At 67.6% G+C, this 57,508-nt stretch carries 52 protein-coding genes and 1 riboswitch (2 of these 53 cut by a window edge); of the genes, 23 read left to right on the top strand and 29 right to left on the bottom strand.

Annotation, left to right across the window (positions count from 1 at the left end; all coding sequences use genetic code 11):
- The 11 genes from K3U96_RS01380 to K3U96_RS01330 form a co-directional block, all read right to left on the bottom strand.
- Positions 1–3,323 carry the 5' portion of an Ig-like domain-containing protein gene (locus K3U96_RS01380; RefSeq protein WP_220691828.1) on the bottom strand. The gene continues 1,903 nt to the left of window position 1, outside the view, so only the first 3,323 of its 5,226 coding nucleotides appear in the window; it begins with the start codon at positions 3,321–3,323; its stop codon lies off the left edge, out of view.
- A 274-nt stretch (positions 3,324–3,597) separates the two neighbouring features.
- The gene (locus K3U96_RS01375) at positions 3,598–4,602 is read right to left on the bottom strand and encodes a PHP domain-containing protein (protein ID WP_220691827.1); all 1,005 of its coding nucleotides are present in this window, start codon (positions 4,600–4,602) and stop codon (positions 3,598–3,600) included.
- A 17-nt stretch (positions 4,603–4,619) separates the two neighbouring features.
- Complete coding sequence (locus tag K3U96_RS01370) at positions 4,620–5,195, bottom strand: TIGR03086 family metal-binding protein (protein WP_220691826.1); 576 nt, start codon at positions 5,193–5,195, stop codon at positions 4,620–4,622.
- A gap of 41 nt (positions 5,196–5,236) precedes the next feature.
- Complete coding sequence (locus tag K3U96_RS01365) at positions 5,237–6,715, bottom strand: hydrogenase large subunit (RefSeq protein ID WP_220691825.1); 1,479 nt, start codon at positions 6,713–6,715, stop codon at positions 5,237–5,239.
- The gene (locus K3U96_RS01360; protein WP_069403493.1) at positions 6,712–8,181 is read right to left on the bottom strand and encodes a proton-conducting transporter transmembrane domain-containing protein; all 1,470 of its coding nucleotides are present in this window, start codon (positions 8,179–8,181) and stop codon (positions 6,712–6,714) included. The genes K3U96_RS01365 and K3U96_RS01360 overlap by 4 nt, the downstream gene beginning before the upstream one ends.
- Positions 8,181–8,843 carry a hypothetical protein gene (locus K3U96_RS01355; RefSeq protein ID WP_220691824.1) on the bottom strand — a complete coding sequence of 221 codons (663 nt, stop codon included), beginning with the start codon at positions 8,841–8,843 and terminating at the stop codon, positions 8,181–8,183. The genes K3U96_RS01360 and K3U96_RS01355 overlap by 1 nt, the downstream gene beginning before the upstream one ends.
- A complete protein-coding gene (locus K3U96_RS01350) occupies positions 8,840–9,793 on the bottom strand; it encodes a respiratory chain complex I subunit 1 family protein (RefSeq protein ID WP_110917228.1) in 954 nt (317 codons plus the stop codon). Before K3U96_RS01350 ends, K3U96_RS01355 begins: the two co-directional genes overlap by 4 nt.
- A gap of 5 nt (positions 9,794–9,798) precedes the next feature.
- Positions 9,799–11,691 carry a proton-conducting transporter transmembrane domain-containing protein gene (locus tag K3U96_RS01345; RefSeq protein ID WP_220693357.1) on the bottom strand — a complete coding sequence of 631 codons (1,893 nt, stop codon included), beginning with the start codon at positions 11,689–11,691 and terminating at the stop codon, positions 9,799–9,801.
- 68 nt (positions 11,692–11,759) lie between these two features.
- On the bottom strand, positions 11,760–12,239 hold the full coding sequence (locus K3U96_RS01340) for an NADH-quinone oxidoreductase subunit B family protein (RefSeq protein ID WP_069403489.1): 480 nt from the start codon (positions 12,237–12,239) through the stop codon (positions 11,760–11,762).
- Positions 12,236–12,574, bottom strand: a complete 339-nt coding sequence (locus K3U96_RS01335; protein WP_372514974.1) for a lsr2/espR transcriptional regulator — start codon at positions 12,572–12,574, stop codon at positions 12,236–12,238. Before K3U96_RS01335 ends, K3U96_RS01340 begins: the two co-directional genes overlap by 4 nt.
- Before the next feature lie 96 nt (positions 12,575–12,670).
- Positions 12,671–13,366, bottom strand: coding sequence for a potassium channel family protein (locus K3U96_RS01330; RefSeq protein ID WP_220693355.1), 696 nt, complete (start codon positions 13,364–13,366; stop codon positions 12,671–12,673).
- A gap of 152 nt (positions 13,367–13,518) precedes the next feature.
- Between K3U96_RS01330 and K3U96_RS01325 the strand changes: the two genes are divergently transcribed.
- The 13 genes from K3U96_RS01325 to K3U96_RS01265 all read left to right on the top strand — a co-directional run bounded on the left by K3U96_RS01325 (position 13,519) and on the right by K3U96_RS01265 (position 29,544).
- Entirely contained in the window at positions 13,519–15,015 is a 1,497-nt protein-coding gene (locus K3U96_RS01325; protein WP_069403486.1) for a potassium/proton antiporter, read from the top strand.
- Between the two features lie 20 nt (positions 15,016–15,035).
- Complete coding sequence (locus K3U96_RS01320; RefSeq protein ID WP_069403485.1) at positions 15,036–15,896, top strand: LLM class F420-dependent oxidoreductase; 861 nt, start codon at positions 15,036–15,038, stop codon at positions 15,894–15,896.
- Between the two features lie 714 nt (positions 15,897–16,610).
- A complete protein-coding gene (locus tag K3U96_RS01315) occupies positions 16,611–17,420 on the top strand; it encodes a PE domain-containing protein (RefSeq protein WP_220691823.1) in 810 nt (269 codons plus the stop codon).
- Positions 17,421–17,578: 158 nt separating this feature from the next.
- On the top strand, positions 17,579–18,496 hold the full coding sequence (locus K3U96_RS01310) for an ESX-1 system-associated protein (RefSeq protein WP_230982330.1): 918 nt from the start codon (positions 17,579–17,581) through the stop codon (positions 18,494–18,496).
- Between the two features lie 35 nt (positions 18,497–18,531).
- Positions 18,532–20,697 carry an EspK C-terminal domain-containing protein gene (locus tag K3U96_RS01305; protein WP_220691822.1) on the top strand — a complete coding sequence of 722 codons (2,166 nt, stop codon included), beginning with the start codon at positions 18,532–18,534 and terminating at the stop codon, positions 20,695–20,697.
- A gap of 79 nt (positions 20,698–20,776) precedes the next feature.
- On the top strand, positions 20,777–22,312 hold the full coding sequence (locus K3U96_RS01300; RefSeq protein WP_220691821.1) for an HNH endonuclease signature motif containing protein: 1,536 nt from the start codon (positions 20,777–20,779) through the stop codon (positions 22,310–22,312).
- A gap of 224 nt (positions 22,313–22,536) precedes the next feature.
- Positions 22,537–23,715: a zinc-dependent alcohol dehydrogenase gene (locus K3U96_RS01295; protein WP_220691820.1), complete on the top strand. Its 1,179-nt coding sequence runs from the start codon at positions 22,537–22,539 to the stop codon at positions 23,713–23,715.
- Between the two features lie 18 nt (positions 23,716–23,733).
- Positions 23,734–25,218, top strand: coding sequence for an aminotransferase class I/II-fold pyridoxal phosphate-dependent enzyme (locus K3U96_RS01290; protein WP_220691819.1), 1,485 nt, complete (start codon positions 23,734–23,736; stop codon positions 25,216–25,218).
- A gap of 81 nt (positions 25,219–25,299) precedes the next feature.
- Complete coding sequence (locus tag K3U96_RS01285; RefSeq protein ID WP_220691818.1) at positions 25,300–27,144, top strand: hypothetical protein; 1,845 nt, start codon at positions 25,300–25,302, stop codon at positions 27,142–27,144.
- On the top strand, positions 27,141–27,302 hold the full coding sequence (locus K3U96_RS01280; protein WP_165614079.1) for a hypothetical protein: 162 nt from the start codon (positions 27,141–27,143) through the stop codon (positions 27,300–27,302). The genes K3U96_RS01285 and K3U96_RS01280 overlap by 4 nt, the downstream gene beginning before the upstream one ends.
- Entirely contained in the window at positions 27,286–27,678 is a 393-nt protein-coding gene (locus K3U96_RS01275) for a hypothetical protein (protein WP_220693353.1), read from the top strand. The genes K3U96_RS01280 and K3U96_RS01275 overlap by 17 nt, the downstream gene beginning before the upstream one ends.
- On the top strand, positions 27,675–28,973 hold the full coding sequence (locus tag K3U96_RS01270) for a hypothetical protein (RefSeq protein WP_220691817.1): 1,299 nt from the start codon (positions 27,675–27,677) through the stop codon (positions 28,971–28,973). Before K3U96_RS01275 ends, K3U96_RS01270 begins: the two co-directional genes overlap by 4 nt.
- 19 nt (positions 28,974–28,992) lie before the next feature.
- A complete protein-coding gene (locus K3U96_RS01265; RefSeq protein WP_220691816.1) occupies positions 28,993–29,544 on the top strand; it encodes an isochorismatase family protein in 552 nt (183 codons plus the stop codon).
- Here K3U96_RS01265 and metE read toward each other — a convergent pair.
- Positions 29,541–31,817, bottom strand: a complete 2,277-nt coding sequence (gene metE / locus K3U96_RS01260; RefSeq protein WP_220691815.1) for a 5-methyltetrahydropteroyltriglutamate--homocysteine S-methyltransferase — start codon at positions 31,815–31,817, stop codon at positions 29,541–29,543. The two genes, K3U96_RS01265 and metE, sit on opposite strands and share 4 nt — an antisense overlap.
- Before the next feature lie 110 nt (positions 31,818–31,927).
- Positions 31,928–32,136, bottom strand: a riboswitch (cobalamin riboswitch).
- A 186-nt stretch (positions 32,137–32,322) separates the two neighbouring features.
- On the opposite strand from metE, the gene glgX reads away from it, so the two are divergent.
- On the top strand, positions 32,323–34,434 hold the full coding sequence (gene glgX / locus K3U96_RS01255) for a glycogen debranching protein GlgX (RefSeq protein WP_230982329.1): 2,112 nt from the start codon (positions 32,323–32,325) through the stop codon (positions 34,432–34,434).
- A 10-nt stretch (positions 34,435–34,444) separates the two neighbouring features.
- Here glgX and K3U96_RS01250 read toward each other — a convergent pair whose 3' ends face one another.
- Positions 34,445–34,801 carry a hypothetical protein gene (locus tag K3U96_RS01250; protein ID WP_220691814.1) on the bottom strand — a complete coding sequence of 119 codons (357 nt, stop codon included), beginning with the start codon at positions 34,799–34,801 and terminating at the stop codon, positions 34,445–34,447.
- A gap of 273 nt (positions 34,802–35,074) precedes the next feature.
- Between K3U96_RS01250 and K3U96_RS01245 the strand changes: the two genes are divergently transcribed.
- Positions 35,075–35,635, top strand: coding sequence for a TetR/AcrR family transcriptional regulator (locus K3U96_RS01245; RefSeq protein ID WP_220691813.1), 561 nt, complete (start codon positions 35,075–35,077; stop codon positions 35,633–35,635).
- Between the two features lie 12 nt (positions 35,636–35,647).
- Here K3U96_RS01245 and K3U96_RS01240 read toward each other — a convergent pair whose 3' ends face one another.
- Positions 35,648–37,015, bottom strand: coding sequence for a flavin monoamine oxidase family protein (locus K3U96_RS01240; protein ID WP_220691812.1), 1,368 nt, complete (start codon positions 37,013–37,015; stop codon positions 35,648–35,650).
- A gap of 103 nt (positions 37,016–37,118) precedes the next feature.
- Here K3U96_RS01240 and K3U96_RS01235 point away from each other — a divergent pair, with 103 nt between their 5' ends.
- A complete protein-coding gene (locus K3U96_RS01235; protein ID WP_220691811.1) occupies positions 37,119–38,192 on the top strand; it encodes a cellulase family glycosylhydrolase in 1,074 nt (357 codons plus the stop codon).
- Between the two features lie 6 nt (positions 38,193–38,198).
- Here K3U96_RS01235 and K3U96_RS01230 read toward each other — a convergent pair whose 3' ends face one another.
- On the bottom strand, positions 38,199–39,581 hold the full coding sequence (locus tag K3U96_RS01230) for a maltokinase N-terminal cap-like domain-containing protein (RefSeq protein ID WP_069405142.1): 1,383 nt from the start codon (positions 39,579–39,581) through the stop codon (positions 38,199–38,201).
- Positions 39,578–41,380 (bottom strand): maltose alpha-D-glucosyltransferase, encoded by a 1,803-nt coding sequence (gene treS / locus K3U96_RS01225; RefSeq protein WP_220691810.1) that lies wholly within the window; start codon positions 41,378–41,380, stop codon positions 39,578–39,580. The genes K3U96_RS01230 and treS overlap by 4 nt, the downstream gene beginning before the upstream one ends.
- Positions 41,381–41,445: 65 nt before the next feature.
- On the opposite strand from treS, the gene K3U96_RS01220 reads away from it, so the two are divergent.
- Complete coding sequence (locus K3U96_RS01220) at positions 41,446–42,246, top strand: HugZ family pyridoxamine 5'-phosphate oxidase (protein WP_220691809.1); 801 nt, start codon at positions 41,446–41,448, stop codon at positions 42,244–42,246.
- Positions 42,247–42,260: 14 nt separating this feature from the next.
- On the top strand, positions 42,261–42,830 hold the full coding sequence (gene pyrE, locus K3U96_RS01215) for an orotate phosphoribosyltransferase (RefSeq protein ID WP_069405139.1): 570 nt from the start codon (positions 42,261–42,263) through the stop codon (positions 42,828–42,830).
- On the opposite strand, the gene K3U96_RS01210 is transcribed toward pyrE, so the two are convergent.
- A complete protein-coding gene (locus K3U96_RS01210; protein WP_220691808.1) occupies positions 42,827–43,282 on the bottom strand; it encodes a hypothetical protein in 456 nt (151 codons plus the stop codon). The genes pyrE and K3U96_RS01210 overlap by 4 nt on opposite strands.
- Positions 43,283–43,290: 8 nt before the next feature.
- Complete coding sequence (locus K3U96_RS01205) at positions 43,291–43,710, bottom strand: copper chaperone PCu(A)C domain-containing protein (RefSeq protein ID WP_220691807.1); 420 nt, start codon at positions 43,708–43,710, stop codon at positions 43,291–43,293.
- Between the two features lie 128 nt (positions 43,711–43,838).
- Between K3U96_RS01205 and K3U96_RS01200 the strand changes: the two genes are divergently transcribed.
- The gene (locus K3U96_RS01200; RefSeq protein ID WP_069405136.1) at positions 43,839–44,351 is read left to right on the top strand and encodes a MarR family winged helix-turn-helix transcriptional regulator; all 513 of its coding nucleotides are present in this window, start codon (positions 43,839–43,841) and stop codon (positions 44,349–44,351) included.
- Positions 44,352–44,403: 52 nt separating this feature from the next.
- On the opposite strand, the gene K3U96_RS01195 is transcribed toward K3U96_RS01200, so the two are convergent.
- From K3U96_RS01195 to K3U96_RS01180, 4 genes are read right to left on the bottom strand one after another with little or no spacing between them, the layout of a single operon-like run.
- Entirely contained in the window at positions 44,404–45,438 is a 1,035-nt protein-coding gene (locus K3U96_RS01195) for an ABC transporter ATP-binding protein (protein WP_220691806.1), read from the bottom strand.
- Positions 45,435–46,226 (bottom strand): ABC transporter permease, encoded by a 792-nt coding sequence (locus K3U96_RS01190; RefSeq protein WP_220691805.1) that lies wholly within the window; start codon positions 46,224–46,226, stop codon positions 45,435–45,437. The genes K3U96_RS01195 and K3U96_RS01190 overlap by 4 nt, the downstream gene beginning before the upstream one ends.
- A complete protein-coding gene (locus K3U96_RS01185; protein WP_220691804.1) occupies positions 46,223–47,083 on the bottom strand; it encodes an ABC transporter permease in 861 nt (286 codons plus the stop codon). Before K3U96_RS01185 ends, K3U96_RS01190 begins: the two co-directional genes overlap by 4 nt.
- Positions 47,084–47,092: 9 nt before the next feature.
- Positions 47,093–48,217, bottom strand: coding sequence for an ABC transporter substrate-binding protein (locus K3U96_RS01180; RefSeq protein ID WP_069405132.1), 1,125 nt, complete (start codon positions 48,215–48,217; stop codon positions 47,093–47,095).
- Positions 48,218–48,333: 116 nt separating this feature from the next.
- Here K3U96_RS01180 and K3U96_RS01175 point away from each other — a divergent pair, with 116 nt between their 5' ends.
- Positions 48,334–48,810, top strand: coding sequence for a hypothetical protein (locus K3U96_RS01175; RefSeq protein ID WP_220691803.1), 477 nt, complete (start codon positions 48,334–48,336; stop codon positions 48,808–48,810).
- Between the two features lie 6 nt (positions 48,811–48,816).
- Here the strand turns inward: K3U96_RS01175 and K3U96_RS01170 are convergent, their stop codons facing one another.
- Together K3U96_RS01170 and K3U96_RS01165 are read right to left on the bottom strand one after the other, a co-directional pair.
- Positions 48,817–49,077: a hypothetical protein gene (locus tag K3U96_RS01170; RefSeq protein WP_069405130.1), complete on the bottom strand. Its 261-nt coding sequence runs from the start codon at positions 49,075–49,077 to the stop codon at positions 48,817–48,819.
- A 117-nt stretch (positions 49,078–49,194) separates the two neighbouring features.
- On the bottom strand, positions 49,195–49,797 hold the full coding sequence (locus tag K3U96_RS01165; protein WP_220691802.1) for a TetR/AcrR family transcriptional regulator: 603 nt from the start codon (positions 49,795–49,797) through the stop codon (positions 49,195–49,197).
- A gap of 60 nt (positions 49,798–49,857) precedes the next feature.
- On the opposite strand from K3U96_RS01165, the gene K3U96_RS01160 reads away from it, so the two are divergent.
- Both K3U96_RS01160 and K3U96_RS01155 read left to right on the top strand, forming a co-directional pair.
- Positions 49,858–50,265, top strand: a complete 408-nt coding sequence (locus tag K3U96_RS01160) for a TIGR03668 family PPOX class F420-dependent oxidoreductase (protein ID WP_220691801.1) — start codon at positions 49,858–49,860, stop codon at positions 50,263–50,265.
- Positions 50,266–50,353: 88 nt separating this feature from the next.
- Complete coding sequence (locus K3U96_RS01155) at positions 50,354–52,519, top strand: elongation factor G-like protein EF-G2 (RefSeq protein WP_220691800.1); 2,166 nt, start codon at positions 50,354–50,356, stop codon at positions 52,517–52,519.
- Positions 52,520–52,607: 88 nt separating this feature from the next.
- Here the strand turns inward: K3U96_RS01155 and K3U96_RS01150 are convergent, their stop codons facing one another.
- From K3U96_RS01150 to K3U96_RS01130, 5 genes are all read right to left on the bottom strand, one after another.
- On the bottom strand, positions 52,608–53,336 hold the full coding sequence (locus K3U96_RS01150) for a hypothetical protein (protein WP_220691799.1): 729 nt from the start codon (positions 53,334–53,336) through the stop codon (positions 52,608–52,610).
- Positions 53,333–54,523: a zinc ribbon domain-containing protein gene (locus tag K3U96_RS01145; RefSeq protein ID WP_069405125.1), complete on the bottom strand. Its 1,191-nt coding sequence runs from the start codon at positions 54,521–54,523 to the stop codon at positions 53,333–53,335. The genes K3U96_RS01150 and K3U96_RS01145 overlap by 4 nt, the downstream gene beginning before the upstream one ends.
- A 31-nt stretch (positions 54,524–54,554) precedes the next feature.
- Positions 54,555–56,117, bottom strand: a complete 1,563-nt coding sequence (locus K3U96_RS01140; protein ID WP_220693351.1) for a S53 family peptidase — start codon at positions 56,115–56,117, stop codon at positions 54,555–54,557.
- Positions 56,118–56,175: 58 nt separating this feature from the next.
- Positions 56,176–56,454 carry a hypothetical protein gene (locus tag K3U96_RS01135; RefSeq protein ID WP_084223102.1) on the bottom strand — a complete coding sequence of 93 codons (279 nt, stop codon included), beginning with the start codon at positions 56,452–56,454 and terminating at the stop codon, positions 56,176–56,178.
- A gap of 99 nt (positions 56,455–56,553) precedes the next feature.
- Positions 56,554–56,919, bottom strand: coding sequence for an STAS domain-containing protein (locus K3U96_RS01130; RefSeq protein ID WP_069405123.1), 366 nt, complete (start codon positions 56,917–56,919; stop codon positions 56,554–56,556).
- A 250-nt stretch (positions 56,920–57,169) separates the two neighbouring features.
- Between K3U96_RS01130 and K3U96_RS01125 the strand changes: the two genes are divergently transcribed.
- A protein-coding gene (locus K3U96_RS01125) for an anti-sigma regulatory factor (protein ID WP_069405151.1) crosses the window boundary here: on the top strand, positions 57,170–57,508 show its 5' portion. 72 nt of this gene lie beyond the right edge of the window; 339 of the gene's 411 nt are visible here — the first part of the coding sequence; its start codon is at positions 57,170–57,172; its stop codon lies beyond the right edge, outside the window.

Raw genomic sequence — 57,508 nt, 5'->3', positions numbered from 1 at the left:
CCGTCGACATCGGAGTCGTTGCCCAACACGTTTACCACAGTGGGTCCGGAATTCGTCCTGACCGTGACGATGTCATCGGACGCCACTGGCCCGTCGTTGACGGGATTGACCGTGATGGTCACGGTACCGACGTTGCTGACGCGGCCATCGGCGTCGCGCAAATAGTAGGTAATCGTGTCGGTCCCGAAGAAGTCCGGCCGAGGAATGTACGTGAACGTGAACCGCTCGGGATCCCGCAGGTCAATAGCACCGTCGCCGTCATATTCGATGGCGATACCGGTGATCGTGTCCCCGGTGGGATCGGAGTCATTGGCCAAGACGTCGATGAGAACGGGTGTGTCCTCGTCGGTGACCACATCGTCGTCGTTGGCGACAAGCGGTGCCTGATGCACCGTGATCGTCACGGCGGTCAGATCGCTTGTACTGCGGCGGTCGTTAACCCGGTAATAGAACGTGTCGGTGCCATGGAAACCGGGAGACGGCGTGTAGGTGATTGTGCCGTCGTCGTTGACGACAGCATTGCCGAAGTTCGGTGCAACGAACACGACCGGCCGCAGCACGTCTTCCGGATCAGGATCGAAGTCGTTGGCCAGCACGTCGATAACGACCGGTGTGTTCTCTTCCGTGAACGCTTCGTCGTCGTTGCCGACCGGAGTGGTGTTCAACGAAATGATTTCTACGCGCACAAGGGCAGTAGACGTTTCACCGTTGCCGTCGGTAATGGTGTAGCTGAACGAATCCATGCCGTAGCGGTCGGCGTCCGGGGTGTAAGTGATGACACCGTCGATCATGGTGACCGTGCCCCTGTGCGCGGAGCCGACATGAATCACCGTAAGCGCGTCACCGTCAACGTCGGTATCGTTGCCCAGCACGTCAATCACATTGGCTGTGGAGTTTTCGTCGACCGTCACGACGTCAGGAACCGCGACCGGAGCGTCGTTGACGGGGTTCACCGTCACATACACAGTGGCCGTAGCAGTTCCACCCTTACCGTCGGAAACCGTATAGGTGAACGAATCCGCACCCTGGAAGTCGGCGCCTGGCGTGTAAGTGATGACACCGTCGGTGAACATGACCGTTCCATTGGTTGCGGCGCCGACCCCAGTCACCGTGAGTTCGTCATCCTCGACATCGGCGTCGTTGCCCAACACATCGACCACAGTGGCGCCGGTATCCTCGTCGACCGTCACGAAGTCATCGACCGCCACTGGGTCGTCGTTGACCGGATTTACCGTCACATGCACTGTGGCCGTGGATGTTTCACCATCAGGGTCAGTGATGGTGTAGGTGAACGAATCCGCACCCTGGAAGTCGGCGTCCGGGGTGTAGGTGATGACACCGTCGGCCAACGTGACTGTCCCGTTGCTTGCGGAGCCGACGGTGGTTACCGTGAGTTCGTCCCCGTCGACATCGGTGTCGTTAGCCAACACGTCGACCACGGCGACGCCGTCCTCATCGACGGTCACCGCATCATCAACCGCCACCGGAGCGTCATTGACCGGGTTCACCGTCACATACACAGTGGCCGTAGCAGTTCCACCGTTACCGTCGATAACGGTATAGATGAACGAATCGACGCCGTGAAAGTCACTAATCGGCGTATAAGTGAACGAACCATCCTCGTTGAGCGAGACAATGCCATGCAGGGGTAGTTGGGCGAGCTGCACCGACAGGTCATCACCGTCGACGTCGACGTCGTTGCCCAACACTCCCGGCGCGGGGATGTTCAGCGGGGTGTCCTCGTCGGTGGTGTACGTGTCATCCGCCGGGGCAGGCGGATCCGGCTCGGCGGTCACCGTGACGGTCACGGTGGCGGTGGCGGTGCCGCCCATGCCGTCGGAGATGCTGTAGGAGAACGAATCTGTGCCGTAAAAGTCCGCATTCGGGGTGTAGGTGATGACCCCGTCGGTCAGCGTGGCAGCGCCGTTCGCCGCGGACCCGACGGCGATGACCGAGAGGTCGTCACCGTCGAGATCGGTGTCGTTGCCCAACACGTCGATCACGGTTGCCCCGGAATCCTCAGCGACGGTGACAGAGTCGTCGACCGCCACGGGGGCGTCGTTGACCGGGTTGACCGTCACGGTCACGGTGACGGTGCTGGCATGGCCGGCATCGCCGCCGAACAGGGCGGCCCACAGTCCCCGCAGCCCATGGACATGGAGGGGGCTCTCCTCATCGGAAATCGTGTAGGTGAAGGTGTCGGTGCCGTGGAAATCGGCATTCGGGGTGTAGGTCAGCGTGCCACCCTCGTAGGTCACCGACCCGTTCTGCGGCTGGGTCACCTCGGTCACGGTCACCACATCCCCGGCGACCGAGTCGGGATCGGTCCCGGTGACGACATCGACGGTGATCGGCGTGTCCTCCGAAGTGGTGATGTCATCGACCACCGGGGTTGGCGTGCGGTTCAGGAACATGTGCTGCCACTCGCGACGCACCCAGCCCAGCAGCGCCCACGCCAACGGTGGCTCGGCAGGCGCCCCAGGTCCGGGCGCGACGAAGGGCGACAGCAGCGCGGCCATGACTGTGCTCGCAATCCCGACGACGTCGCTTGAGGTATCCGCCGGCGTCGCGGTCGGCTCGTCTTCCACCAAGATCGTCGCCACCTCGACAGATTCGTCCAGGAGGGTCTCGGTAGTCAGCCGGCTCGTCGATGACTCTGCCGGCTGCTCCTGTTCGGTCAGCTCGGAGGCGTGGGGATCATCGACGGGCTCGGCGACGGACGCCATATCATCGATACGCTCCGAAACCTGATCAACATCGTTTGACGGGCTGCCCTGCAGGGCGGAATCGCGCTGAGTAACTATGGATTCCGGCTCGACAGTTGCGGCCGTACTGTCCTGGTCGTCGATACCGACGTCGGTGTCGTCGTCTGTTTCCGGTTCGTCGAGGCCGTCGGGCTCGCCGTAGTCTTCGTATTCGTCATCGTCGGTCGGCAGGGTGGCGTCGGTGGACTGCTCGGCGTCGGCGGCGTCATCGGCATCCGAATCGAGACCGGCGTCGTCTCCATCAAGCGCATCGTCGACGCTCCCGCTCTCTGTCTGCGTCGCAGCGGAGTTTCCGCCAGCAGCCTGCCCTGATGATGAATCCGAACCGTCACCCGACGACGCACCAGAACTCTGCGAATCGCCCAGAGAACCCGTGTCCGCCCACGCCAGACCCGACCCGCCTGTCGCGACGGCGACACCCACGCCCAAGGCCACCGCCAAGGCGCCGACCCGGCCGACATAACGTGCGTAGGCAGTCGAATTTACCGACTTCGAACAACCGAACATCCGCGACTGGCAGTTGCTGAAGTCAATTCCATATCGCGCTGCGGCGGCCATCGAGTGTCCCTTCTGTCCCGATTGCGAATACGCAATGCGGTTGGTCAACGTTGGGATGCATTCAACATACGGACGCTAACAACTCTTGTGAGCAGGCGTAACGGTTTCAACTGATTTCGTCAGCAATTAACAAAACTTGGACCGAATTCACGACAGAGTCAGCCAAGTAGTTTCTACCGCGAGGAAATTTTGTCGCACATTTGGATTAGCTATCGACGCTTATGTTTTATCCCCACAGCGAATCGATGCGAACAGCACTTACGCTAGCGTCGATTTACGAACCAGTCCAGGCCAACAGGTTTTCGGCCGGCCAGGTGTTGACGATCCTCTCGACAGGCACGCCTGCGTCGAGCGCACGTGAAGCGCCGTACCCGAGAAACTCGAGCTGCCCGGGCGCGTGCGAGTCGGTGTTGATGGAGAACACGCAGCCGATGTCCAGCGCCAGGTTCAGCAGCCGGGTGGGTGGATCGCGGCGCTCGGGCCGGGAGTTGATCTCGACGGCGGTGCCGTGGTCCCGGCAGGCGGTGAACACCTTCTCGGCGTCGAACTTCGACTCCGGCCGGACCCCGCGCCCGCCGGTAACCAGGCGGCCGGTGCAGTGCCCGAGCACATCGGTGTGCGGGTTGGCGACCGCCTTGAGCATGCGCCGCGTCATCGACGGTTCGTCCATCGACAGCTTGGAGTGCACGCTGGCCACCACCACGTCGAGGCGTTCTAACAGCTCCGCTTCCTGGTCGAGCGACCCGTCCTCGAGGATGTCGACCTCGATACCGGTGAGGATCCGCATCGGCGCCACCGTCTCGCGGAGTTCGTCGATGACGTCGAGTTGCTTGCGTAACCGTTCCGGTGACAACCCGTTGGCCACACGCAGCCGCGGTGAGTGATCGGTCAGCGCACAGTATTCGTGGCCCAAATCCCTTGCCGCCAGCATCATCTCCTCGATCGGCGCTGAACCGTCGGACCAGTTCGAGTGCACGTGCAGGTCACCGCGCAGTGCGGCGCGGATGTCTCCCCCACCGAGATCTGCTGCATTGGAGCGCAGTTCGACGAGCGCGTCGGGTTCGCGGCCGGCCCACGCCTGCGCGATGACCTTTGCCGTCTTGGGCCCGATGCCGGGCAACGATTGCCAGGAGTTGGCCGCGCCGTGGCGCTCGCGCTGCCCCCCGGAAAGCCCCTCGACGATGTCGGCGGCGTTGCGGTAGGCCATCACCCGGCGTGGGTCCTCGCGCGCACGGTCCTTGTAGTAGGCGATCTGGCGCAGGGCGATAACCGGGTCCATACCTCCAGTGTGCCCAATCAGGGCGCGCGCCATGCCGGGTCACGCCCGGTCAGCCCGACGATCCGGTGCAGTGTCGGCGCGTCGGCGGCGACGGGCACGGCCGGTCCGAACAGACCCTCGACCGGATCCTCGGCGGCGCTCTGGGTGACGTGGGACAACACGGCGGCCATCGTGCCGGCGTCGACGTCATAGGGCTGGGCGGTTGCGCGCGCCACGTCCCATCCGTGGATGACCACTTCGGTGAGCGCGATCAAGCCACCCACCTCGCCGGGAAAATCGACGCCACCCGCGCGCGTCATGCCCTGCCAGGCCGACGGGTCGGCGTAGGCATCGGCCAGCGCTGCGAGCCGGGCCGGATACGACGTGCGCCAGTCGCCGTCGAGCGCTTGCGCGCCCACCTGCGGAGGCGTGTCGGTCAGCGGCCCGAAGTCCTTGCGTGCGGCGGCGGTGAACGCCAACGCCAGCCCACCGATGTGGGCCAGCAGCTGGTCAAGGCGCATATCCGCGCAGGGGGTGGGCGCGCTCAGCTGCTCGTCGGTCACGGTCGCCAACACATCGGCGGTGCGTCGGCAGGCCGGCATCAAATCGATCATGCCGATACCGACCGGCGCGACCTTCGGAACTCATCGCAACGTCACAGATCGTTTCCCGCGTAGGACAGGTTGAAGCTCTTGTTGGTCAACGGGAAGTCCGGAACGATCGTGTCGGCCATCGCCACAGGAAGCGCCGGCCAGTTGAACCAGGACGGGTCGACGATCTTGGCCCGGGTGAAGGTGTTGTCGGCGTCCACCTCGACACGGTGCACGATGGTGCCGCGCCAGCCCTCCACGATGCCGACGCCGCTGGACACGCCCGTGTGATCCTTGAGCGGTTCCTGATATTCGGTCGGCCCCCGGTGGGATTCGATGAGCGCGCACGCCAAATCGACCGATGCGGCGAACTCGTCGCGTCGCACCGCGTAGCGGGCGAGCACGTCGCCGGTGGTGGCGCCGACCTCGGTGACGGGCAGCTCGGTCGTCGGGTGGTCGAGGCGGGCGTCGGTGCGTACCCCGCTAGCCCGGGCGGCGTAGCCCAGACATCCCAGCGACTGCGCGTCCTCGGCGCTGAGCACCGAGGTTCCGGCGAACCGGTCGTAAACGACGTTGTTGCGCAACGTGAGGTCGGCCACCTCGGCCAGGTCGGCGGCGATCTCGCGCAGCACGGCCGGGTCGGGCAGTGTCCGCAGCACGATTCCGCCGGGCCGGATGGCGCCCCGTAACAGCCGGTGTCCGGTCACCTCGGCATTGATGCGCAACAGGCGTTCCCGGATCCGCAGCGCATGGGTGTTGGCGATCCCGAAGGAGACGTCGTTGGCGAGGGCGCCGAGGTCGGCCGCGTGGTTGTAGAGCCGTTCGAGTTCCACGAGCAGTGCGCGCAGCCGGTGCGCCTGATCGGGCAGCGCGACGCCGGCAGCGTCCTCGACGGCGAGGCTGTGCGCAAGCGCGTGTCCGGCAGACGTGTCGCCGCTGATCCGTTCGGCCAGCGCGACACCACCGGTGATCGGGGTGCCCTCGAACAGCTTCTCCACGCCGCGGTGCACGAACCACAGCCGGCCCTTGAGCCGCAACACGGTTTCGCCGACCACGGAGAACCGGAAATGGCCCGGCTCGATCAGCCCGGCGTGCACCGGACCGACCGGGATCTCGTATACGCCGGTGCCTTCGACCGTGACGAACGGAAAGCGGCCTCTCGACTCGAATTGCGGTGGCCGACCGGCGTCTTTGCGCATGGGATACCAGTCCTGCGGCCAGTGCGCGTGCCGGACCAACCGACGCGGGTGCGGATGTCCACCGGGGCGGATGCCGTAGAGGTCGGCCATCTCGCGCTCGAACCGGCTGGCCGGAAACGACATGTAGGCCAGCGACGGCACCTCGGGGTCGCCGGGCGCCACGACGCATTCGACTTCGACCCGACGGTCGGGCTGGCCGGCGAGGAACAGATACACCACCCGCAGCGCGCCGCCGCCGTCGTCGTGGGCTGCCACCAACGCAAGCCGAAACCCCTTGTCGAACAGTTCCTCGGCCTTATCCCTCAGTGAGTCCGATGGGATGCGGTGGCGGATACGGTTTTTCATCTCAACGCTCCGAGCAGGTTCGCCGCGTCCGCGAACAGGTCCGTTAGCGGGCCGGCCGTGACGCCGAGCACGATCGAGACGGCCACGCCGATCAGCAGCGCCGCCGCCACCGAGCCGGGCACGACGATCGCGGGCGCCCCTGTCGGGGCGGACCCGAGCAGCATGCGGCCCGAATTGCGCACCAGCGCCGTGAATGCCACCGCGATCAGCAGCACGGCCGCGGCAAGCACCCAGGCCAAGCCGGCGTCGGCCAGTGAGCGGGCGATGGCCAGCTCGCTGGCGAACATCGCAAACGGCGGTAACCCGAGCAGCACGAGCAGCCCGACCGAGAACGATCCGCCGACCATCCGCGAACGCCGCACCACACCGCTGATCTCGCCGATTGCGGTGGAGTCGTGCGCGAGCTGCAGCTGACCACCCGCGAGGAACAGCACGGTCTTGCCCACCCCGTGCGCGAAAACGTGCAACAGCAGCCCCGCGATCGCCAGCGGTGTCCCGGCCGCGGCGGCGATCGCGATCAGCCCCATGTTCTCCATCGAGGAGTACGCGAGCATGCGTTTGACGTCGCCGGTGACGACGAGCATCAGCGCTGAGATGAGCAGGGTCATCAGGCCGAGCGCGATCAGCCCGGTACGCAGGAACTCCGGGCCGGTCGCCGCGTCGACGATCGGTTTGATGCGCAGCAGCACCGAGAACGCCACGGCCAGCAGCACACCGCTCATCAACGCCGACACCGGTGCTGGCGCCTGGCTGTGCGCATCGGCCAGCCAGGTGTGGAACGGAAACAGGCCGGCCTTGGCGCCGTAGCCGATGAGCAGCAGCCCGCCGGCCAGCCGCACCACGTCCGGGTCGAGGCTGGCCGCGTACGCCGCGAGCACGTCGAGGTTGAGCGCATGTGCGTCCGGCGCGCCTGCATGCTGGGCGGCGAAGTACATCAGGACGGTGCCCAGCAGCGCCACCGCGATGCCCACCGAGCAGATCACCACGTACTTCCACGTCGCTTCGAGCGCCGTGCGGGTGCGGCGGTGCCCGACCAGGAACGCGGTGACGACGGTGGTGGCCTCGACGGCGACCCAGATGACTCCGATGTTGTTGGCGCTGACCGCAAGTGCCATTGCCGCGATGAACGCCGGGGTCAGCACGCCGTACAGCCGGGCGCCGCCGGCATCGGTATGGCCGTGTTCGAGTTCGGCACCGATGTAGCCGATGCTGGCCCACGTGCTCAGCGTGGCGACGACGCCGATGACGATCAGCATGGTGACCGAGAGCGCGTCGACGCGCAGCAGACCGCCCAGTGCCAGGTACGGCTCGGACCCGACCCGGGTGGCGAGAACGACGCCGCACACCAGCACGGTGCCGGCCGAAGCCACGGACAGCGCGGCGGTCCAACGTCGCCATCCCCCAACGAGATTCACCAATGCAGTGGCGGCGGGCACCAGGACGGACGCGAGAAGCAGTGTGGTCATCAGTCGCGCAACTCCTGCAGCCGGTCCAGATCGGCACCGCCGAACGCCCTGCGCAGCCGCCCGGTCAGCACCCCGATGATCAGCACCACGAACAGCACGTCGAGTGACGCGCCGAGTTCGACGATCAACGGCACACCCGCGGTGAGCAGGAACGCCGCGGCGGTGATCCCGTTGTCCAGCATCAGGAATCCGGCCGCCTGTGACACGGCGTGCCGCCGGGTGACCATCACGAACAGCGCGATGAGGATCACCGCGAATGCCGCGGGGACGGCGTTGACGACCGGGTCGGGCGCCAGATCGACCAGCGGGCGGGTGATCGCGAACGCGACGACGGTCAGTATTCCGGTGATCAGCAGCGAGGTCGCGGTGTTCACCAACGGCGTCGCCTCGCGCTGCGCCTTCGGCTCGGCGGCCAGCGCCCGGGCCAGCAGCCAGGGCAGCACCCCCGCGCGCAACACCAGGACCGCGGCGCCGACGGCCACCAGCGCGGCTTCGGCGTCGTGCAGACCCCGTAGCACCGGAATCGCGGCCAGCGCCACCCCCTGCCAGGCCAGCAGGCGAACGATGGCGCGCAGGTCGCGGCGCCACACGATGAGCACCGCGGCCAGGGTGAGCCCGCCCGCGGCGAACCCGATGAGCGTGATGAAGTTTGCGTCGATCACGGGGCCCCCACCGTGAAGAAGCTGGCCGCGGTCACCGCGAGCAGCGCGAGCAGGAACGAGCCGGCCAGCAGTTCGGGCACCCGGAACAACCGCAGCTTGGCGATGAACACCTCGACGCTGGCCAGCAGCATCGCCAGCACGGCGACCTTGACCGCGACGGCGGCGACGCCGACGACAACCGCGATCGCCGTGGGATTGTCACCGGCGATTCCCCACGGCAGGAACAGGTTCGCCAGCAGCGCCAGCAGCACGGTGAGCCGCATCGCCGACGCCCACTCCACCAGCGCCAGCTTCGGTCCGGCGTATTCGAGCACCATCGCCTCGTGCACCATCGTCAGCTCGAGGTGGGTGGCTGGGTTGTCCACCGGCAGCCGCCCCGTCTCGGCGATGATGACCACGACCAGCGCCGCGAACGCCAACACCCCGGCCAGCGACGCCACCTGGCCGGGGTTGTCCAGTGTATTGGCCACCAGGGCACCGAGATTCGCCGAGCCCGCCGGTATCGACAACGCGAACACGGCCAGCAGAATCGTGGGCTCCACCAGGGCGGCGATGGTGATTTCGCGGCTGGCGCCCATCCCACCGAACGACGTACCGGTGTCGATGCCTGCAAGGGTGAGCGCCACCGTGCCGAGGAACAGCAACCCGACGACGGCGAACAGATCGGCGCTGGAGTCCAGCGGCGATCCGGTGGCCACCACGGGCACGATCGCGGCGATCAGCAGCGTGGTACCGGCAAGCACGGCGGGCGCCGCGGCGAAGACGAGCGTGGTGCCTTCCGGTGTGATCTGTTGTTTACCAAGCTGTTTGCGCAGATCCCGCCAGGGCTGCCACACCCCGGCGCCGGCACGACCTTCCCACCGCGCTCGGACCTGGCGCATCAACCCGATCACCAGCGGCGCGCCGAGGGCCACCGTGGCCAGTTGCGCCACGCCAGCCAGATAGGACACCAGGCTCATCTCGCGACCACCAGGATGATCAGCACACCCAGCGCCCCGTAGGCCAGGTAGAGGTGGATGCTGCCGGTGTGGGCCCGGCGGATGACATCGGCGGCGGCGGCCACCGCCCGCACAACCGGGGTGTACAGCCGCTCCTCGACAGCGTCACCGATCCGGTTGCGATATGTGACACGGTCGGCCATGTACCGCGATTCGGCGGTCGGGGTGACTTCGATGGCGGTGTCGGGACGAAGAACGTCGTCAAACACCCGCTGCAGCGGCTCGGCGAACGATGTTGCGGTGTATTGCATTCGGGATGTCAGGTCGGCCGCCCCACAGGCCCACAGCGGCAGCCGTTCGGCTTCGGGTCGGCGTCCTGCCCGCCATTGGCTGGCCAGCACCACGGCCAGGATCGCCACCACCAGCGCGGCCGCGATCACGGCCGGCGCGATCGAGCCCGGCACGCCGGGCAGCCGGATCAGGATGCCGAAGTCGGTGAACTCGACGTCTTGTGCGGCGGGCAGCGTTTCGAGCACCCGGCGCAGGGCGGGCGCGATCAGCCCGGGCACCACCGCGATCAGCGCGCAGCCCACGGCCGCGATGGTCATGCCTGCCACCATCGTGCGCGGGGATTCTGTTGCCGCCGAGGCTGGTTCGGAGCGTGGCCGGGCCAGGAAACCGATGCCGAACGCCTTGACCATGGTGGCCACCCCGAGGCCGACCGTCAACGCGACCGCGCCCATGGCCAGCGGACCCATCAGCGCCACCATCGCGTCGCCGCCGGGGGCGCGGATCAGTGACTGCAGCAGCAGCCATTCGCTGACGAACCCGGCGCCGAGCGGCAATCCGGTCGCGCCGAGGGCGCCCACGCCGAACAGCGTCGTCGTCGCGGGCATCCGCCGGGCCAACCCGCCGAGCCGGTCGAGATCGCGAAGCCCGGTGGCCGACAGCACCGACCCCGCCGCCATGAAGGCCAGGCACTTGAACACCGCATGAGCAAGCAGATGCAGCACGGCGGCGGTCATCGCGATGGTCGCGGGCGCGGCGGCACCGGCATCGGCGAACAACGTCGCGGCGCCGAGCGCCATCGTGATCAGCCCCATGTTCTCGGTCGTCGAATAGGCCAGCAGCCGTTTGAGATCCGACGCCACCGACGCCTGCAGCACTCCGTAGAGCGCGGAAACCGCACCGACGATCAGCAGCGTCAGCGCCCACCACCGCGGCCCGGGGCCGAGCAGCTGCAGGTCGATGCGCACGATGCCGTAGATGCCCAGGCTCACCATCGCCGCGCTCATCAGCGCCGACACCGGCGTGGGCGCCTCGGGGTGCGCCCGCGGCAGCCAGGCGTGCAGCGGCACCAGACCGGCCTTGGAGCCGAAACCCGCCAGCGTCAACAAGAAGACCACGGTGCGGGTGCCTTCGGACACGCCGGTCAGGTCGGCGAAGCGGTCCGCACCGCCCGCAGCGGACAACACCATCAAACCGACGAGGATGGCGACGAAGCCGAGTTGGGTCATCACCGCATACATCAGCGCCGCCGAGCGCACGCGCGACTCGGTGTGGTCGGCGAGCACCAGCACCAACGACGCGACCGCCATCAGCTCCCAGGCGAACAGAAACGTCGTCACCGATCCGGCCGCTGGCACCAGCAGCATCGCGGCCACGAACAGCGGAAGCACGGCCATCGCGGTCCGGCTCAGGTGGTGGGCGTATCCGATCGCGTAGATGCCGACCGGCACCGCGACCGCGCCGGTCAACGCCAGGAAGAACCCGCCGAGCGGATCGAGCTGCAACTGCACACCGGCCAGCGGCAACAGCCAGCCGATACGCACCTCACGGGCGGGGCCGAACAGCGCGAGCACACCGAGCCACACCCCGGCGACGCCGACGGCCGAGGTGCCCAAGCCCATGACGACGTCGAACCCCCTGTGCGACGCGGATTTTCGTACCCCCTCGGCGGGAGCGGCCAAGGTGGCGGTCACTTGCCGGTCACCGATCGCAGTGCGGCGACGATCTGGTCGGGGGTGGGCGGGCAGCCCGGTATCTCGACGTCGACGGGGACCACCTCGCCGACCGCGCCGACCACACCGTAGGCGTCGGCGAAGACGCCACGATTGAGGGCACAGTCACCGCACGCGATGACCACCCGCGGCTTGGGCGTCGCCGCAACGGTGTTGCGAAGGGGTTCGGCCATGTTGCGGGTGACCACGCCGGTGACCAGCAGGGCGTCCGCGTGCCGGGGCGAGGCGACCAGCCGTGCCCCGTACCGCTCGGCGTCGTAGACAGGGCCGAACGCCCCGCCGATCTCCACCTCGCATCCGTTGCACGAACCGGCGTCGACGTGGCGGATTTGCAACGAACCACGCACGCCCGCAGGCGGTTCGACCGCGGCTTGGGGGGCGGGCTCGGACGGTTCAACGATACGTCCGACCCGAAATATCTTGCGTAACCAACTCATTGGTCGCCCTCGGCATCGGCGCGCAGGTCGGCCAGCACCGCGACACGGTCGCTGAGGACCGTGGTCAGCACCTTGCGTGCGACGGCCAGCAGCTCGGCGATGTCCGGTGACGCGATCGAGTAGATGACGCTGTTGCCGTCTTTGCGGGCGGTGACGACCCCGGAGCGGCGCAATACGCCCAACTGCTGGGACAGGTTCGAGGATTCCAGGCCGACCTCGGGCTGCAGCTCTCCGACGGATCGGTCCTTGTCGGCCAGCAGTTCGAGAATCCGTACGCGGGCCGGATGGCCGAGCGTTTTGAAGAACTCGCCCTTGAGCTTGTACAGCGGCTCCACCCGAACTCCTGAAGAATTGCCGTTTCCTACGATTTATTACTTGAAGACTTTATCATATAGATATGAAGTGGAGGGCGCGGTGCGGGTCACGTTCGGTCAGGTGGTGAGGTGAGCTTGATCGCCAAATGGCTTGATGGCGCTCTGAACAAGGGCTGAGACCTCGTTGTTCGACCCGCCGCCGGTGAAGAACAGCATCTCGTCGCCGGCTTTGAGCACATCCTCGGGGGTGGGGATGACGATCCCGCTTTCCCGGATGACGACGGCCAACGCGGTGTTCTCCGACATCGGAAGCTCACGTATCTGCTTGCCCACCAACGGATCGCCTTCGGGCAGCGTGAGTTTCGCCAGGCTGACCTGGCCCTGCCGCAGCTCCATCAACCGGACCACGTGACCGATGTCGATGGCACCCTCGATCGCCGAGACGAGCGCCGCAGGCGCAGAGACCGCGAGGTCGACACCCCATGCCTCGTTGAACAACCACTGGTTGCGCATGTCGTTGACCCGCGCGACCACCCGGTCCACCGCGAACTCGGTCTTGGCCAACAACGACGTCGTCAGGTTCGCCTTGTCGTCACCGGTCGCGGCGATCATCACGTCGCAGGTCTGGATTCCGGCGTCCTGCAGCGCGGCCAACTCGCACGCGTCGGCCAACAACCAATCGGCCTCGGGCACGGTCTGCGGTTCGTAGTGCCGCACGCTGTGTTCGATCAACAAGATCTTGTGGCCGTAGTCGATCAGCTCCTGGGCGACCGAGCGGCCGACCGCGCCCGCGCCCGCGATGCCGATGCGCATGGATCGGCGGTCCTCGGCGCCGCTTGACGCCTCGGCTGGTCGCTTCCTGACGCGGATCACCAGTTCATACTGACTTATCCGCTGCCTTATCCGCTGCCGTGGTAGGTGTTTTACTGCACGTCGCACCAGCCATCCGGTCCGAACGGGGAAGAATGACCCTGCAGCATCTCTATCTGGTGCTGCTGGCGGGCGGGCTCGTTTTGTTGGCGAGCATCGTCGCCACCCGCGCTGCCAGTCGCATCGGCTTGCCAAGCCTGCTGTTGTTCCTGGCCGTCGGGGTCATCGTCGGTGAGGACGGGCTGGGCCTGCAGTTCGACGACTACCTGCTCGCCGACCACCTCGGCACCGTCGCGTTGGCGATCATCCTCATCGAAGGTGGTCTGACCACGCATTTCGCCGACGTGCGCAAGGTGCTGGCCCCCGCCGGGATGCTCGCTACCCTCGGCGTCGCGGTCAGCATGGTCGTCACGGCCGCGGGCGCGCATCTGCTGCTGGACATGGATTGGCAACTGGCGCTGCTGCTCGGCGCCGTCGTCTCCTCGACCGACGCGGCCGCGGTGTTCTCGGTGCTGCGGATCGTGCCTTTGCCGCGCCGCGTCGCCGGCCTGCTCGAGGCCGAGTCCGGGTTCAACGACGCCCCGGCCGTCATCCTCGTGCTGTTGTTCAGCGTCACGCCGCTGGAACTGTCGCCGGTGCACACCGTCATCGAGGTGGGCTACGAGTTGGTCGCGGGCGCCCTGATCGGCGTGATCGTCGGCGTGGTGGGTGCTTTCGGCATGCGGCGGATCGCGCTTCCGGCCTCCGGCTTGTATCCGCTTGCGGCGTTCGGCCTCGGCATGGTGGCCTTCGCGGCGGCGGGCGCCGCACATGCGAGCGGATTTCTCGCCGCGTACGTTTCCGCGCTGGTGCTGGCGAATTCCGGGTTGCCTCACCGCTCGGCGACCCGTTCGTTCGCCGAGGGACTGGCCTGGCTCGCGCAGATCGGCCTGTTCGTATTGCTCGGCCTGCTGGTGGACCCGAGTGACCTGGGCGCCGAGGTGCTGCCCGCGATCGCCATCGGGCTGGTGCTGTTGTTGATCGCGCGGCCGATGTCCGTCGCGGTTTCTCTCGCCGGCTTCCGAATACCTTGGCGGGAACAGCTTTTTGTGTCCTGGGCGGGTTTGCGGGGCGCCGTCCCGATCGTGCTCGCCACGTTCCCGATCGTGGGCGGTGTACCCGACAGCCTGCGGGTGCTCAACATCGTCTTCATCCTGGTCGTGGTGTTCACCCTGGTGCAGGGACCGAGCTTGGGTTTGGTCGCTCGCCGGTTGGGGCTGGTCTCCAAGGAGGCCACCCGCGAGATTCAGGTGGAATCGGCGCCACTCGACGTCCTGGAGGCCGAGCTGCTCACGATGACCGTGCATGCCCCGTCGCGCCTGCACAACGTCTCGGTGCGCGAGCTACGCCTGCCCGACCCCAGCGTGATCACACTGATCATCCGCAACGGAAACACTTTCGTGCCTCAGCCGGACACCCGGATCGCCATCGGTGACGAGCTGCTCATCGTCACCACAAGCAAGACACGGGAGGCCACCGAGCGGCGACTGCGGGCCGTGAGCCGTCGCGGAAAACTCGCGCATTGGTTCAACGAATACGGCGAGGCCGGGTAGCTGCGACTACGCTTCGTGGAGTGCGATTCGCCTTCAAGACATCCCCGCAAAACACCACCTGGGCAGACATGCTCGCGGTCTGGCAGGCCGCCGACGACATCGAGATCTTCGAGTCCGGTTGGACTTTCGATCACTTCTATCCGATCTTCTCCGACTCGACCGGGCCGTGCCTGGAAGGCTGGATCACGCTGACGGCGCTGGCGCAGGCGACCAAGCGGTTGCGGCTGGGTGCGTTGGTGACGGGCATCCACTATCGTCATCCGGCCGTGCTCGCCAATATGGCTGCGTCGCTGGACATCGTCTCCGACGGCCGGCTGGAACTGGGTATCGGCGCCGGCTGGAACGAAGAAGAGTCCGGCGCATATGGCATCGAGCTGGGCACCATCAAAGAACGTCTCGACCGCTTCGAGGAGGCGTGCGAGGTGCTCACCGGACTGCTCAGCCAGGAGACCACGACGTTCGACGGCAAGTACTACCAACTGAAGGACGCGCGCAACGAGCCCAAGGGTCCGCAGCAGCCGCATCCGCCGATCTGCATCGGCGGCAACGGGGAGAAACGCACCCTCAAGATCACGGCCAAATACGCGCAGCACTGGAATTTCGTCGGTGGACCGCCCGAGTTGTTCGCACGCAAGCGCGATGTGTTGGCCGCGCACTGCGCGGACATCGGCCGCGATCCCGGCGAGATCATGCTGTCAGCCCATGTCCGGCTGGATCCGGAACGCAATTACGGCGCGGTGATCGAGGAGGCCGCGGCGCTGGGGAAAGAGGGGCTGGACCTGGCCATCGTGTACCTGCCGCCGCCGCACGACCCCTCAGTTCTGGAGCCGCTGGCACAGGAAATCAGGTCGTCGGGTCTGCTGGACAGCAAAGAACCGTGACGATCACGAACAGATAACGGTTCGGCAAACGAGCCGTTACCCGACCATCGCTGCGACGGGTCTATGGGAACCGAGTTCGCTAGATGCCGTACCGAAGAAGTTCGTCGGCAGTGATCAGCCGCTCGGCCTTCGCAGGGAAACCGCGGCTCTTCAGGGGATGACGGAAAAGTGACCAGGCGATTCGACTCACCCGTGACCGAGAGATTGGGTTGAGGTACACGGAACTAACTCCTGCGTCGATACAGATAGCTGATCAGGGCCCCACCCTACCGCAGCGCCCTCATGGAGTCATTAGATAACGGAGGCCAAGCAAACAGTCTGAGGCGCGCCGAGATATCATCTGATGTTTTTATTGGGACAGTTGTGACTGAAGTGAAATTGGGCTCTGCCGGTCGGCGTGGTCGACCGTGATGCCCCGGCGGGCCATGCTGGGGCGCTCGGCCGTAATTGGCGTGCAGTTGTTTGCTGACGTGGCTTTACATGTGGGCTTTTCCTTGGCAGTCGGTGATTGCAGCCGATCGACTGGATAACTCCCCGACGTGGCTGTTCAAGACTTTTGCCTGGTAGACAGGGCTTGTTTTGGTCATGTTGCCATCGGGCTGGCAGCCCAAATTCATGCGATTGGCGGGGTTGCTGTTCAGGTAGCATTTGCGTGGTGATGCCCGAGGGGCTTGCCAACCAATCAGCGCCGAGCCGGCCGCAGTGGAGTGACAAATGACCGAGACTTTGCGGATCGATGCGCCGCTGGTGCTTGAGGCTGGAGCCAGGTTGCAGGCGCTCGCGGCCGCGATCCCACCGCCGCCGACGGCGTTCAGCCCGCCTGGTGGCGATGCGTTGTCGGTTGCGATCGCGGGCAAGGTCGCCGAAGTGGTGGATCCCGTGCTGGCCCAGTTGCCGGTGACGAAAGAAGAGTTGCGGCAGTACGCGCAGAACGTGTTGGCCGCGGCGGGCATGTATGACGCAACGGACCGACAGCTCGCCGAGGAGATTCTCAAGCGGCTGGGCGAGTTCGACGGAGCACAAACCGGGTCGACAGGTGGTGGTGGCGCGGGCACAGGCGGCGCGGCAGGTGCGACGGCGGCTCAGGGTGCCGCGGCATCAACCGGTGCTGGTGCCGCTGACCAAGCCGGACAGATGGGCCAGATGATGCAGATGCCAATGCAATTGGCGCAGCAGGCGGCTCAGGTACCGATGCAGATCGCGGGGATGGCGGGGGCGATTCCGGCGGCGATGATGCAGGGTTTGCATAGCGCCATGCAGCAGGTCGGCCAGGTGTCGGATATGTCCGGTGCCGAGGACGAGCTCAAATCCGAAGGACGAGAAGAGAAGTCGACAGAGGTCGCGGACGAGAAGCGGCCAGAGGAAGATAAGCAACCTCCGGTCGAGGGGGCGGCGCCGGGCACGGGTGGTGGTGAACGCGCACCCGAGCCGCGTGCACAGGAAGCGGAGCCAGATGTGCCTGAGGCACCGCCGAAGCCGGCGCCGACACGGCCGGCTGGAGCGGCACCGGAGATTGCGTTGTGAGCTTTTCGCCACCGCCAGGAGGCCCCCCGTATCCGCCGCAGCAGCCGCCGTGGCCACCGCAGCAGCAGTGGTCACCGGGTCCGCCGCCGAAGAAGCGCGGCAACGGCTGGAAGTGGACGCTCGGCGGACTAGCTCTGATAGCAGTCATCGGAGTGACTGTGGCAGTGACGATCTCGGTGACAAGGGATGATACCGGCAACGGCCCCAATCCCTCGGGTAACACCTTTGGCCTGGCAAGCGCCGACGACAAGGGCCCCGCGAACATCATCACCGAAGACCCCACATGTGCCGCCTGGAGGCCTGTTGCCGACGGCTTCGCTGATGCCACCAAGATGGGTTGGAACAAACGAGATCCCGCGATATCGGCGGAGGAATGGACAATCGATCAGCGCGCCATATACGAGGAAGTTGGCCACGCAGCACGTTCCGCAGCCGAACAAACTGTACCGCTAGCGAAGCTGACGCCCCACCGAGTGATGCGCGAGCTATATGAACAGTTTATCGCGTATGCACGTGCTTACAGTGACCTGATCCCCTCCTACACGCCTCGAGACAATCACGTCTCGGGAGCAGTCATCACCATATCTGGCGCGTTGACCTACGTGTGCTCCGCCGTTGAATGGAAATCTGCACAAGCGAGAGCTCCGTTCATTCCCCCGCCTCCGGCCCCGTCACAGTTTGCACCATTGACGGATCCAAATGAACCTCAACGATTCATGGACGAACCCGACCCGACATGCGCCGCCTGGGACCGCCTGCTCAATGCTTTCGACGCTAATACGAAAGCTTGGCAAGCGCTTGAATCAAGTATCCCAGCCTCTGATTGGACGCCAAACCAGCGTGCAGTGATCGACGCGGTAATACCTGTGATGGAGAGGTTCGCCAGGGATATTGAGGAGACCGGGCGGACTACTGCCAACCCGGTCATTCAAGACTTCGCCACTTTCGCCGCGCAATACCGCAGGGCATACGCGCAAGCTCTGCCCACTTACACACCCGCAGATTCGTTTCTCGCTACGGCATCTTTACGGGTCACGTCAACCCTGTATGAAGCTTGCCAAGCAGTAGTGGACTGAAAATGGGTATCGGCCGGCCACCTGATCCATACGGTTTGACGACTCCCCCGGCTTGGCCCGAGGTCGACGAAGAAGTCCTTCAGTCTTGTGCCGATGCATTCGCCGCAGTTTCCCATTCGGTTCAAGCGCAACTGGACGTCGCTCGCAAGGAGCGCACTCGGTTATTCGCCGGGGTCGGCGTGTGGTCGGGGAAGAGTGCGGCATTCGCTAGCGCCGCGCTTGACCGTCGCATCACAGATTTAGAGTCAGTAACTGAAAGCCTCGATGCGGCCGCAAAGCTTTTTACTGACTCGATCGCTGCGGTGGTCCACGCGAAGAGTCAAATCATCAGCAATGTCGAGGCGGCAAACAAAGTTCTTGACTTCATCCAGAACCATCCCGATATACCCGAGGGCGCGAAAGCAGCAGCAATCGACTCTGGTGTGGATGCGATTCGCAGTGAAAACATCGGGATCGTTGCGGCGGCCGGCACACGCGTCTCGGGTACGCCGTCGTCAATGCTGCATGAAATGGGGCCCGATAAGGGTCACGGTGGGTTAACGCAGACGCCGGTGAATCCGGTGAATGACTCGTCAGATCAGACTCGGTTCATCTTAGCGAGCAACCAGAGTACTTCAGGGACGCAGTTTGCCGAAAACCCATTGCCAGCAGCTCTACTCGGCACTACTCCTACTAATGAGGCGGCTTCGGACATCACAGAAGCGGAGGACCCTCCTGTCACCGAGGTACCGTTTACCATACCAATCAGCGAAGCTACTTCTGAAACATCCGGCGCCGAAGCCCCGCCGCTTCCCCCGGCCGGGGGAGAAAGTCCTTCACCGCCACCTGCCGCTCCCACATATCCTGGCACGCCCGTGATTCCCGGCGCCCCGACCGCTCCCGCTACGCCATCAGCGCCACGCATCAACACGCCGACGAGTCCCTTGTCCGGCACCTCCGCGCCATCGCCTTCTACACCCAGCGCACCGAGTACGGCGAATCCCGCTGCGGCGGCTGCCAATCAAGCGCAGCTGGCCGAGTTCCAACGTTCGATGGCGGATGCCGCGACGAAAGCCGCTGGCCAGGCACCGATTCCACCACCGCAGCCGGCATCACCACCAATAGGGACTGCGCCTGCAGCGCAACCACTCTCTGCGCTATCGGTACCCGATACCCCCACCGCTTCCACTCCGCCCGCGCCAACTTCATCTGCCGGGCCGAGCCCCGGTCTCACTGCCCCAGCCCCTGTCGCACCTCCTTCCGTCAGTGGCGCCCCGCCGGGTGGCGCAGTTCCGTTAGGTCCGCCCGCTACACCTCCGCCGGCGGCGCCCGTGGCTCCCCCAAGTTCAGCCGCGCCCAGCGTCGCTCCGGCCGCGGCGTCAGCAGGCTCAGGCTCCGTCGGCGCACCCGCACCGGTACCTGTCTCGGCAGCGCGTGCGCAGCGTGAAGCGATCGCTGCCGCAACGCTTCGGCGCCCTTCGGCAACCGATCCTGCGCAGATTGCCCACCGTATTGCTGCCGCACTAAATGTCGGCGTCAACGACATTGGGTTCTTCTGGATCACCGGCCTCGCCAAGGACGGCACGATCGTCGTCGCCAACAACTACGGTCTTGGCTACATACCCGAGAACGTCAACCTGCCGGATCAGGTGAAAATGGCAACGGCCGACGAGTCCATCCCCGCCACTGTTCGTGGCACATGGGCGACGTATCCGATTCTGGCCCTTCATGGTTGGGCACAACACCACAACACCGAACTGCGAGCGGTCATCGCGACCGAGGACCAGTTCAAGGGCTTCGACCCCGGCGCACCCACGATGGTTCTGCGACCCGACGACATCCCCGAGAGCGGACAGATGACGGGCCGTCACCGACTGCAAGTAATCGCTGCCGACGCCGCCGTCAAACTGGCCGCCCTCAGTGGCGGCGGTCTTTCGGACGTACTCCCGCCAGCACGGGTCGGAACCGAAGCGCCGGACGATCAACGGTCGGCGTTGTGGTTCGAAGTTTTCCGACCGCTACTGAGCAACGCGCCGGATCGAGGACAGGTTCAACTGGACGCCTTCGTCACCTACGCCGAGCACGCGCAGGAATTGGCCCTTCATCGCGCTCACATCGCGACCGAGCCAGCCGAGCAACGCGCCGCGATCGCCGATTGGATCTATTGGCAGCACCTGGCCGTCCTCATGGCGGACGCGATCGCAACAAGCGCCAACGTCTGACCCGAGACCGGCAGAACTCCTCTCGCGCGCCTGGGGATGACGCTCAGATTTGTCGTACCTGTCTGCGATGATCGAATCGATGTTCGATCCTGGGTTTCGGTCCGCCGGCGATGCGGAGTTGGTCGCCGAGATCGCGGCGTGCACGCGTAGCGAGGCGGCTACGGCGGCGCGGCGCTCGGCGGCGATCGGTGAGTTGGCCGCTCGCGCGAGACAGTCTTATGAGCAGCGCCAGCACTGGGTGGCCGATGGGTGGGAGTGCGCGGCCGCCGAGGTCGCCGCGGCGATGGGCATCAGCCGGTATCGGGCCGGCCAACAGATGGCCATCGGGTTGGCCCTGCGTGAGCGGTTGCCCAAGGTGGCCGCGTTGTTCGGTGCGGGCGCGATCAACGCCCAGGTGATCGCCACGATCACCTGGCGCACCCATCTGGTGCTGGGTGAAGAGCCACTGGCTGCCGTGGATGCCGATATCGCCCAGCGTGCCGCGTCGTGGGGGGCGTTGGGCCAGCAGCGCCTGGAGTTGGCCATCGATGCGATCGTGGAAACCCACGATCCTGATGCGCGACGGCGGTTTCATGACGCCGCGCGTCAGTGTGATGTGCAGGTGGGCAAGCCCGATGACGCCACCGGCACCGCCTCGGTGTATGGGCGACTCTCGGCCACCGATGCCGAGTTGCTCCAACGGCGACTGGCCCAGATGATCGCCGGAGTGTGTGCAGGCGATCCGCGCAATCAGGGGCAGCGCCGGGCCGCGGCGCTGGGCGCGTTGGCCGCCGGGGCCGATCAGCTGGCCTGCCAATGCGGCGGCCCACAATGCCCGTGGGCCGATAAAGACGACCCCCGCGCAACCGCGTTCGTCATCCACGTCATCACCGACACCACCCCCACCAACACCACCAAATCCACCGCGGCTCTGTCCCGCGACCCGAACACCAACACCGAAACCCCCATACCAGCCGCGCCCACCGAGGAGGCGCCCACGCCGCACGCCGAGCCGGCGCCGGTCGCCGACGAGTCGGGCTCACCGCCGCAGGCCGAGCCGGCCTCGACGGCGGTGATTGTCGGTGGCGGGGTGCTCCCACCGGCGTTGCTGGCCGAGCTGATCAACAACGGCGCCACGGTGCGCAACCTGTATCGGCCTCCCGACATCACCGAGCCGCGGTATCGCCCCTCACGGTCCTGTGAACGCTTCGTGTGCCTGCGCGATATGACGTGCCGGTTTCCCGGCTGTGACCGCCCCGCCCAATGCTGCGACGTCGATCACACCAACCCGTACCCGCCTGGGCCGACCCACGCCTCAAACCTGAAATGCCTGTGCCGTTTTCATCATTTACTGAAAACGTTTTGCGGTTGGCGCGACCAACAACGCCCCGATGGCACCATCATCTGGACCGCACCCAGCGGCCACACCTACCGCACCCAGCCCACCAGCCGGCTGTACTTCCCGCACTGGCACACCACCACCGCTGATCTACCACCACCAGCCAACTCACCCCCACGCTCGGCGCAACGCGCCCTGAAGATGCCACGACGACGACGCACCCGCGCCGCCGAAAACGAAGCACGCATCAACGCCGAACGCAAACTCAACGCGACAACCCCACCGCCGAACTTCTAACCGCCGCGGGTCGCCCTCTCCTGGCCGCGATCTCACCACCCCGCGGTGAGCCCGCCGTTCAAACCTCCTGAAGCGCCGGGGAACCGCGCCGCCGCTGCGGGCAGATGCAATATCCCGCCCGTCACCGAGCTCCGACACGTCCCGCGCCAACCCTGAACCCCATCTTCAAGGTTTGGCTCCCCCCTCAGCGGGCACGCCCTAATACGACCACGAGGAGGACGCCCATGCGCGCAGTGACCTGGCAGGGACGACGGAAGGTCTCCGTCGACACCGTGCCCGACCCGGCGATCAAGGAACCCAACGACGCGATCATCCGCGTCACCAGCACCAACATCTGCGGGTCCGACCTGCATCTGTACGAAGTCCTCGGCGCGTTCATGGGCGAAGGCGACATCCTCGGGCACGAGGCGATGGGCGTAGTCGAGGAAGTCGGTCGTGACGTCAACGAACTCAAGGTTGGGGACCGCGTCGTCATCCCGTTCAACATCTCCTGCGGGCACTGCTTCATGTGCGACCAAGGCCTGCAGAGCCAGTGCGAGACCACCCAGAACCGCGACCAGGGCACCGGCGCCGCCCTCTTCGGCTACTCCAAGCTCTACGGCGAGGTCGCCGGCGGTCAAGCCGAGTACCTGCGCGTCCCGCAGGCGCAGTACACGCACATCAAGGTGCCGGCTGACGGACCCGACGAACGCTACGTCTACCTGTCCGACGTCCTGCCCACCGCTTGGCAGGGCGTCGAGTACGCCGACGTGCCCGACGGCGGCACGCTGGTGGTGCTCGGCCTCGGCCCGATCGGGTCGATGGCATGCCGGATCGCATCACATCGCAACAACTGCAAGGTGATTGGTGTGGACCTGGTCAACGAGCGTCTTGACCGCGCCCGCGATTATTGCGAGGAGATCATCGACCTGCGCAAAGATGACGCCGCCGAAATCGTCAAGAGCCATACCCAGGGCCGCGGCGCCGACTCCGTGATCGATGCAGTCGGCATGGAGGCACACGGCTCCCCGATCGCCGAAGCCGCCCAGACGGCCAGCGGCTTCCTGCCCTCCCCAGTGGGCCGGGTGATGATGAAGCACGCCGGCGTCGACCGCCTCGCCGCCCTCAACTCCGCCATCTCCCTGGTGCGTCGCGGCGGCACCATCTCCGTGTCCGGCGTCTACGGGGGCGCGGCCGACCCGATCAACATGATGACGTTGTTCGACAAGCAGATTCAGCTCCGGATGGGCCAGGCCAACGTCAAACGCTGGGTGCCCGACATCATGCCGCTGCTCACCGCCGACGACCCGCTCGGCGTCGAACAGTTCGCCACCCACCGCCTTCCGCTGGCCGCCGCCCCCGACGCCTACGCCAGCTTCCAGAAGAAGCAGGACGGCATGGTCAAGGTGGTCCTCACGCCCTAATCGGGGTATTCGGCACGCATGGATCAATCCGAAGCACCGCTCCTGGATGCTCTGGTCGACTACCGCAAGCGTGACCGCTACGGGTTCAGCCCGCCCGGTCACCGCCAGGGCCGCGGCGTCGACGAGCGCGTGCTCGCCGTGCTCGGCCACGAAGCGTTCCGTGACGATCTGCTCGCCAACGGCGGCCTGGACGATCGCCGCTCCCGCCACAAATATCTCCAGCACGCCGAGGATCTGATGGCCGAAGCCGTCGGCGCGAAGGTGGCCTGGTTCTCCACCTGCGGCAGCTCACTGTCGGTCAAGGCCGCGATGATGGCCGTCGCCGGTGGGCCGGATCAATCCGCCGCATCGTCGGGCGGCGGCAGCCTGATCGTCCCTCGCGACAGCCACAAATCCATCGTCGCGGGCCTGATCTTCTCCGGCGTTCAACCGCACTGGGTCACCCCGCGCTGGGATCCAGACCGGCACATCTCCCACCCACCGTCGCCAGACGAGTTCGAACGCGCCTGGGATGCCCACCCCGACGCCGCGGGCGCCCTCGTCGTCAGCCCCAGCCCCTACGGCACCTGCGCCGACCTCGCCGGTATCACGCGGGTGTGCCACGACCGCGGCAAGCCGCTGATCGTGGACGAGGCATGGGGCGCTCACCTGCCGTTCCACGAAGACCTCCCCACGTGGGCGATGGACGCCGGCGCCGACGTCTGCGTGGTCAGCGTGCACAAGATGGGCGCCGGGTTCGAACAGGGCTCGGTGTTTCACCTCCAGGGCGATCTGATCGACCAGACCCGGCTCTCGGCCTGCGCCGACCTGCTGATGACCACCAGCCCCAGCGTGCCGATCTACGCCGCGATGGACGGCTGGCGCAGACAGATGGTCGAGCACGGCCACGACCTCCTCGGCGCTGCAATGGAATTGGCCCGCGGTCTGCGCGACGACATCGAGCTGATCCCCGGCGTCGAGGTGCTCGACGACGAACTTCTCGGCATCGAGGCCTCACACGACCTCGACCGCCTCCAGGTGCTGATCGACGTGTCGGCCACCGCAACGTCGGGTTACCAGGTGGCCGACTGGCTGCGCGCACACCGTCAGATCGATCTCGGCATGAGCGATCACCGCCGCATTCTGGCCACCGTGTCGTTCGCCGACGACAAGATGACCTGCGAACGCCTGCTGGACTCGCTGTGGGCGTGGCGCAAGGCCGCCAACGACTTCGACAAGCCACCACGGATGCGGCTGCCATCGCCGTCGGAGATCGAGCTGGAGACCGCGGTGCTGCCCCGCGACGCGTTCTTCGGCCGGACCGAAGCGGTGCCTGCCGACAAGGCCGACGGCCGCATCGCCGCCGAGCAGATCACCCCGTACCCACCGGGCATACCCGCCGTCGTCCCCGGTGAGCGTCTCAACGACACCGTGATCGACTATCTGCGGTCAGGCTTGCGAGCCGGTATGAACCTCCCCGACGCCGCCGACCCGACCCTGCAGACATTCCGGGTGGTCGCCTGAGGACCTGGTTTGGCCGACCGAAATTCTGGCAACATTACCGGTCAGTAAGAAGTTTCCTCCGACATTCACCGGGTGGGGCACATGACCGGCACGACGGAAATTTTCTTTATTGCGCAGGACGAGGGCGGTGGTGCCGCGCTCAACGAAGTGATCGGCTTGTCGATCTTCGCGGTCGTGGTGACGGCGCTGCTGCTGTGGATCGGCTGGATGCACCGCAACCGCAAAATCACCTGGCTGACCCGCCTCGCGGACTGGTCGGGGCGCCGCTTCAAGCGCCCGCCGTGGGTGGCGCTGCCCATCGCGGTGTTCATCACGGCGATCATCTGCGCGCTGTTCGGTTTCATCTGGGACGTCAGCCTGCACATCGGCGCGGGCCGCGACGAGGGCCCGCTGGCGAACCCCGCGCACTACTTCATCCTGGCCGGCCTGTTCTTCATCTTCGTCGCGGGCTGCCTGGCGGTGGTGCTACCCCTCGGCGGGGCCGACGACAAACCCGGGCCGGCTGCGGTCCGGATCACCGACAACTGGTATGCCCCGGTCGGTGGCCTCGTGATGGCCGGGTGCGGTCTGTATGCACTGATGGGTTTCCCGCTCGACGACATCTGGCACCGCATCTTCGGCCAAGATGTCACCCTTTGGGGCCCAACGCATTTGATGATGATCGGCGGCGCCGGGTTCTCCACCCTGGCGGCCCTGTATCTGGAGCATGAAGGCCGGCGGGTGGCCAGTGCCGACACGCCTCCCGACGGCATCGGCCTGAAGTTCATCCAGTACCTCGCCTTCGCCGGGGTGCTCATCGGCATGTCGGTCTACCAGATCGAGTACGACTTCGGCGTGCAGCAGTTCCGTCAGGTGTTCCAGCCCATGCTGATCGCCGCCGCGGCCGCCTTCGCCCTGGTCGGTGCGCGGCTCTTCATGGGCCGCGGGGCGGCCATCATCGCCGCGCTGCTCGCGATCGGGCTGCGCGGGCTGGTCTCTCTCGCGGTGGGACCGGTGCTGGACGCGCCGCACAATTGGTTCCCGCTCTATCTCGGCGCGGCGGTGCTCGTCGAACTGATCGCGCTGACGCCGCTGCTGAAACGGCCGATCATGTTCGGCCTGGTCAGCGGTCTGGCCATCGGCACCGTCGGGCTATGGCTGGAATCGCTGTGGATCAACGCCGTCTACCCCTACCCGTGGGAGACCAGCCTGTGGCCCGAGGGCCTGGCGATGGCGGTTCCTGTGGCGGTGCTGACCGGCGGCTGCGGCGCGATGCTCGGCATGGTGCTCTGCGGTCAACGGCTGCCGCAACGCGCCATCGGGATCGGACTGGTCGCGCTCACTGTCGTCGCCATCGGCGCCGCCACGGCCAACGGCCTGCGCTACAACGTCCCCGAAAGCGCCACCGCCACAATCACGCTCACCGAAGCCCCCGGTGTCGGCGACCAACGGCAGGTTATCGCGGACGTCCAGCTCACCCCTGCAAACCTGATCAGCGAGAACCCCAACTGGGTGTCGGTGCTGGGTTGGCAGGGCGGTCTGGCCAACCAGCGCGGGCTCTTCATCGACCACCTCGACGCGGTCGGTCCCGGCCATTTCCGCTCGACCAAACCGATGCCGGTGTCCGGATCGTGGAAGACGCTGCTGCGGGTCCACGACGGCAAGACGTTGGCCGCGGTTCCGATCTATCTGGCCGGCGATCCCGGCATCGGCGCGGAGGAGGTGCCCGCCGAGGCCACGATGACGCGCCCGTTCGTCGCCGAGATCACCATCCTGCAGCGCGAGCGCAGCCCGGACATCCCCCAGGCGTTGTGGCTCATCGGCTGCCTGGTCGTGCTGGTCTGCACGCTGGTCATGGTCGCCGGCGTCACCTGGGGCGCCGGCCGGATCAACAAATACGAACCGACGGGCAGCGAGGCAGAGTTGCGACCCACGGTTCGGGCATGACGAACGACCCCGACGTCGTCGTCCTGGCCGACCATTCGATCTGGCTGGCCGTGCCGGCGTTCGCGCCGGCGATCGTGGTGGCCGCCGTCGTCGTGTACATCACCGTCAAGAACCGTCGCAAACCGGAAACAACGATGGAGGATCGTGATCAGTCGTAAGGCACTTGCCGTCCTGGCCACCGCAGCCTTGGTCGCCGCGGGATGCGGCGCCCAAGACAGCGGCACCGCGGAGGAGACGTCCCCGCCGACGTCAGGCGTCAGCCCGACCGACCGGGTCACCCTCGACATCAGCATCGAAGGCGGGCAGGTCGATCCCACCAACGCCCAGTTGGAGGCGAAGGTCGGCGAACCGGTCGTGGTCCGGGTCAGCAGCGACGCCCCCGACGAACTGCACGTGCACTCCACCCCGGAGCACACCTTCCAGATCAAGCCGGAGCCGGGCCAGTCCTTCCAGTTCACCGTCGACGTGCCCGGTCGCGTCGACGTGGAGTTGCACGACGCGCACAAGACCGTCGCGACTATCCAGGTGCGGTGAGCACCGGCCCGTCGCTGGCCGTACTGGCGCACGGCCTTGGCGGCTCGTCTGATCTGCCGATCCCATACACCTACGCCCTGATCGGCGCGGCCTGGACGCTGACGTTCACCTTCGCCGTCGTCGCGTTCGCGTGGCGCAAACCGCGCTTCGATCCCGACAAGCCCGGGCGCCCGTTGCCGCGCCGGGTGACGACGGTGATCGACGCGCCGGTCACCAGATGGGCGGCCGCGCTCGCCGGGTTGCTGTTCGCCGGGTGGGTGGCGGTGGCTTCGACTGTCGGACCCCAGGACGCAGCCAACCCGCTGCCCGGCGTGTTCTACGTACTGCTGTGGGTCGGCCTGGTGGCCCTGTCGCTGGTGGCCGGTCCGGTGTGGAGGGCGATCTCTCCGGTCCGGGCCGTGCACCGGCTGGTGGGCTGGCGCTCGCTTGGTCGCGCCTATCCGGCGGCGCTGGGCTACTGGCCCGCCGCGCTGGGTCTGTTCGCGTTCGTCTGGCTGGAGCTCGCCAGCCCCAACCCGGGATCGCTTGGCGCCATCAGAATTTGGCTGCTGACCTACGTGGTCGTCACGCTGGCCGGTGGGCTCGTGTCCGGCCCACGCTGGTACGGCCGGGCCGACCCGTTCGAGGTGTACAGCGTGGTGGCGTCGCGGCTGTCGCCGTGGCGGCGCGATCCGCGCAGCGGGCTCATCGCGATCGGAAACCCGTTCGACCACCTGCCTTCGCTGCCGATCCGAGCCGGGGCCGTCGCGATCATGGCGGTGCTGCTGGGATCGACGGCGTTCGACAGCTTTTCGGCGATGCCACGCTGGCGCGACTTCGTCGACGAGAACTCGGCATCCCCCCTGAGCGCCACCTTGATCCGGACCGCGGGCCTGCTGCTGTTCGTCGGGGTGGTCGCGGCGACGTTCTGGCTGGCGGCCATCGCCACCGGCGGCGTCGACCGCAGACAGCGGCGCGCGCTGCCCGGCCAGATGGTGCACTCGCTGATCCCGATCGTGATCGGCTACGTGTTCGCGCACTACCTGACCTACCTGGTGGAACGCGGCCAGCAAACGATCATCCTGCTGTTCGGGCTCGACGGCGACGTCAACTACGTACTGTCGCTTCACCCTTCGCTGCTGGCCACCATCAAGGTCGGCTGTGTGCTGGCCGGCCACGTCGCGGGCGTGATCGCCGCGCACGACCGCGCGCTGCGCCTGTTGCCCGCCGGCCACCAGTTGACGGGGCAGCTGGCGATGATGCTGGTCATGGTCGGCTATACGTTCACCGGGCTGTATCTGCTGTTCGGCGGATAACGGCGCTACGGTTGACGGTATGAGGGCGTTGATCATCACCGACGTGCAGAACGACTTCTGCGAGGGTGGTTCGCTGGAGGTTGCCGGTGGCAGCCAGGTAGCCCGCGACATCACCCGGCTCCTCGCCGACCGCTCCGGATACGCACACATCGTGGCCACCAAGGACTTTCACGTCGACCCGGGTGAGCACTTCTCCGATGACCCCGACTACACGGCGTCCTGGCCGCGGCACTGCGTCGCCGGAACCGCGGGCGCGGAGTTTCATCCCGAGCTCGACCCCACGGCCGTCGAAGCTGTGTTCCACAAAGGCCACCACACGGCGGCCTACAGCGGGTTCGAGGGCGTCGACGACGCAGGCACCCCGCTCGCCGACTGGCTGCGTCAGCGCGGGGTCGACGCGGTCGACATCGTCGGTATCGCGACCGACTACTGCGTGCTGGCCACCGCCAAAGACGCCGCCGCCGCCGGTTTCACCACCCGCGTGCTGCTGGATTACACCGCAGGCGTCGCACCGGATTCGAGCGCCAAGGCCGTCGACGAGATGCGCGCGGCGGACGTGCAGGTCAGCTAGCCACCGTGAGCCCTGCGGACCTCGTGCGCGGCGGCGACCATGTTGCGCAGCGATGCCCTCACCTCATCGGTCTTGCGGGTCTTGAGCCCGCAGTCCGGATTGACCCACAACCGTTCCGCTGGAACGGCTTGCAGCGCCTCCCGCAGCGACGTCACCATCTCTTCGACGCTGGGCACCCGTGGCGAGTGAATGTCGTAGACACCGGGCCCGACGCTGTTGGAGAAACCGATCGCGTTGAGGTCGTTCAGCACCTCCATGTGCGAGCGCGCCGCTTCGATCGAGGTGACGTCGGCGTCCAGATCGGCTATCGCGCCGATGATCTCACCGAACTCCGAATAGCACAGGTGGGTGTGGATCTGGGTGGTGTCGCTGACCCCCGATGTCGAAAGCCGGAACGCGTCCACGGCCCACTGCAGATACGCGTCCTTGTCCTTGGCGCGCAACGGCAACAGCTCCCGCAGGGCGGGCTCGTCGACCTGGACGATCGCGATACCGGCCGCCTGCAGATCGACCGTCTCGTCGCGGATCGCCAACGCGACCTGCGCCGCGGTCTGGGCCAGCGGCTGATCGTCGCGCACGAATGACCACGCCAGAATCGTCACCGGGCCGGTGAGCATGCCCTTGACCGGCTTGTCGGTCAGCGACTGCGCGTAGCTGATCCAGTCCACGGTCATCGGTTTGGGCCGCGCCACATCGCCGTACAGGATCGGCGGGCGTACGCAGCGGCTGCCGTAGGACTGCACCCAACCGTTCTGGGTCGCGAAGAAGCCGTCGAGTTGCTCGGCGAAGTACTGCACCATGTCGTTGCGCTCCGGCTCACCGTGCACCAGCACGTCGATGCCGAGGTCCTCCTGCAGCCGGATCACCTCGGCGATCTCGGCCTTCATCCGCCGCTCGTATTCGGCGCGGTCGATCGTGCCGGACCGCAGCTCGGCGCGGGCCACCCGAATGGCCGAGGTCTGCGGGTAGGAGCCGATGGTGGTCGTCGGCAGCACCGGCAACTTCAGTAGCTTTTGTTGGGCGGCACGGCGCGCCTCGGCCGGTCCCCGCGCCGTCCCGGACGCGGTGATCGAGGAGATCCGCGCCCGCACATCCCCGTTGGTGAGCCTGGGGTCGGACCGGCGCGATGCGATCGCGGCGTTGGAGGCGGCGACATCGGCCGAAATGGCCTCGCGTCCCGCATTGATTCCGCGCGCCAACGCCACCACCTCGGTGACCTTTTCGGAACCGAAGGCCAGCCAGCTGCGCAGGTCTGCGTCCAGCCCGTCCTCGACCTCCAGTGAATAGGGCACGTGCAGCGTCGAGCACGACGTCGAGACCGCCACATGGTCGGCCAGACCCAGCAGCGTCGCCAGCGTGCCCAGCGCCGACTGCAGGTTCGTCCGCCAGACATTGCGGCCGTCGACGACGCCGGCCACCAAGGTCTTTCCGGCCAGCTCGGGAACCGCGGCCACCGCGGAGACTCCCCCGGCGACGAGATCGACGCCGACCGCCTCCACCGGCGTGCGGGCCAGAGCGGGTAGCGCGTCGGTCAGCTCGCCGAAGTAGGTGGCCACGAAGAGCGCGGGCCGTTCGGTGACGCGACCCAGCGTTGTGTAGGTGCGCTGCGCCAACTCCGCGGTGTCGCCGAGGATGTCGGTGACCAGGGCGGGCTCGTCGAGTTGGACCCACGCTGCGCCGGCGTCGGCCAACTCGCCGAGCAGTTCGGCGTACACGGCGACCAGCTCGTCGAGACGTCCGATGGGAGCGCCGGCACCGCCGACGGCTTTGCACAGCGCCAGGAACGTGATCGGGCCGACGATGACCGGCCGGGCCGGGACGCCGAGCGCGGTGGCTTCTTTCAGCTCGGCCAGCACCTTGGCAGCGTTGAGCGCGAACCGGGTGTCCGGGCCGAGTTCGGGCACGATGTAGTGGTAGTTGGTGTCGAACCACTTGGTCATCTCGAGCGGGGCGACGTCCTCGTTGCCGCGGGCGGCCGCGAAGTAGCGGTCGAGTTCCTCCTCGATGCCGGCCACCCGAGAAGGTAACGCGCCCACCATCACCGCGGTGTCCAGCACGTGGTCGTAATAGGAGAACGTGTTCACCGGCACGGAGTCCAGACCGGCCGCGACGAGCGCCTCCCACGTGTCGCGGCGCAGCGTCGCGGCCACCGACTCGAGTTCGCTGCGGTCGCAGCCGCCGGCCCAGTACTTTTCGACGGCCCGTTTGAGCTCGCGGTTGGGGCCGATGCGGGGAGAGCCGAGGATGGTGGCGGTGAAAGGTGTTGCGGTCATGACGACGTCCTCTGTACGGCGGGATGGTCATCGCCAGGGGACGTGCACCGAATGCGGCTGCACCGCTTCGGCCACTGCCCATTCCGCGAGGCGATGCACCACCGGACGCGGCGCGTCCGGCACAGCCGGCAGGTCTTCGGACTCACAGGCACGCACCGAAGTGCCCCTACTGGCCGTCGCTTCCCAGCCCGGTGGGCCAGTGCTGTTAACGGCGGTCGTTCCTGTACACCGCTGCGGGACAGTCCCGGATTCTCACCGGGTTCCCTCTCGCCACGCACCCGTCAGAGGTACGTCGCTCGATGCCGACGCCAAACTGCAGCGCCGACAGACCAACTGCACTGCTCAGCCTATCCGACGACGGTTTCGGCCCGTCGAACGTGAGCTTGTGCACGAATCTGTCGCGGTTTTTCGAGCACAACTTCACGTTGGAGCGCCGCGATTGCGATACGCCGCGTTTGGGCATTCCCCGTATCGTCCCGTCAACTGATCACTGGAGCGTGCAATCTTGGAAGTCTGGCCCGGTAAGGCATATCCCCTCGGCGCCACCTACGACGGAACCGGCACCAACTTCGGCCTGTTCAGTGAGGTTGCCGACAAGGTGGAGCTGTGTCTGTTCGACGCAGACGGCACCGAGTCGCGAGTGACGCTGCCCGAGGTCGACGGGTTCGTCTGGCACGGCTTCATCCCGAACATCGAGCCCGGGCAACGCTACGGCTTCCGGGTGCACGGGCCCTACGACCCGGCCGAGGGACTGCGTTGCAACCCGAACAAGTTGCTGCTCGACCCGTATTCGAAGGCGATCGACGGCAACTTCGACTGGAACCAGTCGCTGTTCGGCTACACCTTCGGCGAACCCGACAGCCGCAACGACGACGACTCGGCGGCCGCCATGCCCAAGTCCGTCGTCATCAACCCGTTCTTCGACTGGGGCAGCGACCGCCCGCCCGGCTACGAGTACGCCGACAGCGTCATCTACGAAGCCCACGTCAAGGGCCTGACCCAGACGCATCCCGACATTCCCGAACAGATCCGCGGCACCTATGCCGCCGTCGCGCATCCGGCGATCATCGAGCACCTGACCTCGCTGGGGGTGACCGCGCTCGAACTGATGCCGGTGCACCATTTCGCGAACGATTCCACGCTGCTGGAGAAGGGCCTGACCAACTACTGGGGCTACAACACGATCGGCTTTTTCGCCCCCGACTCCAAGTACAGCTCCAGCCCCAACCCCGGCGGGCAGGTCCAGGAGTTCAAGGCGATGGTGCGCGCGCTGCACGAAGCCGGGATCGAGGTGCTGCTCGACGTGGTCTACAACCACACCGCCGAGGGCAACCACCTTGGGCCGACGGCCAGTTTTCGCGGCATCGACAACGCCGCCTACTACCGGCTGGTCGAGGACGACAAGCGCTACTACATGGACTACACCGGCACCGGCAACAGCCTCAACGTCGGGCATCCGCACTCACTGCAGCTGATCATGGATTCGCTGCGGTACTGGGTCACCGAGATGCACGTCGACGGGTTCCGGTTCGACCTGGCCTCCACACTGGCCCGGGAGTTCTACGATGTGGACCGGCTGTCGACGTTCTTCGAACTCGTCCAACAGGATCCGACGGTCAGCCAGGTCAAGCTGATCGCCGAACCGTGGGACGTCGGACCGGGGGGCTATCAGGTCGGCAACTTCCCGCCGCAGTGGACCGAGTGGAACGGCAAGTACCGCGACACCGTGCGCGACTACTGGCGCGGTGAGCCGGCGACCCTCGACGAGTTCGCCTACCGGCTGACCGGGTCGGCGGATCTCTACGAGCACACCGCGCGCAGGCCGGTCGCGTCGATCAACTTCGTCACCGCCCACGACGGCTTCACGCTGCGTGACCTGGTGTCCTACAACGAGAAGCACAACGAGGCGAACGGGGAGGACAACAACGACGGCGAGAGCCACAACCGGTCGTGGAACTGCGGCGCCGAGGGGCCGACCGACGACGCGGAGGTCAACGCGTTGCGGGCCCGCCAGCAGCGCAACTTCCTGGCCACCCTGTTGCTGTCTCAGGGCGTGCCGATGATCAGCCACGGCGACGAACTCGGCCGCACCCAGCAGGGCAACAACAACGTGTACTGCCAGGACAACGAGCTGTCCTGGATCGACTGGGAAAACGCGGACACCGAGTTGATGGAGTTCACCCGCACGGTGGCCGCCCTGCGCGCCGCACATCCGGTGTTCCGGCGCCGACGCTTCTTCTCCGGGGACACGGTGCGGCGGCGCGGCGGCGAGGGCCTGCCCGACATCGCCTGGCTGGCCCCCGACGGGTCGGAGATGAGCGACGAGGACTGGGACAGCGGGTTCGCCAAGTCGATCGCGGTGTACCTCAACGGTCAGGGCATCCCGTACCTGGACGTGCGGGGTCAGCGGGTGGTGGACGATTCATTCCTGCTGTGTTTCAACGCCCACCACGAGCCGATCGAGTTCGCGCTTCCGGCAAGGCACTTCGCCGCGGCTTGGCTGCCCGTCATCGACACCGCAGCCGACGACGACATCCAAGGGACCGAGGTGGCCGCGGGCGCGAAGGTCAGCGTCGGCGCGCGGTCGGTGCTGGTGCTGCACGCACCGACCGAATGACGCCGCAGGGCTATTCGACGACCGGGAAGATGGAGTCGCCGTCCTCCGGGGTGCCGTCGACGTCGCCCTCGGAGCGGCCGTGGCTGTCGGGGTCGATGTGGTCGACGTCGTCGGTGCCCTGCGCGGACGGCGCCGGTGACTGTTCGGGTCGTTCGGCGGCCAGCTTCTCGTCGAGCGACTCACCGTCGGGTTCGGCCGCGATGTGGTCGGCGGCGGCCCACTGATCCGGCGGGTCGACCACCTGGTCGCCGTCGTCGTTGCGGACGTCGTCGGAATCCATCGCCTCCATCGGGCGCAGGGTGTCCTCGACGCCGCCGGTGTCGTTGGCCGAGGCGTCGAACTCGGTGTTATCGGGTTGCACGCCCATCCGGTTGCCCACTGTGGGCGGTGTTAAACCGGCGTCGAAAGTGTTGTGCGCCAGCAGACTTCCACGTCAAACTCCACTTTCCGTACCAGCCTGTATGGTACGGTTCGAGCTGCAGCAACCGTGGCCGCCACGCTGGCACCATTTTTCATCATTCTGTGCCTCCGGTCGGGCGGGCCGGGGTGGGAGCCGACGAGCGGCGGCCCCTACCGGGCGGCCGCGGTTGCCACAAATGAATATATTCGTAAGTGTCAATTATCGGCGTATGCTGCCCCCATGACGGCGCCGACCGGTGCAGGTCGGCGGGTGACGGCCGACGACTGGATTCAGGCCGGTTTTGCGGTTCTCGCGGAGCGGGGCCCCGCCGCACTGCGAATCAGCAGATTGTGCGATCGACTTTCGGTCACCAAGGGCAGCTTCTACTGGCACTTCACCGATATGCAGGAGTACCGGGCCTCGTTGGCCAGCGCATGGGGCAACCTTCACGACGAACAACGGCGCCGGTTCGAGGGCACCGACGAGGCCGATCCGCGCAAGCGGTTGGCCGCGATGATGCAGACGCTGATGCGCCCCGAACACTGGGCGCTCGAACGCGCGATGCGGGTGTGGGCGCTCACCGATGAGGCGGTGCTGGCCAGCGTTCGGCGCAGCGACGCACGCGTGCGGTGCGCGGTGCGGCAGGCGTTCATCGACTACGGGTTCGAACCCGACGAGGCCGACCTGCGCTCCACGGTGTTGTTCGCCGCCGGGATCGGCCTACTGCACGAGTCGGTCTCCAACCAGGACATCGGCGCGCCGTGGCACGAACGCGTCGTCGACCTCATGCTGCGCAGCTAGCCTCGCGCCGACTCATCCCGCCCGCGCTTCCTGCCGCATCGCCTCGGCGGCCGCGCGCTCACCGGAGCGAACGGCGCCGTCGACCCATCCACACATGACGGCCGAGGTCTCGGTGCCCGCCCAGTGGATCCGGCCGCACGGTCGCCGCAGGGCCGGACCGAACCCGGTCAGCACACCGGGCGGCGCGTGGCTGATCATCCCGCCGCCGGAATACCGCTCGCGGGTCCAGATCTGCTCGATGTAGTCGACGGGTGAGTTCGCCTTCGGCCCGAAGCGCCCGGCCAACGCGTACACCACCCGCGCGCGGCGCTCCGTCGGCTCGGCGGCACACAACCGGCGGGCGTCGGGGCCCTCGGCGATCACGCACATCACCCCGGGCCGTCCGGTGTCCGTGCAGGCGTCGATGGTGACCGGCGCGGCCGTACCCGGCGCGGCCGACTGCCCGGACAGCCCGTCGGCCCGCCAGAACGGTTCGTCGTAGACCACGTGGATCTTGGCGATCGCCCCGCTGGGCATCCGCTGATGCAGCAGCATGCGGTCGGTCGGCAGCATCGGCTCGTACCGGATGTGGCCGGCGATCGCGATCGGCACGGCGACGATCACCCGGCGCGCCCGCACGGTCATATCCGGTGACCGCACGGTCACGCCGTCGTCGTCCTGGCCGATGTGATCGACGGGCTGGGACAGGTGCAGGCGATCCCCGACCGCCTCGGCCACCGGCCCGTACACCGCGCCCATGCCGCCGACGATGCGCGAATCCTGCGCGCCGCCCTCGACACCGAACACGAACGACGGCCCTCCGCCCGACGCCATCTGGTGCAGCACGTACAGCAGCGACGGCTCCGAGGTGTCGCTGGTGTAGGTGCCGCCGATCGCGGTTTCCAGGATCTCGCGTGCCGCGCCCGACCGCACGTTGCGATCCAGCCAGTGCCCGACGGAGATTTTGTCCCACCGCGCCGCCTTCTTGGCGGTCCACGGCTCTTCGAGCGGGATCCTCTTGCACATCGCGATGAGCTCGAGCATCGCGACGCCCAGGTTCAGCGACGCCCACGGGCTCAGCGACCGCGGAACGGTGCCGCGGTAACGGCACTGCTTACCGTCGACCAGCATCATCGCTTCGCCCGCGACGTACTGCTTGTAGCTCTTGACGCCGAACTCGCTCATCAGCGCGGCGATCCGGTCCTGGCCGGGGCCGATCCAGGCGCCGCCGCGGTCGATCCAGCTGCCGTCGTCGCGGACCTCGGTGAACGTGCGACCGCCGACCCGGTCGCGCGCCTCCAGCAAAACGACGGACCTGCCCGCCTGGTCGAGCCGCAGCGCGGCGGCCAGACCGGCAAACCCCGCCCCCACCACGCAATAATCTGCGGCAACGTCAATCACGACAATATCGTGATCCTCGCCGCTGCACCCCGTCGGGTTTTGGTTAACTTCTTCGCGGGCAATCCCGATACACCTACAAGATCGGGCCACAGTTAGGGAAATCGTGCGCAAACTCTTACAAGCGGTCGTGGCGCTGGCGGCCGTGGTGCTGGTGTCGGCGGGCCTCACCCAGATGCTCGCCCCCGACTCGGACAACACCCGCAGCGTGCCCGTCACCGAGACCGCCGCGGTGTCCTCGCTCGGATTCGCCGACTCGTGGCTGTGGTTCCTGTCGCCCGACGACGTGAACCGCCAACTGGACCTGATGGTCGACACCGGCGTGCGCAGCGCGCGGATCATGATGCCGTGGGCCGGTATCCAGCCCGCCCCGCAGGAGTGGAACTGGGGCCAGGCCGACCTCATCGTCAACGCCGCCAACGCGCGCGGCATCGCCGTCGTCGCGCTGCTGAACTCCACCCCCGGCTGGGCCACCGGCGGTGGACCCGCCGTCGCCGCACCGCCGGCGTCCGCGGAGGCGTTCGGGACGTTCGCGGGAACGATGGCCTCGCACTTCGCCGGGCGGGTCGCCGCATACGAGCTGTGGAACGAGCAGAACGCCGTGCAGTTCTGGGCCGGGCCGGCGGGTCCGCAGCCGGACCGGTTCGCCGGTCTGCTCAAGGCCGCCTACCCGGCGATCAAAGCGGCCGACCCCAACGCCACCGTGGTCGCGGGCGGGCTCAGCCCGACCATCAACTTCTTCTCGGTGACCATGAACCCGGTGACCTACGTCGAGCGGATGTACGCCGCAGGCGCCAAGGGGTTCTTCGACGCGCTGGCGTTCCATCCGTATCTGTTCACCAACAACGTCGAATCCCGCTTCTCCACGGGCGCCGCCAACTCGCCGCGCGGCCTGTACAACGCGCTGCGCCAGCAGATGGCGGCCAACGGTGACGGCGGCAAGCAGATCTGGGCCACCGAGTTCGGCGAGGCGACGTCGAAGGTCTCCGAGGCCACCCAGGCCGACCGCATCCGCGACTTCATCGTCTCGTGGCGCACTCTGGACGGCGCCGGACCCGCCTTCATCTACACCACCCGGGACCGCAGCACCGGCAGCGCCAACCCGCAGGACAACTACGGCGTGTACCGCACGGACTGGACGCCCAAGCCCGCCGCGGACGTCATGCGCAGCCTGGCCTGAGCCCGCTCAGCCCACGATCCTGGCGATCGACTTGAGCGGGATCGGCAGCCAGCTCGGGCGGTGTCGCGCCTCGTAGGCGGCTTCGTAGACGGCCTTGTCCAGCTCGTATGCCGCGAGCAGCGCCGCCGAATCGCGCGGGTCGGCGCCCGCCAACTCGGCATAGCCGTCGCAGAACGCGGCGGCGTTGCGGTCCACCCACTCGCGGGCGCGGGCGGCCAGCTGGCGGTCACGGTCCTCGGCGCCGGACTCCGAGGCCTGGTCCATCAGCCGTTGGTAGGCGGCGTATTCCAAGGACCGCAGGATCCCGGCGACGTCGCGCAGCGGGGAGTCGGCCCGGCGGCGCTCGTCGAGCGGCTGCCCGGGCTCGCCTTCGAAGTCGATCAGCAGCCAGCGTTCCGGGGTGCGCAACACCTGCCCGAGATGCAGGTCGCCGTGGATCCGCTGCACGGCGACCGGTTCGTCGGCGAGCTTGTGATAGCTCTCCTCGATCAGCGGAACATACTGGTGCAGTTCGGATATCGACTCCGCCGCTGCCCGCAGCCGCTTCACCATCGTGTCGGTCGGGAACACCGTCGTCGACGTGCCGAGCTCGTCGGCCAGCGTCGCGTGCACCGACGCGACGGCCTCGCCGAGCCGGTAGGACTCGGCGGCGAAGTCGCCGCCGACCTCATCGGCGTACAGGTCGCCCTCGGCGAACAGGTCACGGGTGCTGGTCATCGCCATGTTCCAGCCCTCGGCGGAGTTGGCGGCGAACTCGGCGACCATGCCCAGCGCATACGGTTGCCCGTCCCAGCGCGCCTCGTATGACCCCAGCAGCCGCGCCACGTGCGGGTTGCCCGCGGTGGCAAGCACCCGGTTCAGCTCGATGTCGGGGTTGATGCCCGGGGTGATGCGCCGAAAGATCTTGAGGATGGCACGCTCCTCGAACACCACACTGGTGTTGCTCTGTTCGGCGCTCGACAGTCGCGGCGCCGCGTCCAGCGGCAACTCGACGCCGGGTTCCTTGCTGAACCGGACGTCGCCGACCGTCGCCGAGGTGTCGATGAGCGCCAGCAGCGCCCGGGCTGCGGCCGGGTCGTACAGCGCGTCGTATCCGGTGCGCTCGCCGTCGTGGCCTGCCGAGCCGATGGTGGCGACGTTGAGGAACTCGGCGATCGGCCCGCCGCCTGCGTTGGCGGCGTCGTCCCAGCGCACGATCACCTGGTAGCGCTCGGCGGGGCCGCCGGTGTAGGACACCTCGAGCAGCATCAGCTCGAGGTCCAGCCCCGCAGCCGGATTAGCAATGTTGGGCAGCGCGACCACGACGGCGGGTTCGACGGACGCCAACTCGCGGTTGCGCCCGGCATACCACCGCTGCTGCGGTAGCCACTCATCGAACGGCAGGGTCATGGTTGGTCTTTCGGTTCGGGTTCGGGCGCACGCAGCGAGAACCAGTAGAACCCATGGCCGGGCAGGGTGAGCAGATACGGCAGCTGACCGATGGCCGGGAACTCGACGTATCCGGTCATCTCGATCGGCGTGTACCCGCTGTAGGCCTGCAGGTTCAGTTCGATGGGCTGCGGAAAGCGCGACAGGTTGTTCACGCAGAGCACCGTGTCTGTCCCGCCGTCCCGGCTGACCTCGCGCACGTAGGTCAGCACGGACGGGTTGGAGCCGCCCAGTTCGTGGAAGTCGCCGATGGCGAACGCCTCGTGACGGCGACGCACGGCCAGCATGGTCCGCGTCCAGTTCAGCAGCGAGTTCGAGATGTCGCGCTGGGCTTCGACGTTGACGGCCTGATATCCGTAGATCGCGTCCTGGTTGGGCGGCAGGTACAGCCGGCCCGGGGTGGCGGTGGAGAAACCGGCGTTGCGGTCCGGCGTCCACTGCATCGGGGTGCGCACCCCGTCACGGTCGCCGAGCCAGATGATGTCACCCATGCCGATCTCGTCGCCGTAGTACAGCATCGGCGAACCCGGCAGGCTCAGCAGCAGCGCGGTGAACAACTCGATCTGGTTGCGGTCGTTCTCCAGCAGCGGGGCCAGCCGTCGGCGGATGCCGACGTTGGCCTTCATCCGCGGATCCTTGGCGTACTCGGCGTACATGTAGTCGCGTTCTTCGTCGGTGACCATCTCCAGCGTCAACTCGTCGTGGTTACGCAGGAAGATCGCCCACTGCGCCAGTTCCGGGATGTCGGGGGTCTGCGCGAGGATCTCGCTGATCGGGAAGCGCGATTCCCGCCGCACCGCCATGAAAATCCGTGGCATCAGCGGAAAGTGGAACGCCATGTGGCATTCGTCGCCGCCGGTGTCGGGGTCGCCGAAGTACTGGACCACGTCGGCGGGCCACTGGTTGGCCTCGGCCAGCAGCACCCGCCCGGGATACTCGTCGTCGATCACCTTGCGGCAGTGCTTGAGAAACGCATGCGTCTCGGGGAGGTTCTCGCAGTTGGTCCCCTCCCGCTCGAACAGGTAGGGCACCGCGTCCAGCCGGAAACCGTCGATGCCGAGATCGAGCCAGAACCGCAGGACGTCGATCATCGCCTCCTGCACGGCCGGGTTGTCGTAGTTGAGGTCGGGCTGGTGAGAGAAGAACCGGTGCCAGTAGAACTGCCTGCGCACCGGGTCGAACGTCCAGTTGGACTCCTCGGTGTCGACGAAGATGATCCGCGCGTCGCGGTAGCGGTCGCTGGTGTCGCTCCACACGTAGAAGTCGCCGTACGGCCCGTCGGGGTCGCGCCGGGACTCCTGAAACCACGCATGGGAATCGGAGGTGTGGTTCATCACCAGGTCGGTGATGACTCGGATACCGCGGCGGTGCGCGGCGTCGAGCAGATCGACGAAGTCCTCCACGGTGCCGAACTCGGGAAGCACCTTGTAGAAGTCGCGGATGTCGTAGCCGCCGTCGCGCAGCGGGGAGTCGTAGAACGGCGGTAACCAAAGGCAGTCGACGCCAAGCCATTTGATGTAGTCGAGTTGTTCGGTCAGCCCGCGCAGATCACCGATGCCGTCGGCGTTGGAGTCGTAGAACGCCCGCACCAACACCTCGTAGAACACGGCGCGCTTGAACCACGTCCGGTCCTCGGGTAGCACCCGGGCGTGGCCGAAGTCGTCGGCGGTGGGGTGCTCGACGGTCCTACCGTCAGGACCCTCCTCGACATGGCTGCCGTGGGACGGGTCGTGTTCGTTGACACCGCTGCGCTGATCCATACAGATGTCAAACGTACCCACGTCCGCCGGAATTGAATCGGTGGCGTCAGCGGTATCGTGCCGAAGTGGCCCTTCGAGATCATGGCGACCTGGGCGATGCGCCCTCGGTCCCTCCCCCGCTGACCAAAGTCGTGAACGACGTTCGTCCTTCGGCCGCCGAGGAAGCGCGCACGATCGCCGCCTCCACCAACGCAGGCACGCTGGCCACGCTGACGGTCGACGGCGATCCGTGGGCATCGTTCGTGACCTACGGGCTGCTCGACGGCGCCCCGGTGCTGTGCGTCTCCAACCTCGCCGAGCACGGCCGCAACCTCGGCAACGACCCTCGGGCGAGCATCGCGATCGTCGCCCCCGACGCCGAGTCCGACCCGCTGGCCAGCGGCCGGGTCACCCTGGCGGGGGTGGCCGAGGTGCCGACGGGCGACGAACTGGCCGCCGCCCGCGACGCGCACCTGGCGGCCGTCGCGGCAGCCAAGTACTACATCGACTACAGCGACTTCACGCTGTGGGTGCTGCGGGTCAACCGGGTCCGCTGGGTCGGCGGGTACGGGCGGATGGACTCGGCGACCGGTGAGGCGTACGCCGCGGCCGAAGCCGATCCCGTCGCACCGCATGCGGCGGGCGCGGTCGCCCACCTCAACGCCGACCACGCCGACACGCTGGTCGCCATGGCCAAGGCGCTCGGCGGCTATCCGGACACCACCGCGGCGACCTGCACGGGCGCCGACCGCTACGGCCTGGACCTGCGGGTCACCACCGACCGCGGGGTGGCCTACACCCGGATCGGCTACGCCGAACCCCTCGATTCGGCCGACCAACTTCGCGCGGCCGCCGTGGAGTTGACCCGCCGGGCGCGCCAACCCTGAAATACCATCAGCCCATGTCATCGCGTCCCGACACCTGGCAGGCGGCGTTCGACCTCATCCGGACCCGCGGTTACGAACACCGCGCCGAGCCGTTCAGACTGGCCAGCGGTCAGCTCAGCCACGACTACATCGACGGGAAGTACGCGATCGACACCGGCGAGCGGTTGTCGATCGTCAGCCGCGCGGTGGCCGAGCTGGCCGCCGGTCACGGCATCGAGTTCGACGCGGTGGGCGGGCTCACGATGGGCGCCGACCCGCTGGCCCACGGTGTCGCGATGGTGACCGGCAAGGCGTGGTTCTCGGTGCGCAAGGAACAGAAACAGCGGGGCCGCGAACAGTGGATCGAAGGCACCCGCCTGCAGCCGGGCACCCGGGTGCTGCTGGTCGACGACGTGATCAGCACCGGCGGCTCCACCGAGATCGCGTTCGACCGGGTGACCGCCGTTGGTGCGGTCGTCGCAGGCGTCATCCCGATGGTGGACCGCGGCGACATCGCCGCCAAGCGCTTCGCCAAGCGCGGGGTGCCGTTCGTCGCGCTCGTCAGCTACCGCGACCTGGGTATCGAACCGGTCAAGGACGTCTAGCTTTCGCGCACCAGCGCCGCGATCACCGACCAGTACTTCTGCCGTTCGGCTTGCGGCATGTGCGGTGGAAACGAAACCGTCACCGGCCCAACATGTTTCAGCCCGCGCGGCACGGCGTACTGCGTTGCCTGCGCGGGGGTGGCAAAGGACTTGACCCGCAACGTGTCGGTGACGACGGACTGCGCGCACTGGGCGAGGTCGCACTCCTGGGCGGTGGTGTCGACCGGGTGCGGGGCGGCCAGCCCGGCGCGGCGCAGCGCACGGATCACCTCCTCGGCCGTCAGCGCCTGCGCGGGAGCGTTGCGCTCGGTGGAGGCGCCCAGCGGCTGACTGTCGGCCGAGTTGGTCGCAGGCGGTGGGCCGGCCGGCGGCGCGGGTTCGGCACACCCGCTGAGCGCCAGCAGCACCACCACCGCGGTCGCCGCGATGATCGTGCCGGGTGAACGTGTCATCTGCGCCCCTACGCCTGCGCCCGGCACTCTTCGATCGGCACCCGGATGTCGAGGTCGCCGAGCCGCTCGAAACCGAACGTCACGGCGACCGACGTGCCGGGCCGCGCGTCGGCGGTCAACCCCTCGAGTTCGATCGCCGGTTTTCCCTGGCGCTGCCCGAACGCCACCGAGGTGCCGGGCGCGATCTCGACGGGGTCCACCGGTGCGTACTGGACGACGTCGGCGGCGGCCGTGGACACCTCGAGCAACCGCTCGATTCCGCTCGACCGGTGGTTGGTGACGGTGAACCGCAGGTCGGCCTGCCCGCCCACCGAAATCGAGCACCGCCCCGGGATGAACTCGGGCACGATGGCGGCGTTTTCCACGGCGGTTGCGGAGCCCGGTGGGCCGGGCCGATCCTGCGCGCAGCCGGCCACGGCGATCAGCATCGTGGCACCCGTTGCGCACAGCGCACGTGACGTCGCCTGCCCGCGCACGTCGGCCCTACCATGACCCGGAAATCTTGCCGGCCGGTTCCAGTTGCGGCGACGCAATCCTTGTCGGCAGGATCCTCGGTATGACTTCAGTACCCGGCGCCCCGGCAGACGGCGACGAGAACGCGTTGGCCGGCCAGGCCGACGAGGTGTTGCGCGCCTCGCGGGCGATCATCGGCATCGTGGCGGCCTCACTGGCCGGCATCGAGGAGGTCGTCACCGTGCCCCAGCTGCGTGTGCTGGTGATGGTGCACACCCGGGGCCCGCTGAACCTCGCGGCGGTGGCGGCCGGGCTCGCGGTCAACCCGTCCAATGCCAGCCGGACCTGCGACCGGCTCATCCACGCCGGGCTGCTCGACCGGCGTGAATCGGCCGTCGATCGGCGCAACATCACGTTGACCTTGACCCCGGCCGGGCAGCGGTTGGTCGACAAGGTGACCAAACGGCGGCGCAAAGAGATCGAGCGGGTGCTTCGGACGATGACGCCGGGTGAGCGCAAGGCCGTCGGCGCGGCGATGGCGGCGTTCGCCTCGGCAGCCGGTGAGCCGGCGGACGACGCGCGGGTTCTCGCGTTGATGTGGCCCCCGACGACCTGAGTCATACGTCTGTGATACCCACATCCGTTGCTGAGACGCAAGCGTTTCGCTGCTAAGCGGGTACCACCAGCACGCCCGCGGACTCGACCCCGACCGTCACCGGGTCACCGGGCGCGAACGCCCGCGCCGCCGAGCTGGTCAGCTGGGCGCTGACCACCGGGCCGTCGGGCAGCCGGAGATACACCCGGGAGGTGGGCCCGAGGAAGGCCACCGACGTGACCGCGGCCGCGCCCGCAAGGTCCGCGGTGACGGTGATCGACTCGGGACGCACCAGCGCCATCCCGGCGCCAGAGGCGACCGAACCGGGCAGGGCCGGCACCGACGCGCCGAGCAGGCGTGCCCTGCCGTTCGACACCCGGGCGGGCACCTTGTTGGTGAGCCCGACGAACTCGGCGACGAACGGCGTCGACGGGTTCGCGTACACGTCGGCAGGCGGGGCGAGCTGTTCGAGCCTGCCGTGGCTCATCACGCCGACCCGGTCGGCGATGGCCAGCGCCTCCTCCTGGTCGTGGGTGACGAACAACGTCGTCGTGCCGATTTCGAGTTGCACCCGGCGGATCTCGTCGCGCAGCACGGCGCGCACCTTGGCGTCCAGCGCCGAGAGCGGTTCGTCTAGCAGCAGCACCCGGGGCGCGATGGCCAGCGCGCGGGCCAGCGCGACGCGCTGCTGCTGGCCACCGGACAGTTCGTCGGTGAACTTGTCGCGGTGTTGCCCCAACCCCACCATGTCGAGCATTTCGGCGGCCCGGGAACGCTGTCGGCCCTTGGACCTTCCGCGCATCTTGAGCCCGAACGCGACGTTGTCGAGCACGGTCAGATGGGGAAACAGGCTGTAGGCCTGAAACACCATGCCGATGTCGCGTTTGTTGGCGGGCACGTTGCCGATGTCGCGTCCGTCGACGGCCACCGTGCCCGACGTGGCGTCGTCCAGGCCGGCGAGGATGCGCAGCGCGGTGGTCTTACCGCAGCCCGACGGGCCGAGCAGCGCGACGAGTTCTCCTGGTTCGATGTGCAGGGTGAAGCCGTCGAGTGCCTTGACCGCGCCGTAGCTGCGGGTGACGTCGGTGAAGTCGACCGAGACGCTCATGGCAGCACTCCTTCGACGCGTCGTCGGCCCCTGGTGACAAGCGAAAGCACCAGCAGCAGAACAAAACCCAGGACCAACACGGCCAGCGACGCGGCCACCGAGGTCGGGCCGTCGCTCTTGCCGATGGCCACGATGGCCACCTGCAACGTCTCGTACCCCGACAGCGACGCGATGGTGTACTCGCCGAGCACCACCGCGATGGAGATGAACGCCGCGGACAAGATCCCCGACCAGATGTTGGGCACCACCACCCGCAGGATCGTCGTGGTCCACCCGGCGCCCAGCGATCGGGCCGCCTCGGTGAGCGTGCGCAGGTCGATCGCCGACAGCGCCGCGTCCAACGCGCGGTAGGCGAACGGCAACACCAGCACGGTGTACACGAACGTCAACGTCAGCGCCGATTCGCCGAGGAAGTACGTCACCCACAGGTACACGTTGCGCAGGCCGACGACGATCACCAGCGCCGGGATCGTCAACGGCAGCAGGCACAGGAATTCGACCATGCCCTTGGCCCACCGGGCGCGCAGCCGCACCCAGATCATCGTCGGCACCAGCAGCACCAGCATCGCCGCGACGGTGAAAACGGCCAGCAGCAGCGAGATCACGATGGCCGAGTACAGCGCGTCGTCGGTCACCAGGTTGGCCCACGCGCGCATGGTGCGCCCGCCTGCGATGAGGTCACGCGTGGAGAAGTCGGCCATCGCGTAGAGCGGAAAGCCGAAGAACGCCACGAACAACACCCAGAGCATCGCCCGAATCATCCTGCGCGACAATGTGCTCCGGTTCATCGCAGCCACCGCGCGGTGCGTCGCACCAGCATGTTGTAGGCCGCCATCACCACTGCCACCACCACGATCATCTCCAGCGCCAGCGCGTAGGCGAACCCGGCCTGGCCCAGCACCACCTCGCTGGTCAGCGCCGCCCGGATCAGCAGCGGCACGATCGGGCTGCCCTGGCTGACCAGCGCGGCCGCCGTCGCATACGCGGCAAATGCGTTGGCGAACAACAACAGCGCCGACCCGAGAAATGCCGGCGTCAGCAACGGCGCGGCCACCTCGCGCAGATACTGCCACCGAGAGGCCCCCAGGCTCACCGCCGCTTCCCGCCACTGCACCCGCAGACCTTCCAGCGCGGGCAGGAACACCAGCACCATCAGCGGTATCTGGAAATAGGAGTAGACCAGGATCAGCCCGCTCAGGCTGTACAGCCAGCCCGAGCCGGCCAGGTTCCATCCGAACGCCTGCTGCAGCCACAGCGTCAGCACCCCGTTGAGGCCCACCGTCGCCAGAAACGCGAACGCCAGTGCCACCCCACCGAATTGGGCCAGCACGCTGCACACCGAGAGCACCGCGCGACGCACCATCGAGGTGGCCGGACTGCTGAGGATCAACCAAGCCAGCAGCGTGCCGAACACCGCCCCGATGATCGCCGTGGTGGCCGACAGCGCCACGCTCTTGGACAGCGCGGCCAGCGCCGCGCCGGAGAACAGCGCGTGGATCTGCTCGAGCGAGAACGCCCCGTCGGGAAAGAACGCGTTGACGATCACCGTCACCGTCGGGATGAGCAGAAACGTCACCACGATCGCCAGAAACGGCAACAGCGGTAGCGCCTCGCGCAACCGCCGGTGTAGTGCTGATCCCGGCATCGGCGAAGATCAGCCGATCGCGGCGGCCCAGTGCTCGGCCAGATAGGCGGTGGCCTTCTCGGTCTCATCGGGGCTCGGCACGGTGACCGGGCCGTCGATGATCGGCAGGCTGGCGGCCGCGGCCTTGTCGAGGGTGCCGTCGGTCATCATGTTGTCGGCGCGCACCGGGCGCACCCCGCCCGCGGCGAACAAGTTCTGGCCCTCGTCGCTGTAGAGGAACTCCTCCCAGAGCCGGGCGGCGGCCGGATGCGGGGCGTCCTTGTTGATGGCCTGGTAGTAGAACCCGGCCACGGCATAGTCCGGCGGGACGAAGACCCGCCAAGACGGCACCTTCTGGGTCTGCACGGCGTTGAGGTAGTTCCAGTCGATGACCACGGGCGTCTGGCCCGACGCGATGGTGGCGGGCGTCGGGTCCACCGGCAGGAAGTTGCCCGCCTCGGCCAGCTTGCGGAAGAACTCGACGCCCGGGGCGATGTCGTCGACCGAACCGCCCTGCGACAGCGCGACCATCAGCACTCCGGAGTAGGCCGCCCCGGCCTGGGTGGGGTCGCCGTTGAGCGCGACCTTGCCCCGGAACTCCGGCTTGAGCAGGTCCTCGATGCTGGTGACATCGGGAACCTTGGCGGAGTCGTAGCCGATCGACATGTAGCCGCCGTAGTCGTTCACCCAGGTGCCGTCGCGGTCCTTGTAGGCCGCCGGGATGTCGTCGAACGTGGCGACCCGGTACGGCGCGAACATCGAGGTGTTGGCGAGCGCCACCGCCTGCCCGAGGTCGAAGACGTCGGGCGCGGTGCTCTTGCCCTTCTGCTGGGTGGCCGCGTTGATCTCCTCCTGGCTGGAGGCGTTGGGCTGCATGGAGTTCACCTTGATGCCGTACTTGTCGGTGAACCTCTGGATTATGGTGCCGAAGTTGGCCCAATCATCGGGTACCGCAATGACATTGAGCTCGCCCTCTTTCTTGGCGGCTTCGACGAGCCCGTCCATGCCGCCGAAATCCTGCGCCGAGGTGGCCTCGCCGGCCTTGACCCCGGACTGCGTCTGCTCCCCTGCGCTGTCCTTCTGCGGTGGGGCGCAGGCCGCCGCGCCGACGAGCAGGAGCGCGGACGCGGTGATGGCGGCCAGACGTGACTTCATCGTTCCTTCCGAGGGTCGGGTGAGCGCGCTCGCACCCTACCGCGCGCACCTTGGGGCGGTGGTGTGCAGTTGTGCGGGCCCATTGTTTGCGCAGGTACCGGCGTTAACATCGGTGGATGGCAGAGCGTGAGGCTACGGGGTCGACGGGGTCGACGGGGTCGACGGGGTCGTTCGACGCCTTCGACCCGAACACCTGGCGCTTCGAGCCGGCCCCCGTCCCGTGGTATCGCCGCAAGCAGGCGCTGACGGCGCTGATCGCGGTGGCCGCCGCGGCGGGCGCCATCGTCGTATCAGGAGTGTTGCTGCTGTTCGACGGGTCCGGCGCCGTGCACGAGGAGACCGCCCCCGCCCCCGCGACGACCGCGCCGAGCACGGCGGCCTCCACCCCCGCGCCGACCACCGTCGTCGCGCCCCCGCCGCCCGCGGCACCGTCACCGCCGCCGCCCGCCGAGGTGTCCGCACAGCCCGTCGCGCCCGCCACGCCGACGGCCGAGGAGCCGTCGACGCCGGAAACGAAGAAGCCCGAGTTCGGGGTGACGCGCACACAAGAGACGCGCAGGCCGATCAGCGTCGCGCCGCGACGTCCCGGCTAGCTGCCCCTAGCGCCGGTGCCCGTGCTCGATACCGTGCCGGACCACCAGCCCGTACGGCCCGAAGACGAAGAACGGGTACTGCAGTCGGGCGGCGTCTTCGGCCGCCTGCCCCGGCTGGGCGGTGACCTGCGCGTTGCCGGGTGTCTGACAGATCGTCGCGCCTCCGGTGGCCGAGCATCCGGTAGGTGCCGCGTTCGCCATCGGGGCCAGCCCGATCAGCGCCGCCGTCGCCGCTATGACCAACGATGTGATGATGCGCAGTCGCATTGGTGTTCTCCTCGTCCCGCGGCGTGGGTCGAAGATGACGACGCGCCGTAATTACTGAACATTATGTTCAGATTTAACGGTGCATCGCCGCGGCGGATTCCCGGCGCACCGATGACGTCAGTCACTCGCCACGCCGCGCAGCACGGCGTCGACGAGCGCGTCGGCCGTCGCATCGTCGAGCGGTGCGGTGCCCAGCAGCAGCCGGTAGAGGATCGGCCCGATCAACATGTCGACCGCGGTGCCCGGATCGACGTCGGCGCGCAACTGTCCGCGGGTCACGCCGCGATTCCACACCGTCCGCAACAGCTCACGGCGCGGGGTCACCAGATGGTCGCGCAGTTCCTCCCGGACCCGCGGGTCGTACTGACTTTCGCCGATGAGCTGGGCGAAGACCTGGCCGCTGGCGCCGGTATAGAAGTGGATCAACCCGCTGAGCACCAAGCGGAAGTCCTCGCGGGCCGAGCCGGTGTCGGGATCGGGCGCTTCGGCGGTCATCTCGGCCAGGAACGCCTCGACGGCAACGGCGTACTTGTTCGGCCACCACTTGTAGATCGTCGCCTTGCTGACACCGCTTCGGCGCGCGATCTGCTCGGTGGTCATCGCGCGCAGGCCGACCTCGTGCAGCAGTTGCGTCGTCACCGACAGCACGGCGCCACGGGCCTGCTCGCTGCGGGGGCGGCCGGGACCGCGGGCCGCCCCGGAGGTCGATTGCCCGGTCATAACTTCACTATCGACCAGTTCACCCGCCGCGTAACCGCCGGACCCCAATAAGCTGAACGCATGGCCGAATTCGAGGCTGCGGCGAGGTTCGCCGACGCGCCGGTGGCGATGCTGGGCACCGTCGGAGCCGACCGCGCTCCGCATCTGGTGCCGGTGGTGTTCGGGGTGCACAACGACGTCGTCTACACCGCCGTGGACGCCAAACGAAAGTCCACCCAACGGCTGCGTCGGCTGGCCAACATCGCGGCCAACCCGCGGGTCTGCATGCTGGTCGATCACTACGACGACGACTGGTCGCAGCTGTGGTGGGTGCGCGCGGACGGGCTGGCCGAGGTGCACGAGAGCGGCGAGGCCCGCGCCGTCGGCTACGCGCTGCTGCGCAGCAAATACCCTCAGTACCAAAGGATTGCGCTGGACGGGCCGGTGGTGACCGTCGCGGTCGACCGGTGGTCCTCCTGGCACGCGTGACGACCGCGGCCGCAAAACTCGCCGGATCCCTTGTGCTCGGTGCCGGTTGGGGGAATGGTGGGAGACACCACCGTCAGGAGGCAACGCCATGGCTGACAAAACGACAACTTCTGGTGGTGCCGGAGCCGCGCCCACCGCGGACAGTCCGGCCGCCATCCGAAACGTGGTGCTAGTGGGCCCATCGGGTGGCGGCAAGACCACACTCGTCGAATCCCTTCTCGTCGCTTCGGGGGTACTCAACCGGCCCGGTTCGGTCGTGGACGGCACCACGGTGTGCGACTCCGACGAGGCCGAGATCGCTCAACAACGCTCGGTCGGGCTGGCGCTGGCGTCGCTGCACCACGACGGCGTCAAGGTCAACCTGATCGACACCCCGGGCTACGCCGACTTCGTCGGTGAACTGCGCGCGGGCCTGCGCGCCGCGGACTGCGCACTGTTCGTGATCGCGGCCAACGAACACATCGACGAGCCGACCAAATCGCTGTGGCAGGAGTGCAGCCAGGTCGGCATGCCGCGCGCCGTCGTGATCACCAAACTCGACCACGCCCGCGCCGACTACGACAACGCGCTGACCGGCGCCCAGCAGGCGTTCGGCGACAAGGTGCTGCCGCTGTACCTGCCCGCCAACTCACCGTGCACGGGCCTGATCGGGTTGCTGTCGCAGACGCACTACGAGTACGCCGACGGTAAGCGCACCACCACCCACGACCCCGACGCCTCCTACGCCGAGGCGATCGGGGAAATGCGGGGCACGCTGATCGAGGGGATCATCGAGGAGTCCGAGGACGAGACGCTGATGGAGCGCTACCTCGGCGGTGAGCAGATCGACCAGTCGGTGTTGATCGACGATCTGGAAAAGGCCGTCGCCAGGGGTTCCTTCTTCCCGGCGATCCCGGCGTGCAGCGGCACCGGGGTCGGCACCCTCGAACTGCTGGAGATCATCACCAGCGCGTTCCCCTCGCCGCCCGAACACCAACTGCCCGAGGTGTTCACGCCGCAGGGCAAGGCCCGAGAGGGCCTGACCTGTGACCCGAAGGGGCCGCTGCTGGCCGAGGTCGTCAAGACGACGTCGGATCCCTACGTCGGGCGGGTCAGCGTGGTGCGGGTGTTCTCGGGCACCATCACCCCCGACGCGACCGTGCACGTATCGGGCCACTTCACTTCGTTTTTCGGGTCACCGGCCCACAACGGCTCCAGCGTCAGCCACGAGGATCACGACGAGGACGAACGCATCGGCACGCTGTCGTTTCCGCTGGGCAAACAGCAGCGCCCGGCGCCGTCGGTGATCGCCGGCGACATCTGCGCGATCGGGCGGCTGAGCCGCGCCGAAACCGGAGACACGCTGTCGGACAAGGCCGATCCGCTGGTGCTCAAACCGTGGACCATGCCCGAGCCGCTGCTGCCGATCGCGGTGACCCCGCGCGCAAAGACCGACGAGGACAAGCTGTCGGTCGGGTTGCAGCGGCTGGCCGCCGAGGATCCCACGCTGCGGATCGAGCAGAACCGCGAAACACACCAGATCGTGCTGTGGACGATGGGCGAGGCGCACTCCGGGGTGGTCCTCGACGGGTTGCATCGCCGCTACGGGGTCGCCGTGGACACCGTCGAGCTGCGGGTGCCGCTGCGAGAAACGTTCGGCGGCAAGGCCAAAGGACACGGCAGGCACGTCAAGCAGTCCGGCGGGCACGGCCAGTACGCGGTGTGTGACATCGAGGTGCAGCCGCTGCCGGAGGGCACCGGGTTCGAGTTCGTCGACAAGGTGGTCGGCGGTGCCGTGCCGCGCCAGTTCATCCCCAGCGTCGAGAAGGGGATCCGGGCGCAGATGGAAAAGGGCGTCGGCGCCGGCTATCCCGTCGTCGACATCCGGGTCACCCTGTTCGACGGCAAGGCGCACAGCGTGGACTCCTCGGACTTCGCGTTCCAGATGGCCGGTGCGTTGGCGCTGCGGGAGGCGGCCGCGGCCACCAAGGTGAACCTGCTCGAACCGGTGGACGAGGTGTCGGTGCTGGTGCCCGACGATCTGGTGGGCACCGTGATGGGTGATCTGGCGAGCCGCCGCGGCCGGGTGCAGGGCACCGAGAAAGTCGGCGAGGACCGCACACTGGTCAAGGCCGAGATCCCCGAGGTGGAGCTGACCCGGTACGCGATCGACCTGCGCTCGATGGCCCACGGTGCCGGATCGTTCACCAGAACCTTCGCCCGTTACGAGCCGATGCCCGAGCACGCCGCCGCCAAGGTCCTGGCGTCGGTCTGAGACAGCGGATTCCGGCGCCCCGCCGAGATCGACGTTTCGGGGGTCTTTACTCGCCCTTTCCCTCCCGGTTGTCCCTTTCGGCGCGCAGTTAACGGGGGGGATCGCCGCGCCAACTGAAGCTGTTCACGTATTTGCCCATGTCCAAAGCGATTTGGAGATTGGCGCCCGACGGCTTACCGAATCCGAAGTCCGGGCCGAACTCGTGGTAGGGGCCCACCGCCGCGGCCACCAACGCAAGGTCGTTCTTCACCGCGACCATCACCATGACCCGCATCCTGGCGTAGCTGCTGTTGGAGCCCTGCGGCCAACAGTCGGCGACCTCACCGTAACCGGACTGGTAGCCGACCATCGCGTTGGGAATCTCATAGGCGGTGCGAGTGTCGGGGAAGGTCTTTTTCACCAGCGCCTTGGCGATCGCCTTGGCCGACCGGCCGGCCGCCGGCTCGCTGAACAACCGTATCGTCCCGCCGTCACCTGCCAGAAATTCCGCGGTCACCCCGTTGGGTTGGGTGCTGATGCGGTACGCCGAACTCGGCGTCGGGTGGTGCACCGTGAACGCGCCGTCGTCGGCGGTGAAGCGCGGGTTGACCTCCACCGGCGTGCCCGTCGGCGGGCGGCCGCAGTCCGGTGGACACGCGTAGCGCGCTGCGGGCTTGCTGATCGCCGCCGACACCGCGATCAGCCCGGCGGCCACCACGACGATGGCCGAAAGCCATATCACCACCAGCCGCCGCCGTGACGTCCGCCGCGGCGCGGTGGCCGCGTAGCTGCCCGCCGGAATTGCGTATCCGGGAAAGAAATCCGTTCGCCCGCTCATGGCCCCTCGGTGTCGCGCACCGGACGCGCCGTGCGGCGGAATCGTCGTGACGACCGGGACGACGCGCGGGTCGCCACCCCGCAGGCCGGGCAGAACGCCATATCGGGCACCACATGACCGCAGTGCGGGCACAGCAGCGGCTCGTCGGCCTGGATCTCGTCGTGCGCTTCGTGAAGCAACGCCAGATGCAGACCGATGCGCAACAGCAGCAGCCCGACCGCCGCCAACAGCAGGTGCATCGCCAACATGAACAGCTGCGCGGGCGCGGCGGCGTCGATGACCCCCAGGGCCAGGCACACCGTCAGCACCGCGGCCGCGAACCCGACCAGCACCCCGCGTACCAGGCCGGGGCGCTGGTCCTGCTTGCTCGGCGGGCGCCGAAACCACAGCGCCGCACCGATCAACCCGCCCGCGGCCGCCGCGGTCACGGGTTCGGCCACCCCCCTGATGCCGGCCTCCACCAGCAGGCTCTCCATCGGCTGCCGGCTCACCACTCCGGTCCCGAACTGCGGCGCCAGATGGGCCAGCGTGGACGCGGCGGTGAACGCGAGCGCACCGAGCGCACCAACCAGGAAGCCGTCCAACGCTTCTCGGGTCGGTGGCCGCGTCATCCGCACGATCACCGCGGGCGCCAGCATGAGGATCACGCCGCCGAGCGGTATCACGATGCCGTCCCGCAGGATGCGGTCCCAGTCGGCGCCTTGGGTCAGCCCCAGCTGGTAGGAGCGGGTGATCGTCGCCTCGGTCAGCAGCACCCACCCCAGTCCGAGCCCCACGCCCAGCGCCGCCGTCCGCGCCAGCGTGCGAAACCCGAAGTCGCGGAAGGCATCTGATTCCCACAGGTAGATGACGAACAACACAGGAAGGCCCAGCGCGGCCACGGTGACCAGCGCGGCGGGCAGCCGCAGCAGCGTGAACGTGGCCAGCGTCGCCAGCAGCACCACCAGCCCGAGTCGAAACGCGGTGCGGGAGCGCTGCGGCAGATGCGGAAACAGCGAGCTGGTCGGCGACGGCTGCAGCAGGTGTTCGTCGGGTGCCGCACCGTAGTCGCGCACCCGCAGCCAATCCGGCCCCTCGGCACGACGCGGGGTCAGATGGCACCCGCACAGCCCGCAGTACTCGCCGGCGGGGACGTCGGTCTGACACACCCGGCACTCGGCCGTCGGGACCTGATCGGCGTCGCTCATGCGCGATCCGCCTCCGGCTTCTCGCTGACCCTCATTCGCCGGACTCCTGCAGCGTCAAGAGGTTTCGTACCAGGTTGTCGACGTCGGGAGTGCCGAGCCCGGTCACCAGGTCGTAGCCGGCGGCGGCGTCGGCGACCGCGTTGCCGCCGAGGGTGACGTCGCGGAACGCCGGCAGCGGCGCGCCTGCCGCGATGCGGTACAGCTTGGGGTTGAGGTCACCGATGGCCTGGCCGCCGTTGGCGAGCAGGTACTGGTTCATCACCGCGGCGAAGCCGGCCCAGATGGGCGCCGACTGCGACGTGCCACCGCCGACCAGCTGGGTTTGTTTGAACACGATGCGCACCCCGGTGAACGGGTCGGCCACCGCCGCGACGTCGGGGGTCAGCCTGCGGTCGGGGTTCTCATCGGGCAACACGTCGCGCTGCCACTCGGGTCGGTCGAACAACGCCGACACCCCGCCGCCGGTACCCACCGACAGCGGCACGTCGAACCAGGCCTGCTCGGCAAGCCAACGGCCGTCGGCTGCGGTGGACAACGTCGTGCCACCGACGTCGGTGACCTCCGGTAGCGACGCCACCGAGTCCAGCCCGACGTCGTCCTCCCCCGGCGGCGACGACCATTCGTCGCCGCCCTTGCATTCCATCCCGGCCAGGTCACCGCTGGCGTTGAACGCCGTCGTGCCGTTGTCATGCGCGGCCGCCAACGCCGACCGCACCGGCGCGACGTCGGCGGCGGTGATCAGCCTGTCGCACCCCCAGCCGATCGACAGGCTCCACACCGCACCGGGGAACCGCCGGTCGGTCTCGGCGAACAACTCGCCGACCTTCTCGAACGTCCCGTCCCCGGCGACGGTCGAACGGGCGTTGACGACAACCTTGCGCGCATCGGGCGCCACCGCGTGCGCCACCTGCAGGTCCATCGTGGTCTCGCCGCGCGGCGTGTCGAGGTCGCCGCCGACGACCTCGGGGGTGAACCGCGGCAACCCGAACGTGTCGGCGAAGAGGTCGAGGTCGGCCTGTTCGAAGCCGTCGAACGCGAAGAACACGATCGTGACGCCCTTGCCGGTGTAGCCGTCGGCGGTCAGCGGGTCGAGGTTGTAGGCGTGCCGCAGCGCGACCGGCGACAACCCCTTGTCCGGCACGTCCAGCGGCACCATCGGAAGGTGCGAGGTGTGGTGCGGGATGTAACCCAGGATCCTGCCGAGCTCGTCGACGTCGCCGCGCAACACGTCAGGCACCCGCGGCTGCTGCGGGGACGCGTAGAACACCTGCCCGCGCCTGCCCCGGTAGTCGTGCACCTCGACGCCGAACGCGCGCGCCAGGCTCTGCGCGGCGCCTTCGACGACGGCCCAGTTCGCCCCCTGCTGCCATCGCACGGTCAGGTCCCGGCGTTCGGCCCAGTCGAACACCGCGGCCGGACGGTCCCTGCGGTGCAGGGCCAGGGTCAGTTGGGCGTCGCCGTTGCGCGACGGCCCCAGATCGGTCGAGCTGGCCAGCAGGTAGGCGTACGGTCCGGCGATGGTGTCGTCGGGCGGCGCCGCTGGCCGCAGGTCGGCGGCGAACACCAGCACGCCCGCCGCCAGAAGCGCGAGCATGCCGAATCGCCGCACACCCACGGACGTCAGCGTCCGCCCGAACCGATCCGGCCTGCGGTCAGTGGTCGCCGGGGATGGCCGTCGGCGCAGGCGGTGCCTTCACCGTCGGCGAGAACGGGTTGGGCCCCGGCTCGATGCGCGGCGCCTTCTCGGTCGGCGGGCCCGGATCGACGGGGGTGGCCGGCGGCGCCGTGGTGGTGGTCGTGGTCGTCGTGGTGGTGGTTTCCTCGGGTGTCGATTCCTCGCCGGCGCACGACGCGGTCGTCAGCACCATCGCCGCGATCGCGGCACCGCCGGCGACCGCCGCCACCCGCCGCCGCAAAAGACCAGGCCTCATAGTGTTCAGTCCCATCTGTCCCGACCTACGCCAGCGGTGTACCAAGATCACCACCGGCCAGTGAAACTGTAATGGAATGCCGTGGTCAGCGCCTGTCGACTAATTCTGGGACGCGGCGCCGACCGCGGCGAGGGCTTCGGCCAGCGTCGAGTACAGCGAGAAGACGCTGTCCAGCCCCGTCAACTGGATGGGCCTGCTGGTCGCGGGACCGTTGGCGACGACCGCGAACGCGGTGGTCTTGCTGACGGCTTCGTTGGTGGCCACCAGTGTCTGTAGGCCCGCCGAGGCGAGAAAGTCGACGTCGGACAGGTCGATGACCAACGCGGTGGGCTTGGCGGCCAGCGCGTCGGTGATCGACGCTTCCAGAGCGGCGACGGTGGCTACGTCGACGTCACCGCCGACCGCCACGACGGCGACCCCATCCTGGTGGGTGACCGACGTGGTAATCGGATCAGTACCTGGCAAGGGCGGTCCTTCGTTTCGTGGGCGCCGCCACTGACGACGGCAGTGCGCAGAGCTTAGCGCTTGCCCCCGAACGCAGATCAATGCTTCGACGGCTCCATGATCTAAGTGCAGGCTAATGTCACGGTAGGACGCGTGCGCCGATTAATGCCGAGCCCGTCGTAGAGCTGGGAGGTTGGATGTCCGATCCCTCCTTCGCCACACCAACGGGTGAGCCGGTACCGCGCCAGGCCGCTGCGCACCAGGAGTGACGGTGGCGACGGACTTCGTTGTCGACATCAGCGACTCGACCGATATCGTGACCGCCCGCCAGGCAGGCCACGAGCTGGCCAGGCAGCTCGGGTTCTCGCTGACCGACGTCACGATGATCGCGACCGCCATCTCCGAAATCGCCCTTAACATCACCAGCTACGCGGGCCACGGCGAAATCCGCATCGGCGTGCAGCTCCGAGACGGCAGGCAGGCGCTGGTGGTGTACGCCGAGGACGACGGGCCCGGAATCGCCGATGTGGAACGTGCGATGGAGGACGGCTACTCCACCGGCCGGGGGCTCGGGCTGGGCCTGCCGGGGGCCCGCAGGCTGATGGACCGG

Origin of the sequence: Mycolicibacterium holsaticum DSM 44478 = JCM 12374 (genome assembly GCF_019645835.1) — a bacterium.
Taxonomy (GTDB): Bacteria; Actinomycetota; Actinomycetes; order Mycobacteriales; family Mycobacteriaceae; genus Mycobacterium; species Mycobacterium holsaticum.
This window is presented reverse-complemented; position numbering and strand designations above follow the sequence as displayed.

Excerpts from the sequence above, each read along its gene's own strand:
- K3U96_RS01375 (WP_220691827.1), bottom strand. The coding sequence starts at position 4,602 with ATGGACCCGGTTATCGCCCTGCGCCAGATCGCCTACTACAAGGACCGT.
- K3U96_RS01370 (WP_220691826.1), bottom strand. The coding sequence starts at position 5,195 with ATGATCGATTTGATGCCGGCCTGCCGACGCACCGCCGATGTGTTGGCG.
- K3U96_RS01365 (WP_220691825.1), bottom strand. The coding sequence starts at position 6,715 with ATGAAAAACCGTATCCGCCACCGCATCCCATCGGACTCACTGAGGGAT.
- K3U96_RS01360 (WP_069403493.1), bottom strand. The coding sequence starts at position 8,181 with ATGACCACACTGCTTCTCGCGTCCGTCCTGGTGCCCGCCGCCACTGCA.
- K3U96_RS01345 (WP_220693357.1), bottom strand. The coding sequence starts at position 11,691 with ATGGGCTTGGGCACCTCGGCCGTCGGCGTCGCCGGGGTGTGGCTCGGT.
- K3U96_RS01340 (WP_069403489.1), bottom strand. The coding sequence starts at position 12,239 with ATGAGTTGGTTACGCAAGATATTTCGGGTCGGACGTATCGTTGAACCG.
- K3U96_RS01330 (WP_220693355.1), bottom strand. The coding sequence starts at position 13,366 with ATGCGCATCGGCATCGCGGGCGCGGGCGCGGTCGGCCGCTCGGTCGCC.
- K3U96_RS01325 (WP_069403486.1), top strand. The coding sequence starts at position 13,519 with ATGACCCTGCAGCATCTCTATCTGGTGCTGCTGGCGGGCGGGCTCGTT.
- K3U96_RS01315 (WP_220691823.1), top strand. The coding sequence starts at position 16,611 with ATGACCGAGACTTTGCGGATCGATGCGCCGCTGGTGCTTGAGGCTGGA.
- K3U96_RS01300 (WP_220691821.1), top strand. The coding sequence starts at position 20,777 with ATGTTCGATCCTGGGTTTCGGTCCGCCGGCGATGCGGAGTTGGTCGCC.
- K3U96_RS01295 (WP_220691820.1), top strand. The coding sequence starts at position 22,537 with ATGCGCGCAGTGACCTGGCAGGGACGACGGAAGGTCTCCGTCGACACC.
- K3U96_RS01290 (WP_220691819.1), top strand. The coding sequence starts at position 23,734 with ATGGATCAATCCGAAGCACCGCTCCTGGATGCTCTGGTCGACTACCGC.
- K3U96_RS01285 (WP_220691818.1), top strand. The coding sequence starts at position 25,300 with ATGACCGGCACGACGGAAATTTTCTTTATTGCGCAGGACGAGGGCGGT.
- K3U96_RS01280 (WP_165614079.1), top strand. The coding sequence starts at position 27,141 with ATGACGAACGACCCCGACGTCGTCGTCCTGGCCGACCATTCGATCTGG.
- K3U96_RS01265 (WP_220691816.1), top strand. The coding sequence starts at position 28,993 with ATGAGGGCGTTGATCATCACCGACGTGCAGAACGACTTCTGCGAGGGT.
- metE (WP_220691815.1), bottom strand. The coding sequence starts at position 31,817 with ATGACCGCAACACCTTTCACCGCCACCATCCTCGGCTCTCCCCGCATC.
- K3U96_RS01250 (WP_220691814.1), bottom strand. The coding sequence starts at position 34,801 with ATGGGCGTGCAACCCGATAACACCGAGTTCGACGCCTCGGCCAACGAC.
- K3U96_RS01245 (WP_220691813.1), top strand. The coding sequence starts at position 35,075 with ATGACGGCGCCGACCGGTGCAGGTCGGCGGGTGACGGCCGACGACTGG.
- K3U96_RS01230 (WP_069405142.1), bottom strand. The coding sequence starts at position 39,581 with ATGACCCTGCCGTTCGATGAGTGGCTACCGCAGCAGCGGTGGTATGCC.
- treS (WP_220691810.1), bottom strand. The coding sequence starts at position 41,380 with ATGGATCAGCGCAGCGGTGTCAACGAACACGACCCGTCCCACGGCAGC.
- pyrE (WP_069405139.1), top strand. The coding sequence starts at position 42,261 with ATGTCATCGCGTCCCGACACCTGGCAGGCGGCGTTCGACCTCATCCGG.
- K3U96_RS01210 (WP_220691808.1), bottom strand. The coding sequence starts at position 43,282 with ATGACACGTTCACCCGGCACGATCATCGCGGCGACCGCGGTGGTGGTG.
- K3U96_RS01205 (WP_220691807.1), bottom strand. The coding sequence starts at position 43,710 with ATGCTGATCGCCGTGGCCGGCTGCGCGCAGGATCGGCCCGGCCCACCG.
- K3U96_RS01200 (WP_069405136.1), top strand. The coding sequence starts at position 43,839 with ATGACTTCAGTACCCGGCGCCCCGGCAGACGGCGACGAGAACGCGTTG.
- K3U96_RS01195 (WP_220691806.1), bottom strand. The coding sequence starts at position 45,438 with ATGAGCGTCTCGGTCGACTTCACCGACGTCACCCGCAGCTACGGCGCG.
- K3U96_RS01190 (WP_220691805.1), bottom strand. The coding sequence starts at position 46,226 with ATGAACCGGAGCACATTGTCGCGCAGGATGATTCGGGCGATGCTCTGG.
- K3U96_RS01185 (WP_220691804.1), bottom strand. The coding sequence starts at position 47,083 with ATGCCGGGATCAGCACTACACCGGCGGTTGCGCGAGGCGCTACCGCTG.
- K3U96_RS01180 (WP_069405132.1), bottom strand. The coding sequence starts at position 48,217 with ATGAAGTCACGTCTGGCCGCCATCACCGCGTCCGCGCTCCTGCTCGTC.
- K3U96_RS01175 (WP_220691803.1), top strand. The coding sequence starts at position 48,334 with ATGGCAGAGCGTGAGGCTACGGGGTCGACGGGGTCGACGGGGTCGACG.
- K3U96_RS01170 (WP_069405130.1), bottom strand. The coding sequence starts at position 49,077 with ATGCGACTGCGCATCATCACATCGTTGGTCATAGCGGCGACGGCGGCG.
- K3U96_RS01165 (WP_220691802.1), bottom strand. The coding sequence starts at position 49,797 with ATGACCGGGCAATCGACCTCCGGGGCGGCCCGCGGTCCCGGCCGCCCC.
- K3U96_RS01160 (WP_220691801.1), top strand. The coding sequence starts at position 49,858 with ATGGCCGAATTCGAGGCTGCGGCGAGGTTCGCCGACGCGCCGGTGGCG.
- K3U96_RS01155 (WP_220691800.1), top strand. The coding sequence starts at position 50,354 with ATGGCTGACAAAACGACAACTTCTGGTGGTGCCGGAGCCGCGCCCACC.
- K3U96_RS01150 (WP_220691799.1), bottom strand. The coding sequence starts at position 53,336 with ATGAGCGGGCGAACGGATTTCTTTCCCGGATACGCAATTCCGGCGGGC.
- K3U96_RS01145 (WP_069405125.1), bottom strand. The coding sequence starts at position 54,523 with ATGAGCGACGCCGATCAGGTCCCGACGGCCGAGTGCCGGGTGTGTCAG.
- K3U96_RS01140 (WP_220693351.1), bottom strand. The coding sequence starts at position 56,117 with ATGCTCGCGCTTCTGGCGGCGGGCGTGCTGGTGTTCGCCGCCGACCTG.
- K3U96_RS01135 (WP_084223102.1), bottom strand. The coding sequence starts at position 56,454 with ATGAGGCCTGGTCTTTTGCGGCGGCGGGTGGCGGCGGTCGCCGGCGGT.